Origin of the sequence: Curtobacterium sp. NPDC087082 (assembly GCF_044745045.1) — a bacterium.
In the GTDB taxonomy this organism is placed as follows: Bacteria; Actinomycetota; Actinomycetes; order Actinomycetales; family Microbacteriaceae; genus Curtobacterium.
Genome location: NZ_JBIUZN010000008.1, coordinates 56,327 through 112,360 on the forward strand (window position 1 = coordinate 56,327; position 56,034 = coordinate 112,360).

The 56,034-nt window shown below is 69.4% G+C and carries 55 protein-coding genes (2 of these 55 only partly in view); 31 read left to right on the forward strand and 24 right to left on the reverse strand.

The annotated features are described in order from the left end of the window. Positions 1-997: the 5' portion of a non-homologous end-joining DNA ligase gene (gene ligD, locus ACIPEP_RS17735; RefSeq protein WP_402717988.1), read on the reverse strand. 23 nt of this gene lie to the left of the window's left edge; only the first 997 of its 1,020 coding nucleotides appear in the window; it begins with the start codon at positions 995-997; its stop codon lies beyond the left edge, outside the window. Between the two features lie 180 nt (positions 998-1,177). Here ligD and ACIPEP_RS17740 point away from each other — a divergent pair, with 180 nt between their 5' ends. Genes ACIPEP_RS17740 through ACIPEP_RS17750 form a run of 3 tightly spaced genes read left to right on the forward strand, consistent with a single transcriptional unit; the run spans position 1,178 to position 3,840 of the window. After that, entirely contained in the window at positions 1,178-2,014 is an 837-nt protein-coding gene (locus tag ACIPEP_RS17740) for a DUF429 domain-containing protein (RefSeq protein ID WP_402717989.1), read from the forward strand. 9 nt (positions 2,015-2,023) lie between these two features. Beyond that, positions 2,024-3,226, forward strand: coding sequence for a glycosyltransferase (locus ACIPEP_RS17745; RefSeq protein WP_402717990.1), 1,203 nt, complete (start codon positions 2,024-2,026; stop codon positions 3,224-3,226). Beyond that, a complete protein-coding gene (locus ACIPEP_RS17750) occupies positions 3,223-3,840 on the forward strand; it encodes a uracil-DNA glycosylase (protein ID WP_402717991.1) in 618 nt (205 codons plus the stop codon). The genes ACIPEP_RS17745 and ACIPEP_RS17750 overlap by 4 nt, the downstream gene beginning before the upstream one ends. A 269-nt stretch (positions 3,841-4,109) precedes the next feature. Here the strand turns inward: ACIPEP_RS17750 and ACIPEP_RS17755 are convergent, their stop codons facing one another. Continuing rightward, positions 4,110-4,535: a DUF6892 domain-containing protein gene (locus ACIPEP_RS17755; RefSeq protein ID WP_071296665.1), complete on the reverse strand. Its 426-nt coding sequence runs from the start codon at positions 4,533-4,535 to the stop codon at positions 4,110-4,112. Positions 4,536-4,673: 138 nt separating this feature from the next. Between ACIPEP_RS17755 and ACIPEP_RS17760 the strand changes: the two genes are divergently transcribed. Both ACIPEP_RS17760 and ACIPEP_RS17765 read left to right on the forward strand, forming a co-directional pair. Further along, positions 4,674-6,149 (forward strand): APC family permease, encoded by a 1,476-nt coding sequence (locus ACIPEP_RS17760; RefSeq protein ID WP_071301823.1) that lies wholly within the window; start codon positions 4,674-4,676, stop codon positions 6,147-6,149. Between the two features lie 116 nt (positions 6,150-6,265). Further along, positions 6,266-6,886, forward strand: coding sequence for a hypothetical protein (locus tag ACIPEP_RS17765; RefSeq protein ID WP_402717992.1), 621 nt, complete (start codon positions 6,266-6,268; stop codon positions 6,884-6,886). 8 nt (positions 6,887-6,894) lie between these two features. Here the strand turns inward: ACIPEP_RS17765 and ACIPEP_RS17770 are convergent, their stop codons facing one another. From ACIPEP_RS17770 to ACIPEP_RS17780, 3 genes are all read right to left on the reverse strand, one after another. After that, complete coding sequence (locus ACIPEP_RS17770) at positions 6,895-7,356, reverse strand: hypothetical protein (RefSeq protein WP_071296662.1); 462 nt, start codon at positions 7,354-7,356, stop codon at positions 6,895-6,897. A gap of 95 nt (positions 7,357-7,451) precedes the next feature. After that, positions 7,452-7,772, reverse strand: coding sequence for a hypothetical protein (locus ACIPEP_RS17775; RefSeq protein WP_139199183.1), 321 nt, complete (start codon positions 7,770-7,772; stop codon positions 7,452-7,454). A gap of 98 nt (positions 7,773-7,870) precedes the next feature. Further along, positions 7,871-8,251, reverse strand: a complete 381-nt coding sequence (locus ACIPEP_RS17780) for a hypothetical protein (RefSeq protein WP_070418584.1) — start codon at positions 8,249-8,251, stop codon at positions 7,871-7,873. A gap of 83 nt (positions 8,252-8,334) precedes the next feature. Between ACIPEP_RS17780 and ACIPEP_RS17785 the strand changes: the two genes are divergently transcribed. Continuing rightward, positions 8,335-8,670 carry a hypothetical protein gene (locus ACIPEP_RS17785; RefSeq protein ID WP_402717993.1) on the forward strand — a complete coding sequence of 112 codons (336 nt, stop codon included), beginning with the start codon at positions 8,335-8,337 and terminating at the stop codon, positions 8,668-8,670. A 9-nt stretch (positions 8,671-8,679) separates the two neighbouring features. Here ACIPEP_RS17785 and ACIPEP_RS17790 read toward each other — a convergent pair whose 3' ends face one another. Beyond that, entirely contained in the window at positions 8,680-9,168 is a 489-nt protein-coding gene (locus ACIPEP_RS17790; protein ID WP_071296660.1) for a DUF427 domain-containing protein, read from the reverse strand. Between the two features lie 139 nt (positions 9,169-9,307). On the opposite strand from ACIPEP_RS17790, the gene ACIPEP_RS17795 reads away from it, so the two are divergent. Then, entirely contained in the window at positions 9,308-10,735 is a 1,428-nt protein-coding gene (locus ACIPEP_RS17795; protein ID WP_070418581.1) for an amino acid permease, read from the forward strand. Between the two features lie 9 nt (positions 10,736-10,744). Here the strand turns inward: ACIPEP_RS17795 and ACIPEP_RS17800 are convergent, their stop codons facing one another. Continuing rightward, positions 10,745-11,194: a BLUF domain-containing protein gene (locus tag ACIPEP_RS17800; protein ID WP_071301818.1), complete on the reverse strand. Its 450-nt coding sequence runs from the start codon at positions 11,192-11,194 to the stop codon at positions 10,745-10,747. Positions 11,195-11,255: 61 nt separating this feature from the next. After that, on the reverse strand, positions 11,256-11,561 hold the full coding sequence (locus tag ACIPEP_RS17805) for a hypothetical protein (protein ID WP_070418579.1): 306 nt from the start codon (positions 11,559-11,561) through the stop codon (positions 11,256-11,258). 86 nt (positions 11,562-11,647) lie between these two features. On the opposite strand from ACIPEP_RS17805, the gene ACIPEP_RS17810 reads away from it, so the two are divergent. Then, positions 11,648-12,328, forward strand: coding sequence for a hypothetical protein (locus tag ACIPEP_RS17810; protein WP_402717994.1), 681 nt, complete (start codon positions 11,648-11,650; stop codon positions 12,326-12,328). A gap of 44 nt (positions 12,329-12,372) precedes the next feature. Beyond that, positions 12,373-15,663, forward strand: a complete 3,291-nt coding sequence (locus ACIPEP_RS17815) for an SNF2-related protein (protein WP_402717995.1) — start codon at positions 12,373-12,375, stop codon at positions 15,661-15,663. Between the two features lie 12 nt (positions 15,664-15,675). On the opposite strand, the gene ACIPEP_RS17820 is transcribed toward ACIPEP_RS17815, so the two are convergent. Together ACIPEP_RS17820 and ACIPEP_RS17825 are read right to left on the reverse strand one after the other, a co-directional pair. Next, a complete protein-coding gene (locus ACIPEP_RS17820) occupies positions 15,676-16,455 on the reverse strand; it encodes an aldo/keto reductase (protein ID WP_402717996.1) in 780 nt (259 codons plus the stop codon). A gap of 33 nt (positions 16,456-16,488) precedes the next feature. After that, positions 16,489-17,034, reverse strand: coding sequence for a cysteine hydrolase family protein (locus ACIPEP_RS17825; protein ID WP_070418575.1), 546 nt, complete (start codon positions 17,032-17,034; stop codon positions 16,489-16,491). Between the two features lie 133 nt (positions 17,035-17,167). Between ACIPEP_RS17825 and ACIPEP_RS17830 the strand changes: the two genes are divergently transcribed. The 4 genes from ACIPEP_RS17830 (at position 17,168) to ACIPEP_RS17845 (ending at position 20,321) form a co-directional block, all read left to right on the forward strand. Beyond that, positions 17,168-18,007: an HNH endonuclease family protein gene (locus ACIPEP_RS17830; protein ID WP_402717997.1), complete on the forward strand. Its 840-nt coding sequence runs from the start codon at positions 17,168-17,170 to the stop codon at positions 18,005-18,007. Between the two features lie 120 nt (positions 18,008-18,127). After that, the gene (locus ACIPEP_RS17835) at positions 18,128-18,931 is read left to right on the forward strand and encodes an SDR family oxidoreductase (protein WP_402717998.1); all 804 of its coding nucleotides are present in this window, start codon (positions 18,128-18,130) and stop codon (positions 18,929-18,931) included. A gap of 92 nt (positions 18,932-19,023) precedes the next feature. Continuing rightward, on the forward strand, positions 19,024-19,692 hold the full coding sequence (locus ACIPEP_RS17840) for a GPP34 family phosphoprotein (protein WP_070418572.1): 669 nt from the start codon (positions 19,024-19,026) through the stop codon (positions 19,690-19,692). Positions 19,693-19,892: 200 nt separating this feature from the next. Further along, complete coding sequence (locus tag ACIPEP_RS17845) at positions 19,893-20,321, forward strand: SseB family protein (RefSeq protein ID WP_229086148.1); 429 nt, start codon at positions 19,893-19,895, stop codon at positions 20,319-20,321. Between the two features lie 9 nt (positions 20,322-20,330). On the opposite strand, the gene ACIPEP_RS17850 is transcribed toward ACIPEP_RS17845, so the two are convergent. After that, entirely contained in the window at positions 20,331-23,849 is a 3,519-nt protein-coding gene (locus ACIPEP_RS17850; RefSeq protein ID WP_402717999.1) for a TM0106 family RecB-like putative nuclease, read from the reverse strand. A gap of 190 nt (positions 23,850-24,039) precedes the next feature. Here ACIPEP_RS17850 and ACIPEP_RS17855 point away from each other — a divergent pair, with 190 nt between their 5' ends. Both ACIPEP_RS17855 and ACIPEP_RS17860 read left to right on the forward strand, forming a co-directional pair. Further along, on the forward strand, positions 24,040-24,459 hold the full coding sequence (locus tag ACIPEP_RS17855) for a hypothetical protein (RefSeq protein WP_402718000.1): 420 nt from the start codon (positions 24,040-24,042) through the stop codon (positions 24,457-24,459). Positions 24,460-24,473: 14 nt separating this feature from the next. Then, positions 24,474-24,668, forward strand: coding sequence for a hypothetical protein (locus tag ACIPEP_RS17860; protein WP_261646270.1), 195 nt, complete (start codon positions 24,474-24,476; stop codon positions 24,666-24,668). A 66-nt stretch (positions 24,669-24,734) separates the two neighbouring features. Here the strand turns inward: ACIPEP_RS17860 and ACIPEP_RS17865 are convergent, their stop codons facing one another. Continuing rightward, positions 24,735-24,956, reverse strand: coding sequence for a DUF1653 domain-containing protein (locus tag ACIPEP_RS17865; RefSeq protein WP_402718001.1), 222 nt, complete (start codon positions 24,954-24,956; stop codon positions 24,735-24,737). 42 nt (positions 24,957-24,998) lie between these two features. Between ACIPEP_RS17865 and ACIPEP_RS17870 the strand changes: the two genes are divergently transcribed. From ACIPEP_RS17870 to ACIPEP_RS17885, 4 genes are all read left to right on the forward strand, one after another. After that, positions 24,999-25,604: a TMEM175 family protein gene (locus tag ACIPEP_RS17870; protein WP_402718002.1), complete on the forward strand. Its 606-nt coding sequence runs from the start codon at positions 24,999-25,001 to the stop codon at positions 25,602-25,604. Between the two features lie 94 nt (positions 25,605-25,698). Continuing rightward, entirely contained in the window at positions 25,699-26,175 is a 477-nt protein-coding gene (locus ACIPEP_RS17875; protein WP_402718003.1) for a thioredoxin family protein, read from the forward strand. After that, positions 26,172-26,648 (forward strand): DUF4395 domain-containing protein, encoded by a 477-nt coding sequence (locus ACIPEP_RS17880; RefSeq protein ID WP_402718004.1) that lies wholly within the window; start codon positions 26,172-26,174, stop codon positions 26,646-26,648. Before ACIPEP_RS17875 ends, ACIPEP_RS17880 begins: the two co-directional genes overlap by 4 nt. Before the next feature lie 100 nt (positions 26,649-26,748). Next, positions 26,749-27,117: a hypothetical protein gene (locus ACIPEP_RS17885; protein ID WP_402718005.1), complete on the forward strand. Its 369-nt coding sequence runs from the start codon at positions 26,749-26,751 to the stop codon at positions 27,115-27,117. A gap of 99 nt (positions 27,118-27,216) precedes the next feature. Here ACIPEP_RS17885 and ACIPEP_RS17890 read toward each other — a convergent pair whose 3' ends face one another. Further along, positions 27,217-28,161, reverse strand: a complete 945-nt coding sequence (locus tag ACIPEP_RS17890; protein WP_402718006.1) for an ADP-ribosylglycohydrolase family protein — start codon at positions 28,159-28,161, stop codon at positions 27,217-27,219. Positions 28,162-28,249: 88 nt separating this feature from the next. On the opposite strand from ACIPEP_RS17890, the gene ACIPEP_RS17895 reads away from it, so the two are divergent. The 5 genes from ACIPEP_RS17895 (at position 28,250) to ACIPEP_RS17915 (ending at position 33,032) form a co-directional block, all read left to right on the forward strand. Next, the gene (locus ACIPEP_RS17895) at positions 28,250-28,900 is read left to right on the forward strand and encodes an NrtR DNA-binding winged helix domain-containing protein (protein WP_402718007.1); all 651 of its coding nucleotides are present in this window, start codon (positions 28,250-28,252) and stop codon (positions 28,898-28,900) included. A gap of 138 nt (positions 28,901-29,038) precedes the next feature. Next, positions 29,039-29,926, forward strand: coding sequence for a MurR/RpiR family transcriptional regulator (locus ACIPEP_RS17900; protein WP_402718008.1), 888 nt, complete (start codon positions 29,039-29,041; stop codon positions 29,924-29,926). A gap of 10 nt (positions 29,927-29,936) precedes the next feature. Then, positions 29,937-30,851 (forward strand): N-acetylmuramic acid 6-phosphate etherase, encoded by a 915-nt coding sequence (gene murQ / locus ACIPEP_RS17905; protein ID WP_402718009.1) that lies wholly within the window; start codon positions 29,937-29,939, stop codon positions 30,849-30,851. Between the two features lie 41 nt (positions 30,852-30,892). After that, the gene (locus ACIPEP_RS17910) at positions 30,893-32,398 is read left to right on the forward strand and encodes a PTS transporter subunit EIIC (RefSeq protein ID WP_402718010.1); all 1,506 of its coding nucleotides are present in this window, start codon (positions 30,893-30,895) and stop codon (positions 32,396-32,398) included. Next, a complete protein-coding gene (locus ACIPEP_RS17915) occupies positions 32,388-33,032 on the forward strand; it encodes a MupG family TIM beta-alpha barrel fold protein (protein ID WP_402718039.1) in 645 nt (214 codons plus the stop codon). Before ACIPEP_RS17910 ends, ACIPEP_RS17915 begins: the two co-directional genes overlap by 11 nt. A gap of 1,492 nt (positions 33,033-34,524) precedes the next feature. Here the strand turns inward: ACIPEP_RS17915 and ACIPEP_RS17920 are convergent. The 5 genes from ACIPEP_RS17920 to ACIPEP_RS17940 form a co-directional block, all read right to left on the reverse strand. After that, positions 34,525-34,746, reverse strand: coding sequence for a helix-turn-helix domain-containing protein (locus tag ACIPEP_RS17920; RefSeq protein ID WP_402718011.1), 222 nt, complete (start codon positions 34,744-34,746; stop codon positions 34,525-34,527). Beyond that, entirely contained in the window at positions 34,743-35,798 is a 1,056-nt protein-coding gene (locus ACIPEP_RS17925; RefSeq protein ID WP_402718012.1) for a restriction endonuclease subunit S, read from the reverse strand. Before ACIPEP_RS17925 ends, ACIPEP_RS17920 begins: the two co-directional genes overlap by 4 nt. After that, positions 35,795-37,612: a class I SAM-dependent DNA methyltransferase gene (locus ACIPEP_RS17930; RefSeq protein WP_402718013.1), complete on the reverse strand. Its 1,818-nt coding sequence runs from the start codon at positions 37,610-37,612 to the stop codon at positions 35,795-35,797. The genes ACIPEP_RS17925 and ACIPEP_RS17930 overlap by 4 nt, the downstream gene beginning before the upstream one ends. 627 nt (positions 37,613-38,239) lie before the next feature. Further along, positions 38,240-39,433: an McrC family protein gene (locus ACIPEP_RS17935; protein ID WP_402718014.1), complete on the reverse strand. Its 1,194-nt coding sequence runs from the start codon at positions 39,431-39,433 to the stop codon at positions 38,240-38,242. Beyond that, a complete protein-coding gene (locus tag ACIPEP_RS17940) occupies positions 39,414-41,519 on the reverse strand; it encodes an AAA family ATPase (protein ID WP_402718015.1) in 2,106 nt (701 codons plus the stop codon). Before ACIPEP_RS17940 ends, ACIPEP_RS17935 begins: the two co-directional genes overlap by 20 nt. A gap of 332 nt (positions 41,520-41,851) precedes the next feature. Between ACIPEP_RS17940 and ACIPEP_RS17945 the strand changes: the two genes are divergently transcribed. The 4 genes from ACIPEP_RS17945 (at position 41,852) to ACIPEP_RS17960 (ending at position 48,273) form a co-directional block, all read left to right on the forward strand. After that, positions 41,852-42,127 carry a DUF2510 domain-containing protein gene (locus ACIPEP_RS17945; protein WP_402718016.1) on the forward strand — a complete coding sequence of 92 codons (276 nt, stop codon included), beginning with the start codon at positions 41,852-41,854 and terminating at the stop codon, positions 42,125-42,127. Positions 42,128-42,221: 94 nt separating this feature from the next. Next, on the forward strand, positions 42,222-43,478 hold the full coding sequence (locus ACIPEP_RS17950) for a hypothetical protein (protein WP_402718017.1): 1,257 nt from the start codon (positions 42,222-42,224) through the stop codon (positions 43,476-43,478). A gap of 122 nt (positions 43,479-43,600) precedes the next feature. Further along, positions 43,601-45,700, forward strand: coding sequence for a UvrD-helicase domain-containing protein (locus tag ACIPEP_RS17955; RefSeq protein WP_402718018.1), 2,100 nt, complete (start codon positions 43,601-43,603; stop codon positions 45,698-45,700). Between the two features lie 2,000 nt (positions 45,701-47,700). After that, positions 47,701-48,273: a hypothetical protein gene (locus ACIPEP_RS17960; protein ID WP_402718019.1), complete on the forward strand. Its 573-nt coding sequence runs from the start codon at positions 47,701-47,703 to the stop codon at positions 48,271-48,273. Between the two features lie 33 nt (positions 48,274-48,306). Here the strand turns inward: ACIPEP_RS17960 and ACIPEP_RS17965 are convergent, their stop codons facing one another. The 6 genes from ACIPEP_RS17965 to ACIPEP_RS17990 form a co-directional block, all read right to left on the reverse strand. Continuing rightward, positions 48,307-49,239 carry an NADP-dependent oxidoreductase gene (locus tag ACIPEP_RS17965; RefSeq protein ID WP_402718020.1) on the reverse strand — a complete coding sequence of 311 codons (933 nt, stop codon included), beginning with the start codon at positions 49,237-49,239 and terminating at the stop codon, positions 48,307-48,309. 270 nt (positions 49,240-49,509) lie between these two features. Further along, a complete protein-coding gene (locus ACIPEP_RS17970) occupies positions 49,510-49,902 on the reverse strand; it encodes a hypothetical protein (protein WP_402718021.1) in 393 nt (130 codons plus the stop codon). A gap of 100 nt (positions 49,903-50,002) precedes the next feature. Beyond that, entirely contained in the window at positions 50,003-50,353 is a 351-nt protein-coding gene (locus tag ACIPEP_RS17975) for a hypothetical protein (RefSeq protein ID WP_402718022.1), read from the reverse strand. 135 nt (positions 50,354-50,488) lie between these two features. Continuing rightward, positions 50,489-50,968 (reverse strand): hypothetical protein, encoded by a 480-nt coding sequence (locus ACIPEP_RS17980; RefSeq protein ID WP_402718023.1) that lies wholly within the window; start codon positions 50,966-50,968, stop codon positions 50,489-50,491. Continuing rightward, the gene (locus ACIPEP_RS17985; RefSeq protein WP_402718024.1) at positions 50,965-52,701 is read right to left on the reverse strand and encodes an alpha/beta hydrolase; all 1,737 of its coding nucleotides are present in this window, start codon (positions 52,699-52,701) and stop codon (positions 50,965-50,967) included. Before ACIPEP_RS17985 ends, ACIPEP_RS17980 begins: the two co-directional genes overlap by 4 nt. Then, on the reverse strand, positions 52,698-52,979 hold the full coding sequence (locus ACIPEP_RS17990) for a hypothetical protein (RefSeq protein ID WP_402718025.1): 282 nt from the start codon (positions 52,977-52,979) through the stop codon (positions 52,698-52,700). The genes ACIPEP_RS17985 and ACIPEP_RS17990 overlap by 4 nt, the downstream gene beginning before the upstream one ends. A 208-nt stretch (positions 52,980-53,187) precedes the next feature. Here ACIPEP_RS17990 and ACIPEP_RS17995 point away from each other — a divergent pair, with 208 nt between their 5' ends. The 3 genes in view from ACIPEP_RS17995 to ACIPEP_RS18005 are tightly spaced (at most 53 nt apart) and all read left to right on the forward strand, a layout consistent with a single transcriptional unit that may run on beyond the window. Next, positions 53,188-54,027 (forward strand): ABC transporter ATP-binding protein, encoded by an 840-nt coding sequence (locus ACIPEP_RS17995; RefSeq protein WP_402718026.1) that lies wholly within the window; start codon positions 53,188-53,190, stop codon positions 54,025-54,027. Next, positions 54,024-54,860 carry an ABC transporter permease gene (locus ACIPEP_RS18000; protein WP_402718027.1) on the forward strand — a complete coding sequence of 279 codons (837 nt, stop codon included), beginning with the start codon at positions 54,024-54,026 and terminating at the stop codon, positions 54,858-54,860. Before ACIPEP_RS17995 ends, ACIPEP_RS18000 begins: the two co-directional genes overlap by 4 nt. Positions 54,861-54,913: 53 nt before the next feature. Continuing rightward, a protein-coding gene (locus ACIPEP_RS18005; RefSeq protein ID WP_402718028.1) for a sensor histidine kinase crosses the window boundary here: on the forward strand, positions 54,914-56,034 show its 5' portion. Its footprint extends 79 nt past the window's final position; the window shows 1,121 of its 1,200 coding nt (coding positions 1-1,121); the start codon lies at positions 54,914-54,916; the stop codon falls past the right edge of the window.

A 56,034-nucleotide genomic window follows, 5' to 3' on the forward strand; every position in this document is an offset into this window, starting at 1 on the left:
GCTGCACGCGCGGCGGCTCCCCCGGCATCTTCGGGAAGTCCGGCGGGAAGGGCAGCTCGCCCTCGCCGTTCTCCAGGTCGCGCTCCCACCACGCCAGCAACGGTGCGATGCTCGCGGGGTCGTCGTGCATCGCCTGCCACGGATCGCCCGTGGTCCGCAGCCGCTCCGGCACCGACCGGATCGTGAACGCCGTGGGATCGGCGTCGTCGAGTTCGTCCCACGCGATCGGCGTCGACACGGCCGCGTGCGCGAGGGCACGGGGACTGTAGGCACCGGCCATCGTCCGGTCGCGGTTCGCCTGGTTGAAGTCGACGAAGACGCGCTCCCCGCGCTCCTCCTTCCACCACGCTGTCGTCACCCGGTCCGGCATCCGTCGCTCGAGTTCGCGTGCGGCGGCGATGACCGCGTGCCGGACGTCGAGGAACTCGTACTCGGGCAGGATCGGCGCGAAGACGTGCAGCCCGCGGTTCCCGCTCGTCTTGATCCACGCCGTCAGCCCGACCTCGTCGAGCACCTTCCGGAGCTCGTGCGCGACGGGGACGGTGTCGTGGAAGTCGGTACCGGGCTGCGGATCGAGGTCGATGCGGAGCTGATCCGGGTGGTCGGGGTCCCCGGCGCGCGAGGCCCACGGGTGGAACACGACGGTGTTCATCTGCGCGGCCCACACAGCGACGGCCGGCTCGTCCACCACGAGCTGCGGGTGCTGCCGGCCACTCGGGTAGGTGACGGTGACCGCGCGGACGTACTCGGGCGCGCCCTTCGGCGGGTTCTTCGAGAAGAACTGCTCGCCGTCGACGCCGCCCGGGAACCGCTGCAGCGAGATCGGGCGGTCGCCGTTCGCCCGGACGAACGCGTCACCGACGGCGACGAGGTACTCCGCCAGGTCGAGCTTCGTGATGCCGGGCTCGGGCCACAGCACGCGGGAGGGGCTGCTGATCCGGACCTCCCGGTCGCCGTCCGGCCCCGGGACCGTCAGCGTCGTCGCTTCGCTCGCCATGCAGCGGACCGTACACGAGCGGGCCCGGGCCCGGCCGCAGCCCCGGCCGGTCGGGGCCGGGGGCAGGGTCGGGGTCGAGCGGGCGAAATACGTCACGCTCGGCGCGCCGCACCGGCCGGTTCCGCCCGCTCGGCGAACCGCGCGCGGCATGTCCCGCCCGCCCGGGTGCACGATGGACGGGTGAACGCGTACCTCGGGGTGGACCTGGCATGGGGACTCGGCACCGCGACCCGCGCACCGAACGAGACCGGACTCGTCGCGATGGAGACCGACGGAGCGGTCACCGACGCCGGCTGGGCCCGGGGCGTCGACGCCGTCACCGATTGGATCGCCGGACACCTCGGCGAGCGCTCCCTCATCGCCGTGGACGCCTCGCTCGTCGTGACGAACCCGACCGGCATCCGCGAGGCCGAACGGCAGGTGGGACAGCGCTACGGCCGGTGGAAGGTCGCGGCGAACCCGACGAACCTCGCGTCGGCTGCGAGCGCCGGGGCCCGACTGCTCGAGCGGCTCACGGCCCTGGGCGTCGGGTACGTGTCGTCGACCGCGGCGATGCGGGAGCGCACCGGTCCGGCGGTGTTCGAGTGCTACCCGTACACGACCCTCGTCGGGGTCGAGGAGCTCGGCTACGACGTCGAGCGGCCGCGGTACAAGCGTCTCGACCTGCACGTCCCGCCGGCGACGGCCCGGGCACGACGGGCGGAGGCGTTCGACGAGCTCGTGCGTCGGCTGCACGAGACGCCGCTGGACCCTCCGCTCCGGCTCGACACGCATCCGCTCACCCGGGCGCTCGCCGAGCCCTCCGGGATCCACGGGCCGACGCACAAGCACCGGGAGGACCTGCTCGACGGGGCCCTCTGCGCCTGGACGGCCGCGTTCTGGGAGCGACACGGCGACGACCGCGTGCAGATCCTGGGAGGCGATCCGTGCCTCCCGTCCGACGCCGTGGACGAGGCGGGCCGCCGGCCCGTCGTGGTGGCGCCCGCGCGCCCGTCGCAGCGGCCGACGCGCGGATAGGCTTGCGCGGTGAGCACCACCACCGAACCCCTGCGCATCGGGCTGGTGTCGCTGCACACCTCCCCCGGCGACGAACCCGGCTCCGGCGAGGTCGGCGGCATGAACGTCGTCGTCCGCCACCAGGCCGAGGCCCTCGCGGACCGCGGCCACCACGTCGACATCATCACGCGCCGCTCGTCGCCGACGCAGCCGGACTCGGTGTCGCTCGTGCCGGGCGTCTGCCTGCGGTTCCTGTCGGCGGGGCCGGCCGAGCCGGTGCCCAAGGGCGAGCACGACGCGTTCATCGAGCCGTTCCGCCACGAGCTCGAGCACCTCGGCCCGTTCGACGTGCTCCACTCGCACCACTGGTTCTCCGGCGCGGCCGCACTGCCCGTGGCCCGTGAGCGGGACATCCCCCACGTGCAGTCCTTCCACTCGATCGCCGCCGACAGCGACACGCCGCTGTCCGAGGGCGAGCGTCCGGAGTCCGACGGGCGGATGGCCGGCGAGCGCATGCTCGCGCACGAGTCCGACGCGGTCGTCGTCGTGTCCTCGGCCGAGGCCGACACCGTCCGCACGCGGCTCGGCGGCGAGACCGGGCGCATCTGGATCGTGCCGCCGGGCGTCGACGGGTCGGTGTTCCGTCCGTCCGCAGCCGGTGCCCGCCGCGCGGACGTCCCGTACGTGGTCGCCGCGGCGCGGGTGCAGCCGTTGAAGGGGCTGGACCTCGCGATCGAGGCGATCGCCGGCATCAGCCAGGAGGCGCGACCCACCCTCGTCATCGCCGGGGACGCCTCGAGCGAGGCGGGTGACTACGTGGACGAACTGCGTCGGCTGGCGGCCCGCCTCGGGATCGCCGACCGCGTGACGTTCGTCGGTCCGCAGTCGCGGGCCGACCTGGCGTTCCTGTTCCGCGGCGCGGCAGCCGTGCTGGTCCCGTCGCACTCGGAGACGTACGGCCTCGTCGCGCTCGAGGGCTCCGCGTCCGGTGTGCCCGTCGTGGCCGCCGCGGCCGGAGGACTGCGTGAGGCCGTGGTCGACGGCGAGACCGGGGTCGTGCTCGAGTCCCGCGACCCGGCCGTCTGGGCGGCGGAGACGGAGCGGATCCTGACGGACGCGTCGTACGCGGCGTCGCTGGCCGCGGCCGGACGGGAACACGCGGAGCGCCTCAGCTGGGAGCGCTCGGCCGCCGGGCTCGAGGACGTGTACCGCCGGGTGCTGGGACGCGCGTGAGCGGCGGCGGGCGGTTCGACGCGTTCTGGGCAGCGCTCGACGCCGTGCCGGTCGCGGACGACGCCGAGGCGCTGTACGACGTGTCGACCGCTGCCGGGCGGCTGCGTCGGGCGAACCTCGAGCGGTACCTCTCGACCGTCGGGGCCCGGGCGGACACGGTGCTCGTCGCCGAGGCCCCGGGCTGGCGCGGCATGACGAACACGGGCGTGCCGTTCACGAGCATGCGGGAGCTCGGGCCGGACTACCTCGTCCCGCCGGAGCCGACCGCCCCGTGGGAGGCGTCGTCCCGTGTCGTGCAGGCTGCCCTGGCGTCGTGGCACGGTGCGCTCCCGATGACGTGGGCGATCTTCCCGCACCACCCGTTCGCCGCTCCGGACCGGCTGACGAACCGGACGCCACGGCCGGCCGAGGTCCGGGAGGGCGCGCCCGTCGCGTTCGCGCTGCTCGATGCGATGCAGGCCGGTCCGGCCGGCGACGACGTGCGGGTCGTCGCGGTGGGGCGGAAGGCGCAGGGGGCGTTGGCGCTGGCGGGGATCGACGCCGTGGCGGTGCGGCACCCGGCGCAGGGCGGGGCCGCACAGTTCACGGAGCAGGTGCTGGCGCTCCGCCGCTGACCGCGCGGCGCGGGCGCTGCGCGGCGCGGCGCGGGCGCTGCGCGGCGCGGCGCGGCGCAGGCGCTCGGCGCGGGCGCGGCGGCGCGGCGCGGGCGCGGCGCGGGCGCGCGGCGCGGCGCGGGCGCGCGGCGCGGCGCGGGCGCGCGGCGCGGCCGCTCGGCGCGCTCGCACAACGCAAGTGCATCGGAACCGGGGATCGGCGTGGTTCGGACGCACTTGCGTTGTGCGGCGACGAACGGAACCGGCAGCGCGGCGCGGCGCGGCGCGGCTCAGGCGGAGCGGACCTCGACGCCCTTCGCGGCGAGCCGCTCGACCACGTGCGCGGGCAGCGGTGCCGCGGCGTACACGGTGCCGAGGGCCGGCAGGTCGAGGACGTCGTCCCAGTTCTGCGGGTCGTACCGGTCGTCCGAGCCGTCCCACCCCGGGTGCACGTCCTGCAGGACCTCGAGGTCGGAGTCGACCGTCAGCTCCGTCACGAGCGACAGCTGCGACGGCAGGAGGTCGAGGTCGTCGTAGTACTCGCGCGCACGGTCGTCCTGCCCTTCGACGTCGAGGTCCTCGTCGCTCTCGTCGTCGTCCCCGGCGTAGGGCTGGAGGACGTCGAGGTCGTAGCAGAGCACGTCGAGCACGAGGAGCTTCGCGTTGAAGTCGGCGAACTCCACGGGTTCCTCGGTCGTGTTCGTCTCGTCGTGCATGGCTGGGAGCGTAGCCGTCGCCACCCGAGAGCGCCCAGGGGCGGTGGCACGTGTCCGACGGAGCACGAGCATGTTGCGATCTGCGGCGATTTGCCTGTGAGACTGGACAGGATGACCCGAAGCGGAACAGGCTGACGCATGGCCACCACCAACACAGAGCGCCCGCAACAGGAGCAGCCAGAGCTCCGGCGGGTCATCGGTCCCAAACTCCTCCTGCTCTTCATCGTCGGGGACATCCTCGGCACGGGCGTCTACGCGCTCACGGGTCAGGTCGCTGCTGAGGTCGGCGGAGCAGCGTGGCTCCCCTTCCTCATCGCGTTCGCCGTGGCGCTGCTGACGGCGTTCTCGTACCTCGAGCTCGTCACGAAGTACCCGCAGACGGCCGGTGCGGCGCTGTACGTCCACAAGGCGTTCGGCATCCACTTCGTCACCTTCATCGTGACGTTCATCGTGATGTGCTCGGGGATCACCTCGGCGTCGACGGCCTCGCGGGCGTTCGCGGCGAACCTCGGCGCCGGCTTCGGGTTGGAGCTGCCGAACGCGGTCGTGATGCTCATCGCGATGGGCTTCATGCTCGCGGTGATGGCGATCAACTTCCGGGGCGTCAGCGAGAGCGTGAAGACGAACGTCGTCCTCACCCTGGTCGAGCTGTCCGGTCTCGTGATGGTGATCCTCATCGGCTTCTGGGCGATCGCCGGCGGCAACGCGGACTTCTCGCGCGTGGTCATGTTCGACACGCCGGAGGACAAGTCGCTCCTGCTCTCGGTGTCGACCGCCACGTCGCTGGCCTTCTTCGCCATGGTCGGGTTCGAGGACTCGGTGAACATGGCCGAGGAGACGAAGGACCCCTCCCGCATCTTCCCGAAGGTCATGCTCACCGGCCTCGGCATCACGGCCGTGATCTACGTGCTCGTGTCCATCTGCGCCGTGGCGGTCGTGCCGATCGGTGAGCTCGCCGGCAACGAGACGCCGCTCGTCACCGTCGTGCAGACGGCCGCGCCGGACTTCCCGATCGCCGACCTGCTGCCGTTCATCTCGATGTTCGCCGTGGCCAACACCGCGCTGATCAACATGATGATGGCGTCGCGACTGCTGTACGGCATGAGCAAGCAAGGCGTCCTGCCCGGCTTCCTCGGCAAGGTCTCCCCGGCCCGCCGCACCCCGTCCACCGCGATCGTCTTCACGACGCTCATCTCGCTGCTGCTGATCGGGTGGGTCTCGCTCGACCCCGACTCCCCCATCGTCGTCGTGCTCGGCGGCACCACCTCGCTCCTGCTGCTGTCGGTGTTCGCGGTCGTGAACGCGTCGGTGCTGGTGCTGCGCCGGGACAAGGTCGACCACAAGCACTTCCGGGCGGGTGTCATCGTGCCGATCATCGGTGTCGTCACCTGTCTGTGGCTCGTGCTGCCCTTCTCGTCCGGCCGCGACCCGCAGCAGTACCAGATCGCGGGCGCGCTGCTCGCGCTCGGGATCCTGCTGTGGATCGTGACGTGGTTCACCCACGGGCGGAAGCAGACCGAGAAGGCGCCCACCGGTCTCGTCACCGAACCGACGAAGGTCCAGCGTCCGAACGAGCCGGCGCAGACGCACGACCACGACCACCGCGACGTCTGACCCACGGACGACCGAGCCGGTCCTCGGACACCCCCGATCGGGCGGGTGCGGTTCCCAGGCGGCGCACGTAGCCTCTTCGTGCTCCGCCTGACCCGCCCCGCTCGAGAGGACCCGCCATGCGCCGCGTCGGCATCACCCTCGCGTCGGTGTTCGGCGCGGGCGTCGTCGCGATCGGCATCGGCGTGGTGGTGGTCATCGTCATCGCGGTGAACTCGCTGACGGGTGCCGCCAAGGGTGTCGTCGCGGACCCGACCCCGACCTGCCCGGACGTCGCGACGAGGACGATCGGCGGCATCGTCGTCCCCGCGGGCCCCATCGGCGGGTTCTGCCAGGACCGCCTGGTCAACGCCGCGTACGTCATCAGCGCCGCACAGGCCATGGGCATCGGACCGCACACCCAGGCGGTCGGCGTGATGACCGCCATCGGGGAGTCGAGCCTGGTGAACCTCGACCACGGGGACGCCGCCGGACCCGACAGCCGCGGGCTCTTCCAGCAGCGGGACAACGGCGCCTGGGGCACGTACGAGCAGCGGATGGACCCGTACACCGCGGCGTCGATGTTCTACACGAAGCTCGTGAAGATCCCCGGGTGGAAGACCATGACCCCGACCCAGATGGCACATGCCGTCCAGATCAACTCGGACCCCGACCACTACGCGAAGTTCTGGCCCGAGGCGAAGTCCGTCGTCGAGGGCCTCACCGGGGAGACCGTCCCCGACACCGCACCCCAGGGCTGACCAGCACGTCACGAGGCGAGCGGGAGCGGACCGTCGTCCACCGGCTCGACCGGCTCGACGTCGTCGAGCGACACGATCGCGACCCCGCCGGTGTGCACCGCGACCTGCGCACGGAGCCGGACGTGGTGCTCCTCGAACGCGCAGGCGCACGCGTCGACCCACTCCCAGTCGACCGGGAACAGCCGGGACTCCCCCGGGCGCTCCCAGACCAGCACGACCTCGGCCGCGCCGACCTGCACGAGGACGTCCCCGACCAGCGCGGCGAAGTCCTCGACGTGTTCGTCGGGTTGCCACGGCAGGTCGGAGATCGGCATGACGAACGACACCGGCACGGCCCGTTCGTCGAGGAAGAGCACCCAGCACTGCCGGGTGATCGGGCGTTCGACGAGCGCGGTCACGAGGTCCACCACGTCGTCGTCGGTGCGGGCAGGGGTGCGGATGAGGCGGTCGAGCATGTCGGTGTCTGGCATGCCCTCAGCGTCGCCGACACCACCGCACCGCACGGCGACCAGTCGCCCATCTGTGGACGACCGCCGCGCGGGGCCGCCCTGTGGAGGAACGACCCTCAGATGCCGTGGGTGATCGCGCTGTCGACGAGCAGGATTGCGCCGAAGAACACCGCCACGACGGCCGCGACGCCGACGAGGGCGAACGGCCACGAGAGCCGCCGCCGAACCAGTCGCAGCACGCACACCACGAGCGCCGCGACGAGCACGAGGGCGACGAGCACCGGCCCGACGTAGACGACCGCGCCACCGAGGGTCTCGTCGCAGGAGTTGCCGGGAGCGCCGCACGAGCTGAACGCCAGCGACAGGAACACGATCCCGCCACCGGCGACCACCGACTCCGCTGCCAACAGCACCAGCAGCACGACCGTGGCGACCACGTCCGCGACGCGACGGCCGCCTGCCAGGGGGTGTCGCGCCTCCCGTCCGAAGGCCGCCGGACCGGACCCGAGCGGATCCGCGACCACGGGGGCTTCCATCACCCTCGCCGCCCGCGCGTGGACCAGAGGGCCCAGGCGATGAGGACCGGCTGACCGAACAGGCGGCCGATGCGCTTGACGTCCGTGTCGAGCCCGAAGGCGTCGCGACGGTTCAGCCACTGGGAGATGTTCCCGGGGAAGATCGCGGTGAAGAAGAGCGCGGCGACCGTGCCGACGAAGCGACGCGAGCGACGGGGTGCGAGCACGAGGGCGCTGCCGAGGCCGATCTCCGCGATGCCGGAGGCCAGGACCGTGGTGTCCTCGTCGAGCGGGACGAAGTCGGGCACCTGGGCGCGGAAGTCCTGCCGGGCGAAGGTGAGGTGGCTCGTGCCGGCGAAGACGAGCGCGAGGCCGAGCAGGACGCGGAGGAAGGATCGCATGCCTCCATCGTGCCCGTGCCGGACGGCCACCGCACGCGCCGCACGGCGTGCCGGACCGCCACCGCCCCGCTAGGTTCGGACGCATGGGAACAGCCTCCCGCGACCACGAGCCACCCGCAGCACCCGCCGCCGTGGCCGCACTGCTCGGTCCGATGGCGCTCTACATGGGGTTCATCGTCCCCGCGGCCTCGATGGGGCGGCACGTCGTGCTCGGTGCGGTGTTCGGCATCGTGTGCATCGCCAGCGGCTGGCGCGCCCTGTCGATCGCACGACGGACCCAACGAGGCGTGCGGGTCTGGTCGTGGATCGGGATCGTCCTCGGCGTGCTCGGGCTCGTGATGCTCGTGTGGCAGTTGCTCGTCATCGTGACCGGGGGCGCCTTCCCCTCCCCGTTCTGGACGCCGTACGCCCACCGCTGACGCGGCCCCTCACCACCCGAGCGTGCCCGGCGCACCCTTGAACGGTCCGACCACCCGCGAGGTGATCCACCCGCCGTAGAAGTCCCCCTCCTGCGCCTGGACCACCTCGCCGCCGACCTCGCACGAGTCCATCGCCGAAGGGTAGATCGCCACCCGGTCGCGCAGCTGCTCGTAGCCCGGCTCGGGCGTCGGGTAGTTCCACGCCGCCCGCGGAGCGACCACGTCCCCGCCCACCACGTCGAAGTACCGCGCGCGCCCCTTGAACTCGCACATGCTCGACCCCTCGGCCGGCCGCAGCTCGAGGTCGGCCATCGGCACGTAGTACACCGGCGGGTGCGAGGTCTCGAGCACCCGCACCGCGTCCGTCGTGTCCACGACCACCTCGCCGCCGAGCCGCACGACCACGCGTTCGGGCACCGGCTCCACGGCGGGAGGCCTCGGGTAGTCCCACACGGACTCCTGGCCGGGGGCGGGCTCGGTACGGTTCGGTCGGCGCATGGGTCACGTCTACGCCGCCTCCCTGCCCGCAGGCCTGGAGGCGCGGCTCGCCCCCGCCCCGCCGGCCCGGCCCGTCCGTGGTCGCGCGGGGCGCGGGGCGCGGCGGACGCGCGGCCCCCGCAGGGTGCAGAGTGGGCGCGTGACGACGACGACACGCACCCTCTTCCGACGGAAGCCGATCGAGACGATCGACGACGAGACCGGTGGCGACGGCGGCCTGAAACGGCACCTCGGCCTCTGGCAGCTCACCGCGATCGGCATCGGCGGCATCATCGGCGCGGGCATCTTCACCCTCGCCGGCACGGTCGCGAACGGCGTCGCCGGCCCCGCGGTCCTCATCAGCTTCCTCGTCGCGGGTGTCGCGAGCGCCGCCGCTGCCCTGTCGTACGCCGAGTTCGCCGGCCTCATCCCGAAGGCCGGCAGCGCCTACACGTACGGCTACGCGGTCCTCGGCGAGATCGTCGGCTGGTTCATCGGCTGGGACCTGCTGCTCGAGTACACCGCGATCGTGGCGGTGGTCGCGATCGGGATCTCCGGCTACGTCGGGTTCCTCGTCGGCCAGTTCGGCATCGACCTGCCCGCCTGGATGCTCGGCGCACCGGGCACCGGCGACGGCCACGTGATCGACGTGTTCGCGATCATCCTGTGCCTGCTCACCGCGTTCGTCCTCACCCGCGGCATCCGCAGCGCCGCACGGTTCGAGTTCGTCGCCGTCGGCATCAAGGTCGCCCTCGTCGTGCTCATCGTGGTGCTCGGCGTGTTCCACATCAACAGCGCGAACTACTCGCCGTACTTCCCGTTCGGCTTCGGCGGCGTGATGACGGGCGCCGCGACGGTGTTCTTCGCGGTGTTCGGCTACGACGCGATGTCCACCGCCGCCGAGGAGTCCACCGACGCCCGCAAGCACATGCCCAAGGCGATCCTGCTGTCGCTCGGCATCTCGATGGTCCTCTACGTCCTCGCGACCCTGGTGCTCACCGGGATGCAGAAGTACACCGACATCGACCCCGCCTCGGGCTTCTCGTCCGCGTTCGCCTCGGTCGGCCTCGGCGGCGTGGCGAACATCATCGCGATCGGCGCCATCGTCGGCATCATCACCGTGCTCGTGACCTTCATGCTCGGTGCGAGCCGCGTCTGGTTCTCGATGAGCCGCGACGGCCTCATGCCGAAGTGGTTCGCGAAGACCGACCCGAAGCGCCACGTGCCGACCCGCGTCACGTGGATCCTCGGCATCGCGTCGGCGATCCTGGCCGGCGTGCTCCCGATCGGGGTCGTGGCCGAGCTGACGAACATCGGCATCCTGCTCGCCTTCGTGGTGGTCTGCTCCGCCGTGATCGTGCTGCGCTACCGCCAGCCCGACCTCGACCGGCAGTTCCGGCTGCCGTTCATGCCGGTGATCCCGATCATCGGCGTCATCGCGTCGCTGTGGCTCGTGACGTTCCTGCAGTGGGAGACGTGGGTGCGCTTCGCGGTCTGGTTCGCGATCGGCCTCGGCGTGTACTTCGGCTACTCCCGCCGGCACAGCAAGCTGGCGACCGGCGAGGCGACGGGCAAGCCGATCGTCTGACCGGACGTCCTACGCGTCCCGGCGGTGTTTCCCCTTCGCCGCCGTCGGGTCGGCCATCGGGTGGTTGCGGAACCACCGCAGCAGCTCCCGGGACCGGCCGGTGTCGGCGCTCTGGTCCCCTGAGGTCAGGAAGTCGCTGAAGCCCTCCGGCGTCGCAGCGCCCTCGACGTCGCGGTCGTACGCCATCGACCACTCCGGGAAGCGCCGGGTGTGGATGGACTCCTCGGCGAGGAGCCGCACCTCGTCGTGGCGCTCGTCCGCGAGGATCCGCTGGTACGTCGACAACACCTGCTCGTACGGTCCCTCGAGCAGCTGCATGAACCGCCCGTTGCGGTGCACGAGCAGCCCGGTCAGACCGTCGGCGGTGTTCCGGGCACGGGCGTGGGCGAGCACCTCGTCGAGGGCGTCGTCGTCGAACGGCTCCGTGGCCGCGCTCATGTAGACGAGTGACTGCAGCATGCCGTCGATCCTGCCCGCTCCCGCGCGCCCGCGACTCCCCCAGAACGGGACGCCGGACGTCCTACGACCGGATCTCGCGCATGTTCTGGGCCTGCCACCCCTCGGGGATCGACGCGCGGAAGGCCTGCAGCGCCTCCTCGTAGGTCTGCCCGGTCGCCTCGTGCGGCCGGGTCTCCTTGGAACGGGCGATCGCACGCACGGTGGTCTCGCCGGTCGCCTTGCTCGTGACCGCGTTCACCTGCTGCAGCTCGAACCCGTGCAGGTCCAGGGCCTCGACCGCCGCCGTGCGCGCCGCCTCGATGTTCTCGCCGCTGCCCTCGGCCTCCGTCGTCGCGGTCGAGCGCAGTTCTCCTCGCAGTGTCGTCACCCACCCAGTATCGCGGCCCCCGGACAGGGTCTGTCGCACGCGGGTGCCGCACGCCATCATCGGGAACGCCGATCCGGAGGAGTCCCATGCGCCGCACCACCCTCACCGCCGCACTCGTCGTCAGCGTCGCCGCCGTGGTGTCGTCCCTCGTCGGTGTCGCGCCGGCGCAGGCCGTCGGGATGCCCGCAGCGATGAAGGCGCAGTACGACCACCAGTACGGCACGTTCACCCCGTTCACGAAGTCGGGCAGCCGGAACGCCACGATCGTGCTCCCGCAGAACGCCCGCAGCGGGATCATCGTCGCGACGTTCACCCCGGCGGATGCCGAGCACACCGAGTTCGAGGTGCACGAGCTGAACAGCAAGGGCGGCCCGACCGGGTCGAACCCCATCGGCCAGGGCGGCAAGTACACGGGCCGCGTCGCCTACGGCACCGACTCGTGGCGCAAGCCCGCCGCGCTCAAGGTCGAGGCCAAAGGGCAGTGGACCCTGCGGTTCAGCCAGGTCTCGAGCGCCCCCGCCCTGACGACGTCGGGGCACGGCGACAACGTGATGCTCTACTGGGGCTCCTCCGCCGCCCGGCAGTTCCGGTGCACGACGACTCGAGTCGCGACGTGCATGCTCCGCGAAACCCTGCTCCGCAACGACTACGAGACCATCCCCGCCAGCGACAACGGCTCCGGCAAGGACCTCTCGAAGCGGATCACCCTGTCGAAGGGCCCGTCCGTCCTGCAGCTGAACGCCGGCAGCACCTGGTCGATCCGCTGACCCGGCGAGCGCCGGAGGTCGGTGGCACCTGGCACGATTGACCCGTGCCAGCCGCCCCGATGATCGACGCCGTCGACGTCATCCGTTTCGTCGGGCCGCAGGCGTTCGGCCGCGCGCGGGACCTCGTCCGGGCGGGCCTGGTCGACGACGTCGTCTGGCACGACGACGACGGCACCGTCACCGCCACGGTGTCCGGCTCCGCCGACGACCCGTACGAACTCCGCATCGAGACCACCCCGGCCCGCGGCGAGTTCGTCCGTCCGGTCCGCAGCACCTGCACCTGCCCGCTCGGCGGCGACTGCAAGCACGTCGCCGCCGCCCTGCTCACCGTCAACGCCCGCGCACTCGCCGCGGCCGCCGGCCCGAAGCCGGAACAGCCGGCTCCGCCGCCCTCGGACTGGAGGCACGACCTCGCCCGCCTCGCCGGCGACGACGCGCAGGTGGCCGAGCCGCAGGGCACCCCCATGGGGCTGCAGTTCGAGTTGCGTGACGCGGTCTCCGCCCGGCTCGCCTCGCGTGCGCGAGCCGCCGGTCGCGCGCTGCCGACGGCCTCGCGGTCGGTGCGACTCGGCGTCCGCCCGGTGACCCGCAGCGACGCCGGCAACTGGGTGCGGGGGCAGCTGACGTGGGGCACGCTCCCCTACTCGATGAACCGGCTCGGCCTCTCCCCCGAGCAGCACGCCTGGTTCGTCCAGTTCGCCGCGCTCCACCGCGCCGGGCAGCTCGCCGGGCTCCCGGGCGAGGCCGAATGGATCCACCTCGACGACTTCGGCAGTCCGCTGCTCTGGCCGCTCCTCACGCAGGCACCGGCCCTCGGCATCGCGTTCGTCACCGGCAAGCGCGAGGGCGGCGCCGTGCTCGGTGCCGAGGCACGTGTGCTCCTCGACGTCGCCCGGCAGGACGGCGGGCTCGTGATCGGTGCGAGCGCTGTCCTCGACGGCCGACCGGCGGCTCCCGGCACGGCCCGGACGATCGGCGACCACGGCGTCTACGTCTTCCGCGAGAGCCCCGAGTTCCACGTTGCGTTCGCCCCGACTACCACCCCCGTGCCGGAGGACCAGCGGCGCATGCTCGTCGACGGCGCCCGGATCACCGTTCCGGAGCCCGAAGTCGCGGAGTTCCTCGCCGACTGGTCCCCACGGCTCCGTGGCGCGCTCGGCCTCGTCAGCGCCGACGGCTCCGTCGAGCTGCCCGAGCGCACGCCGCCCGAACTCGTGTTGACGACGACGTTCGAACCGGCCCGGGCGCCCCGCACGGACGACCGCGTGCACCTGCAGTGGCGCTGGCACGTCGATGGGCGGAAGGACCCCGTCGCGCTGCACGGACCCCTCCCGGAGCTCTTCGGGCTGCGCGCGGCCGACGACACGGCCGGCCCGACCGGACCCGGCGGCGGACTCGCGTGGTTCGAGGACGGCTCGATCGACGGTGCCGACGTCGCGGTGTTCGCGAACGAGCTGCTGCCGGCGCTGCCGGCGCTCGGCGTCCGCACCGTCGTGCAGGGCGAACGCGTCGACTACGAACGGCTGACCGGTCGGCCGCACATCCGCGTGACGACCATGCCGTCGGACAAGCACGACTGGTTCGATCTCGGCATCTTCGTGTCCGTGAACGGCAAGCAGGTGCCGTTCACGCCGCTGCTCCGGGCGCTCGCGAAGCGGGACCGGCGGATGAAGCTCATCGACAACTCGTACCTGTCGTTGTCCGACCCCGCGTTCGACCGGCTGAAGGAGCTCATCGACGAGGCGCGCGACCTCGACGAGTGGGAGCCCGACCAGCCGATGACCGTGACGCCGCTGCAGGCCGGGCTGTGGTCCGAGTTCGACCAGCTGGCCGACGAGACCTCGCACGACGAGCGGTGGGAGGCGATCGCGGCGGGGCTGCTCGGGGCGACGCCACCGGAGTCGGTGCTCGTGCCGGACTCGGTGCACGCCGAGCTCCGGCCGTACCAGCACACCGGGTACGCCTGGCTGTCGTTCCTGCTGTCGCACGGGGTCGGCGGGGTGCTCGCGGACGACATGGGTCTCGGCAAGACGCTGCAGGTCCTCACGACGATCGCCGCCGCGCGGGAGTCCTCGCCGGACGCGCCGCCGTTCCTCGTCGTCGCGCCGACCTCGGTCGTCGGCAACTGGGCGGCCGAGGCAACCCGGTTCACGCCGTCGCTGCGCGTCACGACGATCGGCGCGACGACGCTCAAGGACCCCGGGCTCGTCGCACGCGCTGCTGCCGCGTCGGACATCGTGGTGACCTCGTACGCGCTGCTCCGGCTCGACGCGCAGGCGTACACCGACCTGCCGTGGGCGGCCCTCGTGCTCGACGAGGCGCAGTTCGTGAAGAACCCGCAGTCGCAGACGCACCGGGTGGCGGTGGACCTCCGCGCGCCGGTGAAGTTCGCGATCACGGGCACGCCGCTCGAGAACGGGCTGACGGACCTCTGGGCGCTGTTCCACATCGTCGCGCCCGGGCTGCTGTCGTCGTGGTCGCGGTTCGGGGACGACTACGTGAAGCCGCTCGGTTCGCCGGACCTCCGCGGCGCCGCCCGCCAGGAGCTCACCGCGCGGCTCCGACGGCGGATCCGGCCGCTCATGCTCCGGCGGACGAAGGAGAGCGTCGCCGCCGACCTCCCGCCGAAGCAAGAGCAGGTCGTCCGGGTGACGCTCGACCCCGCGCACCGGACCCTGTACGAGACGACGTTGAACCGGGAGCGCCTGAAGGTCCTCGACCTCATCGACGACCTCGCGAGGAACCGGATGATCGTGTTCCGGTCACTGACCCTGCTGCGGATGCTCGCGCTGTCGCCGGCGCTGGTCGACGGTTCGCGAGAGGACCTGTCCTCCGCGAAGCTCGACCTGCTGCTCGACGAACTCGAACAGCTCGCCGCCGAGGGTCGCCGCGCCCTGGTGTTCAGCCAGTTCACGTCGTTCCTCCGCATGGTGGCCACCGCCCTCGACGACCGGGGCGTCGGCTACGAGTACCTCGACGGCTCGACGAGGCGCCGCCCCGAGGTCATCGACCGCTTCCGGAACGGCACCGCCCCGGCGTTCCTCATCTCGCTCAAGGCCGGTGGCTTCGGGCTGACCCTGACCGAGGCGGACACCGTGTTCGTGCTCGATCCGTGGTGGAACCCCGCCGCCGAGAACCAGGCGGTCGACCGGACGCACCGCATCGGCCAGACCCGGTCGGTGAACGTGCAGCGGTTCATCGCCGAGGACACCATCGAGGAGAAGGTCCTCGCGCTCGCGGCGAAGAAGGCCGAGCTGTTCGCGACGATGATCGACGACGACGCCCTCTTCGCCGAGGACCTCACGGCCGACGACATCCGCTCCCTGTTGGCCTGACGCGGCCGAGGGTCAGCGGGCGAGGGCGTCGATCGCGGTGACCTCATCGGACGACAGCTCGATCCGGGCACCGGCGGCGTTCGACCGGATGCGCTCGGGGTTCGACGACTTCGGGATGACGACGAACCCGTGCGCGACATGCCACGCGACGATGACCTGCGCGCTGTCCGCGTCGTGTGCGGTCGCGATGTCGACGAGCGTCGGGTCCTGCAGATTGCTCGCCTTGAAGGGGCTGTAGCCCTCGAGGACGACCCCGCGGGACGCGAGCCCGTCCGCCACGGCGCGGTCGAACTCGACGGGGCTCCACTTGATCTGGTTCACGGCCGGGGCAGTCCCCGTGGCGGAGGTGATCTCGTCGATCTGCGCGAGGGAGTAGTTGCTCACCCCGACCGCCTTCGTGAGGCCGTCGGACTGCGCCTGGACGACCTGCTCCCACACGTCCGGGCGTGCCCCGCCGTTCGGCGGCCAGTGCACGAGCCAGAGGTCGAGGTGGTCGAGGCCGAGCTGGTCGAGGCTCTCCTCGATGGTCTCCCGCACGCGGTCGGCGTTGTCCGGCGGCAACTTGGTCGTCACGAAGACCTCGTCGCGGTCGAGACCGGACTCGGCGACGGCCTTCCCGACGCCGCGCTGGTTGCGGTACCCGGTGGCGGTGTCGATGTGGCGGTACCCGGCCGCCAGTGCTTCGCCGACGGCGGCGGGCGCCTCGGCGTCAGGGATCTGCCAGGTGCCGAAGCCGAGGAGCGGCATCGACCCACCGGTGACGGACACGGACGGGTTCGCGTAATCGGTCATGCATCCGTGTCTACGCCGTGCCCGCGGAACGGTTCAGAGCGAGGCGGTCCACTCGGCGACGGTGACGACCTCGGCCTGCCGCGGGAAGACCTTCTCGGTGAGGACGCGGTGGACCTCCGCGTCGCCGTCGGCACACGCGTCCGAGAGGACCGTCAGACCGAAGTCGAGGTCGGCCGCCTGGCGCAGCGTCGAGAGGACGACGCCGCTCGTGGCGATCCCGGCGAGCACGAGGTCGCGGACCTCGAGGCCGCGGAGCAGCACCTCGAGGTCCGACCCGGCGAAGGCACTGACGCGGAGCTTCGTCACGACGAGGTCGTCGTCCCCGACCCCGAACGCGCTGTGCACGTCGGTCGATCCCGGAGTCTGGGACCCGATGCGCTCCCGCATCCCGCCGAACATCTTGTTCGTGCGCGCGGCCTCGGGTGCGCCCGGCCGGAACGCCACGCGGACGAAGACCACGGGGATGCCGCGCTCCCGGGCGGCCGAGACCGCTGCCGTCGCCGCAGCCAGGGCCTCGTCCGTGCCGAGTCGTTCGACGATGCTGTTCTGGTAGTCCATGACGAGGAGTGCGGTGCCCACCTCGTGGACGCTACTCCGGCGGGCCGGGCGGCCGACCCTCCGCCGGAGTCCGGGGCGATGTCCGACGTGTCCGGCATCATCGTCGGTGCACCGCACCACCGCACCACCGCACCACCAGGAGCTCCACCCACGCATGACGTCCCGCCGACGCCGCACCCGCACCCGCCTCACGTCCGTCCTCGTCGTCCTCGCACTCGCCGTCGGCGGGTACGCCCTGCACACCGCGGGCATCATCGCGCCCGACGCCGAAGCCGCACCGGCGTCGACCAGCGCGCCCACGGGCACCGACGCCCCCACCATCGAGACGGAACCGGGCGCGCCGGGGACGACCCGCGCCTCCCGAACCGACGCGCCGAGCGCGACGACCGCGACGACCGCGACGAACGCGACGACCGCGACCGACGCCGACACCGACGCCGCAACAGCAGCCACCGCACGGGCGGAACTCGCCGCCCTGCCGGTCAAGGGCAAGGCCCCCGCCACCGGGTACGACCGGGTCGGTGATTTCGGCACCGCGTGGCTCGACGTCGACCGGAACGGCTGCGACACGCGGAACGACGTGCTGGCGCGGGACCTCTCGGCGATCACCCGCCAGGGCCCCTGCCGGGTGCTCACCGGGACGCTCGTGTCGCCGTACACCGGGGCGACGATCGGCTTCGTGCGCGGCGAGACGACCTCCACGCTCGTGCAGATCGACCACGTCGTCGCGCTCGAGAACGCCTGGCGGACCGGGGCCCAGCAGCTCTCGCAGCGTGAGCGGGAGTCGCTCGCCAACGATCCGGCGAACCTGTTCGCAGTGGACCAGCACTCGAACGCGCAGAAGCGTTCCGGCGACGCCGCGACCTGGCTGCCGGCGGACAAGTCGTTCCGGTGCACGTACATCGAGCACCAGGTGGCGGTGAAGACGAAGTACCGACTGTGGGTGGCCCCCGCCGAGCACGACGCAATGGCGCGGATCCTGCGGACCTGCTGAGCACGGCCGCAAGACAACAGGTGTAGCCTATCTCCCGTCGATGCGAATGCATCGTTCGGACTCGCTGCTCCACCGCGGACCCCGAGCCCTTCACCGTCGAAGACCTCAGGAGGCCTCCCCATGACCGCAACCAGCTCCCCCACGACCCGCTTCACCGACCGCGTCGTCCTCATCACCGGCGGCGGCTCGGGCCTCGGCCGTGCGACCGCCGTCCGCCTCGCCGTCGAGGGCGCGAAGCTGTCCCTCGTCGACGTCTCCTCCGAGGGACTCGAGGCTTCGAAGGCCGCCGTGCTCGAGACCGCCCCCGACGCCGAGGTCCTCACCACCGTCGCCGACGTCTCGGACGAGGCCCAGGTCGAGGCGTACGTCACCGCCACCACCGAGCGCTTCGGCCGCATCGACGGCTTCTTCAACAACGCCGGCATCGAGGGCAAGCAGAACCCGACCGAGTCGTTCACCGCCGCCGAGTTCGACAAGGTCGTCTCGATCAACCTGCGCGGCGTGTTCCTCGGCCTCGAGAAGGTCCTGAAGATCATGCGCGAGCAGGGTTCCGGCATGGTCGTCAACACGGCGAGCGTCGGCGGCATCCGCGGCATCGGCAACCAGTCCGGCTACGCCGCCGCCAAGCACGGGGTCGTCGGTCTCACCCGCAACTCCGCCGTCGAGTACGGCCGCTACGGCATCCGCATCAACGCCATCGCCCCCGGCGCCATCTGGACGCCGATGGTCGAGAACTCGATGAAGCAGCTCGACCCGGAGAACCCCCGCAAGGCCGCCGAGGAGTTCATCCAGGTGAACCCCTCCAAGCGCTACGGCGAGGCGCCCGAGATCGCCGCCGTGGTGGCCTTCCTGCTGTCCGACGACGCCTCGTACGTCAACGCCACGGTCGTCCCGATCGACGGCGGGCAGTCCGCCGCGTACTGAGTCACGCAGCCCGGCGCGCGGCCACCTCGACGTGCGCTGGGCATCGGCCTGGAGGCGCGGCGCACCCCCGCCCCGCGTGGCAGGCTGCGGACATGGCTGAGCAACTCACGGTCCCGCAGGCGTTCGCGCTCCTCCAGATCGAGTCCGACGGGCGCAAGTCCACGGACGTGCAGACCCTCGACGCCGGGCTCGCCGGAGCCGTCCTCGCGGACCTCGCCCTGCGCGGCGTCGTCTCGCTGCAGGACGGCTTCGTCACCGTCGTGAACGGTGCGGCCACCGGCGACCCGGTCCTCGACGGCGTCGTCGGCACCATCGCCGCCGCCGACAAGCCCCGCAAGGCGAAGTGGTGGATCACCCGCATCGGCAAGCGACCGCTGCGCGACGACGTGTTCGCCGGGCTCATCGCACGCGGCCTCATCACGCTCGAACAGGGGAAGACGCTCGGCATCTTCCCCACCACGAAGTACCCGGAGCGCGACGGTGGCCCCGAGGCGCTCCTCCGCGCCGGCATCGGCGACGTCCTCGCCGGGCGCGCCGAACCCACGCCGTTCGCCGCCGCCGTCATCGGCCTGCTCGACGCGACCAGCACGCTCCGCAAGCAGTTCGGCAAGGTCGACCGGGCGCTCGTGAAGGAGGTCACCTCGGGCGGCTGGGCCAGCCCCGCGGTCAAGGCCGTGCTCGAGGACATCCAGACGGCGGCGATCATGGCGACGGTGGCGGCGAGCACCGCCGCGACGACGGCGACGATCTCCTCGAGCTGAGCCCGACCGCCGACGTCGGCGCAGCGCGAGCACGTTTCGTTCCGGGCCCGTGACCGTTCCGGTTCGCGATCCCCGGCCTCTGCGAACCAGAACGGTCAGCCAGCGTGCCCGGTCCCCGGTCCCCGGTCGCCGTGCTGCAACGTCGTGACGACGCCGTCGGCCGTGACAGCATGGTCGACGACCCCTGGGAGGGAACCCGCATGAGCACCAACGACCAGACCGGATCAGCCTTCGGCCGTGGCGTCGACAAGACCCCGCCGACCGCCGCCGCCGAACTCCGGCGGCGCATGGCGACCTCGCCGGCCGGCTTCCTCCGCAGCGCCGCCTGGGTGCCGTGGCGACCCGCGGACGCTCCGGACGGCGGAAGCGTCGCGCACGTGGTCATCCGGGAGAAGCCGTTCGTCCCCGTGTTCACCGACCCCGCCGAACTGGCCGCCGGTCTGCCCGACACCGAGGGCCGCCCGGTGTCGATGTCCGAGCTCGTCACGGCGCTGCCGGAGGAGTTCGGCATCGTGGTCGACCCCACGAGTGCCGCCGAGGCGAACTTCCTGCACGCCGACGTCCTCGCGGGCATGCGCGCGCAGATGCAGAGCGGTGTCCACCTCGACGGGGACCCCGACCAGGGCTGACCCCGTCGCCTAGCGGCTGCTCGGACCGGGCTCGACGAGCTCGATGAACCGGGACAGCAGCGACAGCCCGGCGATCGAGGGCGGCAAGCCCGTCGCCAGCGCCGGCGAGTACACGAGGTACGCCGCCCACTTCGCCCGGGACAGCGCCACGTTCAACCGGTTCGGCATGAGCAGGAAGTCGAGCCCGCGCGGGATGTCGGCAGCGCTCGACGCCGCGAGCGACACGATCGACACGACGGCCTCGCGCCCCTGGAACAGGTCCACGGTGCCGACCTGCGTCCCCCGAAGTCCTGCACGGTCGAGGGCGTCACGGATCACCGCGCCCTGGGCGTTGTACGGCGCGACGACGATCACGTCCTCGTCCGTCAGCACGCGTTCGGTGTCACCGTCGAACCAGCGCCGACCGACGACGTCCTGCGCGAGGGCGACGACCCGAGCCGCTTCCTCCACCGAGGACGTGGTGTTGCCGGCGTGCACGATCGACTCCGGGTGGACGCCCGCGTCGATGCCGTCGAGGTGTCGCCCGGACACCATCGACGCGAGGTGCCCGTCGTACGACAGTGCCGACACCGACGCCGTGAGTGCCGGCTCCATCCGCCGGGTCCGCGCCAGGAAGTACCCGAACGCGTCCGGCAGCACGTGCTGGCCGTCGGCGAGCCAGCCGAGGGCCGACTCGTCGACGGGCTCCGGGTGGGACCCCTGCGACACCTGCGGCAGCTGCTGCGGGTCCCCGAGGAGGAGCAGACGCGTCGCCGCGATCGAGGACGCGATCGTCGGCGCGAGGGAGAACTGCCCGGCCTCGTCCACCACGAGCAGGTCGAGGGAGCGGCGGGGGATCGTGCCCTCGTTCGCGAAGGTCCACGCGGTCCCGCCGACGACCCCGCCCCTGCCGGTCTCGGCGCAGGACGACAGGAACGCGGCCACGGCGGCGTTGTTCTTCACGGGCGTCCACGGTGCCGACTCGACGTCGTCCGGGTCCGCTCCCGCCCGGGGCACCTTCACCACGCGGTCGGCGGGCACCCCGGCCTGCACGACCGACGCCAGGAAGTTCTCCGAGGTCGCGTGCGACTGCCCGACGACCCCGACGCGCCAGCCGTACTCGCGCACGAGCCGCGCGACGACGTTCGACCCGACGTACGTCTTGCCCGTCCCCGGAGGGCCCTGGATCGCCAGGTACGACCGGTCGAGGCCGAGCAGCGTCGCGACCACGGCCGACACCGTGTCGTCCCCCTGCACGGGGACGATCGGCCCCCGCGGCGGGACCCGGCGGAGCAGGTCGAGCGCCGGATCGGGCAGCATGGCGGGCAGGGCGTCGAGGACTGCTTGTCCCCACTCCGCGATCGCCTCGGGCTGGGGCTTCGCCCGCGGTGGTGCTGCCGGCGCGAGGGCGACCGGGAAGTCCTCGTGCGGCGAGCCGCCGACCGGCAGGCTCTCCTTCACGAGCACCTCGAAGCCGTCACCGTCCTCGAACGCGTCCAGCACGACCGCGCGAGCCGACGCGCCCTTCGAACCCGGCGCCGGAGCGGCGATCGACGGCGGGAGCGGGTCGTCGTAGACGAGGTGGGGCGTGCCTCCTGGACGGAGCCGCGAACCGGGCGCGAGCGTCCCCGACAACCGGATCTCTCGGGACTGCGACCGGGCACGCGGCAGCGTGTCCCAGTCGCGCTCGACCGACGCCCGCTCGACGACCAGCACGTCGCGGGTGTCCGCCCACTCGTCCACCGGGTTCCGCAAGCGGTCGAAGTGGTCCTGCCAGAAGGTCTTCGCCTCGCGCCGGTGGTAGTCGATCGCGGCTGCGGCGAGCGCCAACGCCGTCTGGTCGGGCGTCCGGTCGAGGGCGTCGACCCCGTCGAGCTGCGCGGCGAGCGCCGTGTACACGGGGTTCGGTTCGCGGTCGACCGGGATCGGCGGGAGCAGTTCGTCCGGCTCGGCAGCGACGGGCGCGGACGAGGACGCGCGCGCTGTCGCTCGGAGCGACAGGAGCCAGTCGCGGAGCCGGAGGGTCGACCGGCAGTCGTAGGCGTTGTAGTCGGCGACCTCGTCGAGCATGTGCTGCCCGGCGACGGCGTCTCCGTTCCGGAGCTCCTCGATCGCGTCGACGTACGCCGTGATGCTGTCCGCCGCGTTCGTGACGTCGCTCTCGCGGAGATCGTCCCCCATGTAGAGCGGCTCGAGCTTCTTGATGGAGTAGCTGCGGCTGCCGACCACGAGCGCCTTGCGCACGATCGGGTACAGGTCGACGAGGACCCCGGCGCGGAGCAGGTCGTCGACGGCTTCTTCCCCGACGCCGTGCCGGGCGGCGAGGGACAGCAGGTGCGTCCGCTCGTACGCCGCGTAGTGGTAGATGTGCATCCCCGGGTGCTGCTGCCGCCGAACCTCGACGAAGGCGAGGAAGTCCAGCAGCGCCTGGCGCTCGTCGCGGATCGTGTGCGCCCAGAACGCCGTGAAGCGCGCCTCGGGGTCGACGAGCCCGAACAGGTAGTCGAGTCCCCAGTGGACGCCGTCCTCGGTGTGGAGCGGGTCCCCCTCGAAGTCGAAGAACACGTCGCCCGGGTCCGGCGTCGGGATCGCGTCGAGCGCTCGGGCGTCGAGCACCTCGAAGAGTGGCTTGGTCGGCCCGGTCGCCTGGGCACCGTCGGCTGCGGTCCGCGCGTGCTCGGTGTCGACCTGGAGGCGCGCCTGACGCACCAGCCGCGCTTGCGTCCCGCGCGGGAGACCGGGCACGGCCGTGGTCCGGTCAGCCAGCTCGTCGATCGTCCGCACCCCTTGCCGGATGAGCTTCGTCCGCTGGTCGAGTCGCATGCCCGCGACGAGGACCAGGTCACGATGCTCGGCGACCTGTGTCGTGCACACGTCGCACCGGCCGCACGACGAGTACCGCGGGTCGGCCCACTGCAGCGGCTCGGTCTCGGCCAGGCGCTCAGCGATCACCCGCTGCAGCTCGGCGCGCTGCGTCCGGTACACCGGTGCGATGTCGGCGAGGTCGTGCGTGGTGGTCGTCCGGTCGCCGAGCACGAGGTGGACCTGCTCGCCCGTGGGGATGCCGTGCGCCTGCATCTGCTCGGCGTACGCGGCCAGCTGCAGCAGGGCGCTGATCTTGGCGTGGCGGGCGAGCTTGGTATCGTACACCTCGTACTGGCCGCGGTCGTTCCGCATGATGAAGTCCGCGAAGCCGATGAAGCCCGGCGCCTCTGCCGCCGGCGGCGCGAAGAAGGTCGGTTGGTAGAGGACGTCCGCGCCGGTGCGCATCGCGTCCAGCGCGGCCGCCGCTGCCGACGGGTACTCGGCCGGCGCCGGTCGGTCGAACTCGACGACGTCCCGCGTGTCCTTCAGGATGGCGAGGTAGTCGAGCTCGTGCTGGTCCCCCATGCGTGCGGTGCGCTCGAGCATGTCGTCGTGCGACTCGGGCAGCGGCTCGCCCCGGCCGAGTTTCACGTCCATGCGCCGGAGGAACGCCCACTCGCAGGCCGCCCACGTCGAGAGGTCGCTCGGGCTCAGCAGGACCTGCCCGTCGCCGCCGATCTGCATGCGTCTCCCCCGTCTCCTCGGTGCCCTGCGAGCCTAGGCCCGCCCGCCGACACCACCATGCAGAAGTGAAATATGCATTGCGACATTCTGGTACTGCAGTCCATAGTTCTGTTGGATCCGCGACCGTCGCGGCTCCGTCGAAGAAGGGGAACCACATGACACGTCTGCGGCACACGGCGTGGTGCGCGAAGTGACGAGCCTCACTCCCACGCAGATCGATCAGGCCATCACCGAAGCGCGCGCGGTGGGCGCAGTCACGAGCACGGTGGCGACACCGGACGGCTCGGTGACGACGATCGACCTCGGGGACGGGTTCGTCTTCGACCTCGTGACGGCGCCGACGACGCAGCGGATCGGTGCCGGCAGGGACTCCAAGGGAACCTTCGTGAGCTTCAACGCCACCGACCAGAACATGATCATCAGCGGCTCCGCGTTCGCACTCGGCGCGGCGGTCTGCGCCGTGAGCGGCGGGACGTTCTGCGTCGTCGTCGGGGCGATCCTGACGGCTGTCACGGTCGCGATCACGGGCAGCGGCGCGATCCGCTGCGGGACGAAGCAGCTGCGCGTCTACCCGTTCGCTGGCGGCAAGGTCAAGCCGCGATGCGCCTGAGGCGTGCGAGCGCCGTGCGCCGATTCGTCACCAGCCTGCCGTTCGCGCTGATCACCAGCGTGGGCCTGGTCGTCCTCGGTTCGGTGTCGGCGACGTGGCCCGCGACCGCCGACCATTGGTACGGACCAGCACTGGCTGCGATCGCGTTGTTCCTCGCAATGGTCTCCACCGGCAGCGCGATCCGCCGCCGGAGGAACCGTCGGCCCTGAGCGACGGCACGCACAGCCCGTCGCCCGCACCGACGCCGGCGCGGGCGACGGCTGACGATCAGATCGTCAGACAGCGGCCACGCGGACGAAGCGCGGCCCCTCGTAGCCGTCCCGGGACACCCACGCCGTGAAGTCCGCGAGCGACCGCACCCAGTGCCCCCGCTCCCCGTAGAGCGCCTGGTAGACGACCACCGGCTCCCCGGTCTCGACGTCCCGCGCCACGAGGACCACCTCGTACTCGCCGCCCTTGAAGTGCCGGTACCGTCCAGGCGTCACGTCGTCGACCATGCTCCCGATGCTAGGGCCGTCGCGGTCCCTAGACTCGGCTCCATGACCGAGCCGGCACGCACCGAACGTGGTCTCGACCGCCTCGTGAACTTCTCCGACGCGACCGTCGCCATCGCGATCACGATCCTGATCCTCCCGCTCGTCGACCTGGCCGGCGAACTCAGCGGGGGTCGGGGTGCCGGAGACCTGCTGCAGGAGCACTGGCCTGCGCTCCTCGAGTTCTTCATCACCTTCTGGGTCATCGCCCGCTTCTGGACGCTGCACCACCAGGTGTTCGAGCACGTCCGCTCGTACAACATCCGCGTGATGCAGCTCAACTTCGTGTGGCTCGTGAGCATCGCGTTCCTGCCCTTCGCCGCCAACCTGCTCAACACCGAGGTCGAGGGCGACCGGGTCGCACACGCCCTCTACCTGGGCAGCATGGTCGTGACGAGCCTCACGCTGACCGCGATCGAGTGGGAGCTCCGCCGCTCCCCGGAGCTGCTGTCCTCGCCGCTCGGTGACTGGCGGAAGGGTCCGATCGCCGCCGTGCTGCTCGCCCTCGCGCTCGTCCTCTCGATGATCTTCCCGTCGGTCGGCCTGTACTGGGTGCTCCTCCTGGTCCTGCAGGGCACGCTTGGCCGACTGCTGCCGAAGCCCCGCACCTGACCCGACCGGTTCGGACGCCGCGGCCCACCTGCCGCAGCTCGTCACACGCGGTCATGTCGATGCTCCCGAGCACCCGAGGACCTACCGTCTCGACATGACCGTCGCCGCAGCAGTCGCCGTCCTCGTGGGAGTCCTCGCACTCGCCACGGCCCTCGGCCTCCTCCTGCGCGCCCGGACCGGCCGGGCCCGCCCCACGCGGACGAACGACACCCGCACCACCACTGCCGATCCGACGACCGCCGACCTCGCCCCAGCCGAGGCCTTCGGCACCGAGGCCACCCTCGTCCAGTTCTCCACGCCCACCTGCGCCCGCTGCCCGGCCACCCGTCGCCAGCTCGACGCCCTCGCCGCCGAGCACCCCGGCGTCACCCGTCTCGAGATCGACCTCGCGGAACGCCCCGAGCTCGCCCGACGCTTCGCCGTCATGCAGACCCCCACGGTCCTGCTCCTCGACCGAGGCCGCGCGGTGCACACCCGGTTCGGCGGCCCGCCACGACCCGCAGACCTCACCGCCGCGCTCGACACCGCCCTAGCAGCACCAGCAACGACCCCCGGAGACGAGTCCCCATGACCGCCACGAACGACCCCGCCCGCGGCATCGACCCCCGTTCCCCGAGGTTCGGCGCCGCCATCACGACCGTCCTCCTCGCGGCGACGATCGTCCTCTCCCTGATCCCCGCGACGTGGCCGATCGGCATCGCACTGCTCGCCGTCATCGTCGTGCTCTTCGCCATCGGCGGCATCGCCGGCATCCGCCGCCACCCCTACGGCGCGCTGTTCCGTCGGCTCGTCCGCCCGAGGCTCGGCCCGCCCGCCGAACTCGAGGCCCCGGAACCCCCGACCTTCGCCCAGCAGGTCGGCCTCGTCATCACGGCCCTCGCCCTCGTGCTCGCGCTCGTCGGCGTCCCGTACGCTGCCCCCGTCGGTGCGGCGATCGCGCTCGTCGCCGCGTTCCTCAACGCCGTCTTCGACGTCTGCATCGGCTGCCTCCTCTACGTGTGGCTGGTCCGCGCAGGCGTCTTCCGCCGGCGGTCCGCGGTCTGACCGCGGGCCTGGAGGCGCGACCCACCCCCGCGACGCAGGCCGCGTCGTCGAGGTGATCCGCGCCTCCTGGCATCCGTGCCCCGTCTCGTAGGCTGATCGCATGGGGGACCACAGCACACCACTGCTCAAGAAGGTCGCGACCTACCTCGCCGACCACGAGAACTCCGGCGCGGCCGACATCATCCCCGGCTACGCGCCCCCGGCCAGCTCCCGCCCGAGCCGCCGGATCGAGGTCGGCGGACGCCTCACCCTCACGCCCGCGGTCATCTGGTTCACCGCCCACCCGCTCAACTTCGCCCGCTCCGACTTCGGGATCCCCGTCGAGGAGATCGCCCGACTCGACGACGTGTCGAGCGGCCTGCGGAAGAAGGTCCGGATCACCCTTCGGAGCGGGATCGAGCCGACCTTCCTGATGTGGGGCATCCCCCGGTTCATCGAGGCGGTCGAGCAGGCGCGCAGCGCGCTCTGAACGGACGGACTGGAGGCGCGGTTCGCCTCCGCCCCACAGGTGGCGGCGGAGGATCCCCCCACGACATCCTCCGCCGCCACGACCCGAGAGCGCGACGGCTCAGTGCGTCGCGAGCGCCTGCTCGCTCAGCGCGACCAGGTCGTCCGCGCGGAGACTCGGCCACCCGTGCAGGAGCTCGCGCCATTCGGCCGGCAGCGCGCCCGCGCCGTACAGCGCACCCGCGAGGCCACCGGCGATCGCAGCCACCGTGTCGGTGTCGTTCCCGGTCCGGACCGCGCGGACGAGGGCGTCCTCGAGCGACGAACTCCGCTTGACCGCCGAGTACGCGGCCTGCATCGCGGACACGACCCACCCGTTCGAGTCCGTGAAGTCGACCGGCTCGGAGTGCTCCGCCGTGACGAGCCGGTCCACCCACAGCCGACGCTTCTCGAGGTCGAGCAGGTCGAGGCCCCGCAGCACGTCGAGCTCGCCGGTGAGCACCGCGTGCCGGATCGCCACGCACCAGAGCACGCACGCGTCCCCGGCGTCCGACTCGTAGTGCGTGAGGTCGCTGATCGCCCGGGCGGCCTCGGCGAGCCGGAGTGCCTCGTCGGCCGCACCGGTCAGGTACCCGAGCACGAGCGGTGCCGTCCGCATGAGCGATCCGTTGCCGGCCGACTGCCCCTTGTACTCGTGCTCCTGCCGGGCCGCAGCGCGTGCGTGGGAGGCGACCCGCGCCTCCAGACCCGTGAGGACGTTGCGCGTCTGGATGCCGACGTCGGGCGCGGTGACCGCCCACGCTGCCCAGGCCGCGACGAGGCCGTCGAGCGCTTCCTCGGATGCCGGGTCGCCGCCGCGCGCGAGCGTGCGGAGGATCGGGACGGCCATGCTCGTGTCGTCCGTCCACTCCCCCGGAGCCCATCCGAACGAGCCGCCGCCGGCCATCCGGATCGGGGTGGGTTCGGGGACGGCGGGGCGGAACTCGTAGCCGGCGCCGAGCGCGTCGCCCGCGGCGGAGCCGATGACTGCGCCGATCGCCCGGTCGGTCTGTTCGGTGGTCAGCATGGCCGCCTCCTCAGGTTTGCGCGGAATTGCGTAAACCTGAGTCTGCACGATCGTCACAGTTTGCGCAAGTGTGCGTAAACTCGCTGCCATGGCGAACCAGTACCGCGACGCGAGCGGCAAGCGGCTGACCGACTACCCGCGGCCATCCGTCGCCGTCGACACCGCTGTGCTGACAGTGGGGACCGGGGGCGACCTCTCCGTCCTGCAGGTGTGCGACGCGACCGACGGCGACTGGCGACTGCCGGGGACGTTCGTGCACGAGGGCGAGCGGCTGGCCTCGGCGGTCCTGCGCTCGCTGTCGGACAAGGCCGGCGTGACGGGGCTGGCGCCGACGCAGCTGCACGTGTTCGATGACCCCGCACGGGACGACCGGGGGTGGGTGCTGTCGGTGGCGCACCTCGACGTGGTGCCCTTCGCCGCACTGTCGTCGTCGCTGAGCCCGTCACAGGCGCGGCTGATCCCGGTCGAGACCGCGACGGGGATGGTGCACGGGCACGACGACATCGTGGCGTTCGCGGTGGCCTCCTTGCGGGCGTCGTACGCTGCGGCACCCGATCCGCGAGGCCTCCTGGCCGAGCCGTTCACGATGTCGGAGCTGCGGCACGTGCACGAGGCCGTCCGCGGCGAGCGGCTCCTGCCCGACTCGTTCCGCCGGGCGATGCTGCCGCTGCTCGTCGACACGGGGTCGCGCGCTGCCGCGGGCCCGGGCAAGCCGGCGACCCGCTACCGGCGCGCCTGAGGCCGCCTGCTTGGTGAGCAGAAACAGTTGGGTCCGAGGCGCCGACCCGACACTTTCTGCTCACGGAACGCGCCGACGAAACACGAAAGTAACTTGCAGCACTGGCGAGTGTCGGTGCAATGCGCTTTCATGGAGCGCATGACGATCGCTGACCGTACCGACCGCGCCGACGCGTTCGCCCTCGTCCGGACCCAGTCCGGCGCGATGCCGACGAGCATGCGCGCGATCGCCGACGCCGTCCTCGACGACCCCGGCACCGCGGCCACCACGAGCGCCGCTGAACTCGCCGACCGCGCCGGGGTGTCCCCCGCGACCGTCTCCCGCTTCGCCCAGCACCTCGGGTTCGCGAACTTCGCCGCACTCCAGCGCAGCATGACCCGGGCTGTCGAGCGGGGCATCCACGAGCGGCGCGAGACCGAGATCCACGCGGGCGTCAGCGTCGACGACGACGTCACCACCGTGATCGCGAAGGTCACCGAGGACGTCCGCGCCGTGATGAGCGACACCCGCGCCACGCTCGACCCGTTCGCCCTCGAAGCCGCAGCGGTCCGCATCAGCGAGGCCCGGCGGGTCGTCCTGTACGGCGTCGGCGCGAGCGGCATCGTCGCCCGCGACCTCCACCTCAAGCTCGAACGCATCGGCATCGCGAGCTCGATCGCGGACGACCCGCACAACGCTCTGACCCTCGCGAGCGTCCTCGGCCCGAAGGACGTCCTCGTCATCACGAGCCACTCCGGCACCACGGTCGAGGCGCTCGAGGTCGCCGCCGTCGCGCGCGGGAGCGGCGCCACCGTCGTCGCGATCACCGGCCACGCCACCTCGCCGCTGACCCACCACACCGACCACGTCCTGCTGGGCGTCGCCGGTGCCGAGAGCGACCTCCGCCCCGCCGCGATGGGCAGCCGGATGAGCCAGCTCGCCATCGTCGATGCCCTGTTCATCGTCGTCGCCCAGCGCACCGACGAACGCTCCCGCCCGCTCCTCGCACGCAGCCGCCACGCGGTCCGCACGCACCACCGTTCCTGAATCGAGCACCATGCACCACCACGACGACCTCCGCGAGGAGCTGCAGCACCTCGCGACCGAGGCCACCGACTCGTCCCTCGACGACATCGACCTCGTCTCCACCCTCGAGGCTGCCCAGCGCATGAACGCGCTCGACCGCAGCGTGCCCGCGGCACTCGAGCCGTGCCTCCCGGCCATCGCCCTCGCCGCCGACTCGATCGCCGCAGCGTTCTCGCGCGGCGGCCGCCTGATCTACGTCGGTGCCGGCACGCCGGGCCGGCTCGGCGTCCTCGACGCCAGCGAGTGCCCACCCACCTTCGGCACCGACCCCGCGCAGGTCGTCGGCGTCATCGCCGGCGGTTCCGTCGCCCTCACCACCGCCGTCGAAGGCGCCGAGGACGACGAAGCAGCCGCCGTCCGCGACCTCGACGCGCTCGGCCTGACGGCCGACGACGTGGTCGTCGGGATCAGCGCGTCCGGCAGGACGCCCTACGTCATCGCGGCCATCCTGGAGGCGCGGCGCAGGTCCGCCCTGTCCGTCTCCGTCGCGTGCAACCCCGACTCGGCCGCGGGGCGGGAAGCCGACATCGCCATCGACGTGGTCGTCGGTCCCGAGTTCATCGCCGGGTCGACCCGCCTGAAGGCGGGGACCGCGCAGAAGCTCGTCCTCAACATGCTCACCACGCTGGCGATGGTGCGCAGCAACAAGACGTACGGCAACCGGATGGTCGACGTGCGTGCGACGAACGAGAAGCTCGTCGCGCGGTCGTTCTCGCTCGTGCAGGACGTGACCGGGGCCGCTCCGGCCGATGTCGCCGCAGCGCTCGATGCTGCTGACGGCGAGGTCAAGACGGCCATCGCGATGATCCTCACCGGGTCGTCGGAGTCCGTCGTCCGTTCTCGGCTCGCTGCTGCTGACGGTTCCTTGCGCGCCGTTCTTTCCTGATTTCTCTCGTTCGTCCTTCCTTCCCCCGAGGAGCACCATCAATGACCGATGCACAGCAACTCGCACAACAGATCCTCGACACCGTCGGTGGGTCCTCGAACATCGCCGACGTCGAGAACTGCATGACCCGGCTGCGGGTCGAGGTGGCTTCTCCTTCGTCTGTTGATCTGCCCGCTCTCCAGGCCACCGAGGGCGTCATGGCAGCGATCGCCGCCGGGTCGAACCTGCAGATCGTGCTCGGGCCGGGGTTGGTGGACCGGGTGGCTGTTTCGCTCGAGTCGTTGCGTGCTGCTCCTGTTCCGGATGCGTCCTCGGCTTCGGTGTCGCCCGAGGAGCTGGCGGCACGGGGCGCGTCGATCAAGGCATCCGCCCGTGCCCGTTCCGACGGCCGCACCATGCGTGCCATCCGTCGCATCTCGGCCATCTTCATCCCACTCATCCCCGCGCTGATCGCCTGCGGGCTCATCGCCGGGATCAACGGCATCCTGACGAACCTCGGGTGGCTGCCCGGGGTGACGCCGTTCCTCGGCGTGCTGTCCTCCGGGTTCCTGTCCCTGCTCGCCGTGTTCGTCGGGATGAACGCCGCGAAGGAGTTCGGCGGGACGCCCATCCTCGGCGGTGCCGTCGGCGGCATCATCGTCGCGGCCGGGGTCGCGAACGTCACCGTGTTCGGCGAGACCCTGGCGCCCGGGCAGGGCGGTGTGCTCGGAGCACTGGCCGGCGGCATCCTGGCCGCCTACGTCGAGCGCTTCATGCGAAAGGTCACGCCCGACGTCATCGCGCTCATCGTCGTGCCGACCGTGACCGTGCTCGTCGCCGGCTCCGTGACGCTCGGCATCCTGATGTCCGTCGCCGGCGTCGTCTCGGTCGCCATCGGTACGGCTGCCGCGTGGCTGCTCGCGAACGGCGGGGCCTTCGCCGGGTTCATCCTCGGCGGGCTCTTCCTGCCGCTCGTCATGACCGGGATGCACCAGGGGCTCATCCCGATCCACGCCACGCTCATCGAGCAGACCGGGTGGACCGTGCTCCTCCCCGTGCTCGCGATGGGTGGTGCCGGGCAGATCGGCGCGTGCATCGCGCTGTGGGTGCGGTTCCGGTCGAACGCCTCACTCGTGCGGACGATCCGTGGGGCGCTGCCGGCTGGGTTCCTCGGGGTCGGCGAGCCGCTGATCTACGGTGTGACGCTCCCCCTCGGGCGGCCGTTCATCACCGCGTGCATCGGTGGGGCGTTCGGTGGCGGGGTCGTCGGGCTGTTCGACCAGCTCGGGCACTCCGTGGGGGCGATCGCCATCGGGGCGTCGGACCTGTCGCTCATCCCACTGTTGAACGGGTCGTCCGGCTACGGCTGGGCGTTGCTCGGGTACGGCTCGGGGCTCGTGGTGGCGTACGTCGTGGGGTTCGTGGCGACGATGGTGTTCGGAGTGTCCGCGTCGGTGCGGGCCGACCTCGAGGCGCAGTCGGCCTCCGCACCCGGCGACCCTGTCGCTCCGGACGCATCGCTCGACGTGCACGTCACGCCAGCTGACTCTGTGGGAGCTGCGCGTTGATGCGGTTGGGCGCGATCGCGTAGCTGGCGCACGGTCCGCTGGTTGGTCCGACCTCGAGGCCGCCGCGGTCGCGGGTGCGACGCTCGCGTTCACCTCGTTGCACATCCCGGAGGACTCGCGTTCGGGCGCCCCACCCGCTGCGACCGCGACCGTATCGGCTGCTACGTCCTCGGGGCTGTCCGTCGTCGCCGACGTCTCCGCCAACACCGCTCGGTTGCTCGGTGTTTCGCCGTGCGACTTCCTGCGGTCGATCGGAGTGGCTCGGGCGCGAATCGACTCCGGGTTCTCGGTCCCTGAGATCCTCTCGATCGCTGCCGTCCTGCCGATCACCCTCAACGCGAGCACGCTGCGTGCCGCCGACCTTGCGCCGTTCGCTGACCTGGACGTCGAGCTGATCCACAACTTCCGCCCACGGGAGTGGCCCGGACTGGCGTTGTTCTCGGTGGCGTCGTCCGTCGCTGTCGCCCGGTCCTTCGGCTGGCGCATCGGGGTGTTCATCGCCGGGGATTCCGTGCGGCGTGGGCCGCTCGGCGAGGGCCTAGGTGAAACAGAACGGCGGGTACGAGCGCTGGGAGATCTTCCGATGGTGGCGGTGACCCAGGAAGCAAGCCGTTCGCTGGATCCGTGGACGTGACATCGGTATGCGGAATCCGCATCAGGGTCCTCGCTGATCGCCTCCCGCAGCTGGTCAACTAACCCCTCGCGCGTTCGAGGGGAGCCGGGCGGAGTCTCGGGGCAGCGTCACCTCGGGCTCGTTGGCACACCGAGCATCCACGGCCGGCCGGCCGGACTCGTTGATGATGATCCGTCGGCAGCCGTCATGCGGGGCTGCGAACACGGTCGAGACCGCTTCCCACTCGCCCGTGACGCGAGCGAGGAACTGGTCATCGAAGGCTAACGCGATCGCCGCGTGGCAGCCATAGCAGCGGCCGGTGCGCCGCCAGGTACAGCAGGCGGCACTCATTCGTGCAGTACTTCCGATTCCGCAGGTGCGTCGGGTACTCGTCGCCGCAGCCACCGCAACGAAACGCAGCGAGCGGTCGGTCGGCCGCGAGATGGCGAGGCTTCGGGCTCCGATCGTGATCTGACTCCCCTCGAAAGTAGCGCCACCCAATCGCACCGTGAAGCCCTCGAACGAGCGGCGGTGGATGCTCGGCGTTGGCGGGCTGTTCGCGTTCGTCGCTAACGCCAAACTTCACTATTTAACCTCGTAGTTCAGCAACGCCACCGGCCATCCGGTGCTCGCGCAGCTATCGAAACTCGGGGAGGCGTTCCCCGGGGGGGGGGGGGGCTCAATCCGGCAAGCATCCTGGGGTTCATGACAACTCCGCACAGCAGCACTCGCGTCAGTGGTTGCCCAGTCTCGCTGACCGAGTGGCTCGCAGCCGGCCAGGACGCGCAGCCCCTCGTGGACATCCTGCTGAGCTATCTCCTGTGACTGTCGACTCCATCAAGCATTCGGCCCAACTCTGACGGGTGCACTCACTTCGGCCGCATCGAAGTCGCGGATTATGTGACCTGCGTCACCACACGCGGACGTCGCAAGCTAGGTACGTCGATCTTTGCTGGACGGCGGGCGTACGTCGAGGCGTATCCGGACGGTTCTTTGCAGGACGGCGCCTCGGCAATGGTGGAGCACGACGTGGTCGGCCAGGGGAGCATGACTGCCACCAGGTCGCTCCGGGGCTCGAGCCACCGGCCTGACCTAGCGCCACCAAATGGCGCCAGGCTTCAAGCCCCGGCCTCACCCAGCACCACCAAATGGCCTCAGCCTGGAGTTCGCGCTCGCGCAACGGCGCTGCACAGCGTCGGTCGCTCAGACGTTCGGGAAGACCGAGGCAGCAAAAGCCTCGCGCACCCAGATCCAGGCGCCACCTATTGCCCCCACCTCATCCAGTGATGTGTCGACTCAAACGAGTCCCGCCGCATAAGGCGCTCACCCAACTGCGCGGAGGGCTGCCCGCACCTCTTGCAAGGTCCTCAGCCGTGCCGCACCAGCCACCTCGTCCGCGACGCTCACAAAGCCGCACTGACGCCGGTCCCTCAGCGGCCAGCCGGACGCACCTCGGCGCGGCCGTCTGTTCTGCTTCGGGCCGATATATGTCAGGACGCACGCGGCTTCATTCCTACTGCTCGTCCCCTACATGGACATCGAGGACAAGCCCGAGGGCTTCCGCAAGAGAGCGAAGCGTCTGAGTAGAAGAGGCTTCGCCGAGTTCGACTCGCGAGATCGTGGGTCGCGACAAGCCTGATTCCTTGGCTAAATCGGTCTGTGACCAGCCACGCTCGAGCCGAGTGGACTGAATCACCTTGCCGAATCCCTGAGCCTCCCCGGGTGGCCTACTCATCGGCTCTCCTCTAACGACGCTAGAGCCCCGAGCGCTCGCTCACGGTCCACCATGACCTCGCGCATCATTGCATCCATGTACTCCCAGTCAGGGTCGCCTGTTGAAGTGACAGGGAGCGGGATCGAGATACGGTCTCGCACATCGGAAACCTTCACCTTCATTGTGTAGGTGAACTCTCGCATTGCAGCTTCGATGACCGCAGACATAAATAGGCCGACACCTTCGCTACCCAGTCTAGTGACGCCCTTTGGAAGGAGACCCATGACTGTCTCCCCGATGAACACCGGTTCGCGATGATAGAACGTAGAGCCGACGCTGCCTGAGTAAGCGATCGTGAGAACATCCGCGTGCGTCGTATAGTCTGACCAGTCTGGGAAGCTAACCATATCGGAGATGCCGTTACCGGCGGCTGACGTACTCACAAGAGGTATTTTTCCTGGCACCCGCCACGACAACGGATACTTGCGCCCATTCACTACCTCGAATAGTTCACCGACCTTGAACTCACGCCAGGCGGTTGTATCGAGCACACCGACGCGGGCATCGCCTATCGCTGCCAATTCTTCAAACACTTGCTCCCGCTCGCCCATTACCCTGAGCATGGTTGACTCCATGTGCGCCCAGTCTGGGGTACCGTCTGTCGCGATCGGGAGCCTAATTGGGGTCGTCTTCATAATTTCCATACCCCACTTCTCACCGTAATCGAAGCGCGAACCGGCCTGTTGTATCACCGGGATTAGAAACATGGCGCGCGCTTCGTTGAGCGAGAATCGGGGGTACAGCACGTTCACGGCATCCGTAGCCCAGAAAGGCTGCGCCTGATAAAATGTAGTGCCTACGGGTCCGTCATAGCAGACGGTCAATAAGTTTCCCGGGTGTAGCTTATCCTCATTTCCGATCAACGCGGTTATGCCATTGTTAAACCGCGACGCCCCGACATGCCTGATCGAGCCGTCGTGCATGTCCGCCTTCGTTAGACGGGAACCTTTCACCACATCAAAAAGGTCTTTGATAAGGAATTCGCCCCATTCCGAGGTGTCAAGTTCCCTCACCGTTCCACCGCCAGTGTGATGGTGGTGTCCGATTTTTGAACATCGGCCGAATAGAGAGCCGCTTGTCCGAGGCGCTCGCGCAGAGCCCTCGCGTCGATTCCACGACGGAACAACGCGTACTCCATGGCGGCGCGTGCGAGATCTTCATGCGTCAGCGTGAATGGCTTGCTAGGTGCCTGCCAACTAAGATTCTGCGCCGGATCCAGCCACTGACCGGTCCCGTACTGACTGTCATCGTTGCGCTCAACCGCGTCAATCCAATAATCCTCGATGGCGGGCCATTTGTTGCGAATGTCATGACGACCCTGGTTCTTGACGGTGACCAGACCATCTTCCTCAATGTTTACCGTGAAGAACTTCTTTCCATCTTGCGCCCTACCCGCCTCAAAGATGAAAATGCTTGTAGTCACGCCGACCCCAAAGAAGAGGTTCTCAGGGAGCTTGACGACTTTGAGCAAGCGATGATGGCGTAAAAGGCGCGACATCTGACCCTTGCTTGTCTTCTCGAGCTTCTTGTCGGGCAGAATGAATCCGCAAAGAGTGCCGCGGTCGACGTGATCGAGGACGTTTTCGACAATCTTCATGCACCCGAACTTATTTTCGTATGGCGGGTTCATGAGTACCTTTGTGGCGCCGGTCCGTTCAATCCAGGCTCCGGCGGACTCTGTGCGCGCATCCATGTGAGCGAGGTTGGTTTTGCCATCCTTGTGGATGAGCATATTTGCACAGCCGAGCGCATAAATTTCGCGGTCAAATTCGATGCCATAGAGCTGCCTGGCCTTGACTTGTCTAGCCTTGGTCGTGTTCACCCCACCGGCCTCGCGAATCATGTTGCTCATAGATTTGACAAGGAAGGAACCGGAACCGGCGCACGCATCAAGCACACGGTCGTCCTTATTGACACCAAGAAGGCGGTACATGAAGCCCGTGATGTGGTCCGGAGTAAAGATTTGACCCGACTCACTTTTTTTCTTGTACCGATTGAACTCGTTGAAGAAGATTGCCATCACGTCTTCACCATTCCAGGCGTTGGAATTGATAAGCCCAGAGATTTCCGTGACCCAGTCGATAAACTCGCCGATTAGGTTAGTGAGTCGAGTGACAGCCCGAGGGTCGTCCTCGTCTGTTGAGACATTCATCTTAATGTCCGAGTACACTTCGGATAGGAGAGCCAGTTTTGCGTTCTGCTGAACGTCGGACCTGATCGCCTTGTTTAGAGCATTAAGGATACCGCTGTGAAATGCGTTATAATCCATGCCGCGAACAAGAATGGCGTCGTAGCGCCGGGCAACGAGTGCACACGCGGTGAAAATCATTCGGTGGTACAGGTTCTTGATTCCGAAATCACTGTGCAGCGAGTTATTGATGCGCTGTGTGAGTTCGTAGATGCGAGCCTTATCAACCGGGCGATCCGTCAGCTTCGAGAAGTAAAATTCCTTGGCCTGGAGTTCGTCTGGCACGTCCAGAGACTTGCCATTTACGTAAGCCCTTGTGCGGTCGCCGTCGTAGACAAGCCCGACGACCAGGTCGTACTGGCTGCGGACAGTCGCACAGTACTTCTCGACCTGAGTGCGGAGGGCGGGTGCATCGATCGGCACGGAACCAGTCGCCTTGGTTTCGAGCACCAGTGCCACCTCACCCTTGTCGGCTGGGAGGTACCAGCCGTCCGGCTTGTTGGATGCACCTTCCCCCCCGAAGCCAAGCTGCTTCATGGTCGTGATCTGGCCGACACCGCTCTGTGCCACTTTGGGCGAAACACCCGCAAGCCCGAGGAGCTTGCTCGCCTTGTCCCTGACCTGGTCTTCTGTTTCCACTGACAGTCCTTCGATTGCATCAAGTGTGATGCAATCAGATTAGCGGGATTCGTCGTGACCCGTCACCTCGCCAGGCGCTCCTTCGACCCGTGCGCCTGTGTCCGAGTCGCTCAGGGCTAAATTGCTGAGTTGGCACCAAACGGAGTTGTACCGGGGTACAGTCCAGCGCCATAGTCGCGGCTGGCTGTGCGCCTGTGGTTTCAGGGGCCCCTCGGGCAACTGCCACACATCTCTGCGCTGATCTAGAGCTTCAGCGGTGCAACGCAGCGGCGAGGCCCGCTAGTGGAGACGGACGGGATGGCTTGCGCTTCGCTGCGCACACTCAGGGAACGGGCGAGTGTGCTTGGGCCGCCGGGTTCGACCAAGTCTGGCTGAGCACGCTGCCGAGGAGGAGGCAGCCACGGTACGGAGTCCGGCGCTCTGGAGAGTGCACCAGAGATACACCAAGGACGCTCCGTAAAAGAAGAAAACCCCGTATGAAGGGGGTTTTCTGTGGCGGTACCGGCGGAACTTGAACCCATCGGTATGACCCTCACTTCTTCGACGCCCAGCGAGGCCATCTTTCACCTCGATGTCTTGCCTCGGGCGTGTCGAAACAGTCCCGGATGTGCTCGAAGCGGCCTCCGTTCAAACTTGGGGCCGCCGATGAAACACTGCGCCTCGTGGGATGCGAGTGAGTGAGTTGCGGAGGTCGGTGCTCTCGCCGTTCAACTCCAGCGCTGCACGCTGAATGGTCGGTCCGTCCATCACGTCGACCACCCCGCCGTCATACTCACCAGCTGCGTAGACGAGCCACCCCTCGTTTAACCCGAAGCGCCGGCAGTACGCCGCCATCTGGTACAGATCCGCGTTCGGATACTGCCCGTGCTTCTCGACTTTGTACTTCACGTCCATGCATGCGCGCACTTCCCCGTCGACGAGCCACACGAGGTCCGGCGCGATCTTCACCGTCCCCTCGACGTCGAGTGTCGACTGGTACTTCGACACCAGCACTCCCCCGTACGGCCTGAACGCCTCTCGCAGTGCAGCCGAGACAAAGTCCTCGAAGACCGACCACATGTCGACCAGGAACCCCGACGCCACGACCGACCCCGCACGTTGCTCGACGGACGATCCCGAGAGCACGAGCGAAGCCAATGCCAGCACCGACGAGTACCGCTGGTTCCGCCGATCCGACCGGACGACCGGCACCGGCGCCCCGACGGGGATCACCGACACTCCATCGAGCACCCGCACGAGCCGCCGCAGCGCCCCGAGCACGTCCGCCGGCACGCCGGGCAACCGCAGCAACCTCGTCGCTGCGGTCAGCAGTAGCTGGTTCTCGGCGATGTCCTCGACGTAGTCGTCGAACGAAACCTCGACCGGCAGCGGCTGTCCGCCCCGCCGCGTCAGCTGATCCCCGATCCGCCACCGACCACGCACGAGCGGCAGCGCATCCTCCCGCGTGACGTATCCGCGGAGCGGCCCGCCGGCAAGCGCCCGCGAGGCCTGCCGCACGAACGCGTGGGCCAGCGCCGGCACGAGGTCCTCGTCCTCCTCGAACTCGAGGTCGTCCTCGGTCCAGATCGCACTCCCGGCACGAGCGTACCCGAGCATCGCGAACAGCCGTCGGACGGGCGTCTTCGGCTTGAGCCACACGGTGTGCCCGGCGATCCGCACGACGCCGACCTTGCGGACGCCACTGACGCGGTACTCGTCGGCGCCAAGCGTCGGCGCGACCGACGCGATGTTCGCGGCCGCGAGCCCGACAGCCACCGCCCGCGGGAGTCGGTGCACGACCGGCTGGTCCGCCTCCCGCAGCTCAATCGTCGACGGAAGCACCTTCGGCCCCGTCCGCAACCCGGGGCGTCGCTTGGCGACGCAGCGTCTTCAGGCCGTACCGCGCCTCCAGGTCGACGCCTTCGCCGTAGTGGTGCTCGGCCAGGAGCGGCAGGATCTCGTACCGCCACACGTCCTGCAGGCCGGTCCCGGCCAGGTCGCGCATCAGGAAGGACGGGCCCACCTTCGCGTCGTGGTCCTGGATCTGCGCGTTGAGTCTAGTCAGCAGGTCCGCGCGATCATCCTGGAGGCCCTTGCTCACCACCCAGCGCGACAACACGTCCTGTACGGGGTCGCGTTCCGGGTGCAGCTCGATGAACGCGAAGCGCCGCCGCATGGCAGCGTCGAGCATCGCGATCGAGCGGTCTGCGGTGTTCATCGTGCCGATGACGAAGATGTTGCTCGGCAGGGTGAACGGCTCGTCGCTGTAGAGCAGGGAGATCTCGCTGTCCCGGTACTCGAGCAGGAAGTACAGCTCGCCGAAGACCTTCGCGATGTTGCCCCGGTTGATCTCGTCGATGACGAGGAAGTAGTTCGCCTCGGGATTGGCTGCGGCGCTGTCGGCAAGGCGTCGAAGTGGCCCCTTCCGGAGGCTGAAGGCGAGGTTGCCGCTGTCGTCGTTCGCGACAGGGCGGAAGCCCTCGAAGAAGTCCTCGTAGGAGTACGTCGGGTGGAATTGCACGATGGTGGTCTCGCCGTCCGTGCCGTCCGTCACGTGCTTCGACAGCGCCTGAGCGAGGAACGTCTTGCCGGTGCCGGGAGGGCCGTAGAGGATGACCTGCTTGCGGTGCTCGATGAGGTCGAGGGTGTCCTGGAGCCAGCGTTCGGGCATGTGAAGGGCGGCGGCGAGCCGGCTGTTCACCGGGGTGAACGACGTCCGCGTTTGCTTCGGTGCGGGGTCGGTCGACTGAGTCTCCGGATCTTCGTTCTCTGGTGCGGGCGGATGCGTGGAATCTCCAGTCCATCGCGACCTCAGCGGATCGCGATAGTAGACGGCAGGGCCGTTCTCCTTTGTCTGCAGAGCCAGCGTGATCTCGAGGAACTCCCGGTCGGGGTCGTCAGTCACATCCGTGACATCGACGTCCCCGGAGACCTCACCGCGGAACACCGATCTGATCCGCTCGCGATCGACAGCGGAGATCACTTCCCCGAACGAGTCCGGGTGGACGAGGTACATCAGTTCGTTGCGCAATGTCGGGAACGGTGTCCCCGGTACCGCTGCGACGAAGTCCCGCCATGCCCAGGGGTCGTCGAGCAGCGTCTCGCGCTCCTCATCGGCGAGCGAGACCCACTGGTCCACGAGTCGCACCACGATCGAGAGTGCGTTGTGGATCCCCTGCGCCATCCCCTGGCCGGGGTTGAACGACCACGAGCGGAAGGCTTGGTCGACGTCAGCCGGAATGACGACCGGCTCGCGCATCAGGCTCAACAGAGTCTCCACGCGTTCGCGCTTTTTCCGCTCGCCCGGAGTCTGCAACGGGAGGAGTTGCCACGCGACGAGCTCAGCCATGAGCAGGCGTGCATCGTCACTCGCATCGGCGAACTGGCTGCGGAGCTTGTCGAGGAACGTTTCACCCGGCACTTCCTCGCGCTCGACGAGACAGCGAATCAGCTCCGCGGTGACTTCTGGGCGCCAGACCGAGCGGTGCTCCGCGAAGACCGATGCAAGCTGGAGGAGGCCCCGCTCTCGGAACCGCTCGGACGCCTCTCGGACCCGCTCTGCGCCCGCGTCGGGTGCGAGGATTGCGACGCTCAGCCGAGCAGCACGATCGGCCATCAGTGCCTTGGTCGTCTCGCGCGCTGAGCGAGCGGCTTCCTTGCGGAACTCGGTCGGATCGGTGTTCTGCTCCACGACGCGACGGCCCTCGTCAGTGATCGTCCACAGACCGTCACCTGACTTCCGCAGGAATCCCGCGCGGCCGAGCATCGATGTGCCGAACCAGAACGCGTTCCTTCCACGGGGCTCGGGCCGTGATGCGACGAACGTCGACTCGGTGTCGGTCATCGGGATGTGATCGACGACAGCGTCCCACACTGCTCGACGACGAACCGGCTCAGGATGGTCCACGAGGAAGTGGAGTGCCGCCATCAGCCGCTCGTCTTGCATTCGTTGGTCCGACACCGGCTGCTCCTGATCTGCGGGCCTTCGGGAGGAGCCCTCACGTTCCAGATGCTAAGGCATCACCGAACGGCGTCGAGCGTGTGGCCGCGGCTCCCACCGCCGCAAACACGTGCGCCATCCCGCAACTCCCCCGAACAGGAGATGGTTGGGATGCCCACCGCTCTCGTACGCTTCCCGAGGAACGAGAGGGGCACCCATTGGCGAAGCGAGTCGAGACCGGATGTCGGGACTGCAAGAAGTGCACGAACAGCGCTGCGGCGAACCTGGGTAGGAACAGCGTCCGCGCGAGCACCGCGGTCATGACCGTCGGCATCTCCGAGCTGGCGATGGGGTTCACGAAGACCTGCCGCGGCTGCGGTCACAAGATGTCGCTGCACCTCGGCGCGCAGGCGACGACCCCTCAGCCGACCGTGACCGTGCAGCAGCCGACTGCAACGCAGACCGCGCCGCAGGGACCGCCGCCCGGCTGGTACCCGGACGCGCAGGGCGCGAACCGCTGGTGGGACGGGGTGCAGTGGACCGAACACATCCAGTCAGGAACGCCGCCGGTTCCGCCGGCAGCCCCGTCCGTCTGACCCGACCGATGCTTGCATACCGCAACTGCGCGGCACGCAAGGCATGATGACGTCGACGCGGCGGGTTGCCGCTCGACCAATGGTGAGGAGCATCATGACTGATGAGATCGAGATCGTCCGTGACGACGACGGCGTCGCGGTGATCGGCGACCCTGCGGCCATCGAACGCTTCTTGTCGTCGAACGGTCTTCCCTCACGTCACCTCGACCTCCCACGAGGAAGCCACCTTTCCAGCGCCGGGTCGATGGCGTCGCAGGCCGGTGCCGGAATGGCCGCGTCAGGGCGATGGGTGAAGCTGACCAAGGAATCGGCCAAGGCGTTGAAGGACTTCCCGACGATGAAGGGGTCGAACCCTTCCGTGAGCCGTGCGATCGTCACGGACGGCGGGAAGATCAAGGGCATCCTGCAGTTCGTCAAGACGCCAGGTTCCGTCCTCACCAACCCGGCCATCCTGACCGGGGCCGCCGGTGTCATGGCGCAGCTTGCAATGCAGCAGGCCATGGACGAGATCACCGACTACCTGGCCAAGATCGATGCGAAGCTCGACGACGTCCTCCGTGCCCAGAAGGACCACGTCTTCGCTGACATGATCGGTGTCGATCTGCTCATCAACGAGGCGCTCACGATCCGGGAGCATGTCGGCGGTGTCAACGAGGTGACCTGGTCGAAGCTCCAGGGTGCGAGCCAGACGATCTTGACAGTGCAGTCGTACGCGCTCAGAGCGCTGGACGCACTCGCTGAGAAACTCGAGAAGACGACGAAGGTCGGTGATCTCGCCGTCCTGACCGCCGAGGCTGAGTCCGCCGCGAGCGAATGGCTGGCGGTCCTGGCGCGGTGCTTCCAGCTCCAAGATGGTCTTGCGGTGCTCGAGATCGACCGAGTCCTCAGGACATCGCCCGAAGAACTCGACCGCCACCGCACCGGCCTGAAGGTGGCACGAGCGCAGCGACGGGATGCCATCGCTGCCACGACGAAGCGACTCATCGACCGGATGGATTCGGCTGCAGGGATGAGCGACATGAAGGTGCTGCTCAACCCGATCGATTCCCGTCGCGTCGTCGAGGGCACGAACCGCGTTGCGTCCGGGCTTGTCGACTTCCACGCGCGACTCGGCATCGAGCATGAGCGCTCTGCGCTGAGTTCGAAGAAGTGGCGGGACGCCGTCGACGACGTCGCGACGGACGCACGCGACCGTGCGCTCGATGTGGGCGCCGACTCGGTCGACGTCGCGAAGCGTCTGAGCGGTGAGGCGGTCGGTCACGCCGCCAGTGCAGCCGGAGCTCTGTCGAACCGTCTGGTCGGGCTGCAAGCCCGAATGCGTCGGAAGGCCGAGGAGCCCACCGAGGACTGAGCTCGTCCCCCCCAACGGGTACTCCCGCCCCACGTCCCTACCCACGAGGATGGTTCAACACCACTCGTCCCGGGGACGACGAGCGGCACCGAGGACCAGGGACTCCCCCGAGGGACAACACCATGACGATCGCCGGGGAATCGGCAGGTGTCGAAGCACGCCGCCAACGCAGCCACGCGCAGGAGCTCCGCCGTCAGGCACACGACGCCGAACAACGCGCGGACCGCTTCGAGATCGCCGAGCGCACCGAGAGCGAGACCGCGCAGCTCCTCGCCCCACTCGCCGGCATCGGCTACCACCTCCTCGCCGACCGCCGCTGGCCCGGCAGCCGCACAGCCCAAGTGGACATGGTCGTCGTCGGCCGCGCCGGCGTCTTCATCGTCGACACGAAGGCCTGGCGCGAGGTCGCGGTCCACGGCGACCGGATCACCCGCGGCCAGGAGGACGTCACCGACGACATCGCCCGCCTCGCCGACCTCGCGTACAGCACCGAGGCCGCCCTCGCGGACATCGGGCTCGCGCCGGGCGAGGTCCACGCCGTCGCAGCACTCGCTGGCCAGAAGCGCATGCACGCCCGCGTCGCATCGGTCGACGTCATCGGCACGCACGACCTCGTCGGCCACATCACGAAGCGCGGCGCACGGCTCTCGGCGTCACGCGTCGACGAGGTCCTCGCCGCGATGCTGACCCACTTCCCCGTGATCGGCGAGGACGCAGCGATACCGCCGCAGATCGTCGTCCCAGCGGCGGTCCTCCCCCGCGAACCCGCACCGACGATCGCCACGCTCGACGACGAGCTCACGGACCAGCTCCTCGACGGCGTCCTCGAGGCACCCATCGAGGACTGGATGGCCTTCCTCGATCCCGCCCAGGCAAAACTCGTCCGCCGCAGCTTCAACGGCCCGGCACGCATCCGCGGCGCCGCTGGCACCGGCAAGACCGTCGTCGGCCTCCACCGCGCTGCGTACCTCGCACGCTCGACCGGCGGTCGGATCCTCTTCACGACGTACATCGGCACCTTGCCGAAGGTCCTCGAGTCGCTCCTCGAGCGCCTCGCGCCCGACATGGTCGGTCGCGTCGACTTCATGGGCGTCCACGCGTTCGCCACGCGCCTGCTGAAGGAACGCGGGATCGCGTTCCGCACACCCGGACGGGAGGCGCGACTCGCGTTCGACGACGCATGGGACGCAATCCGCGCCTCCAGTCCACTGCGGTCCTCGCGTTTCTCGCGCTCCTACTGGGAGGACGAGATCAAGCACGTCATCAAGGGACGCGGCCTGACGCGCTTCGACCAGTACGCCGACCTGGCGCGCTTCGGGCGCAAGCACGCGCTGCCCGCGGAGACGCGGCAGGCCGTGTGGGATCTGTACGAGGCGTACTCGCGCGGGCTGCGCGATCGGCGCGCGCACGACTGGGAGGATATCGTCCTGCTCGCGCGCGACGCTGTCGCGGCGGTGCCGCTCGAGCGGTACGACGCGGTGATCGTCGATGAGGCGCAGGACCTGTCGTGCGCGATGGTCTCGCTGATGCACCACCTCGTCGGGGATCGTGCCGACGGGCTGACACTCATCGGGGACGGCCAGCAGACGATCTACCCGGGCGGGTACACGCTCGGCGAGGTCGGTATCAGCCTCTCCGGACGCGGTGTCGTCCTCGACGTGAACCACCGCAACACGGCGGAGATCCTCGAGTTCGCGAAGGAGATGGTGGCGGACGACCAGTTCGTCGACATCGAGGGCGTGGACGGCGCCGGCGACACGGTGTCCGACGTCTCGCGCTCCGGTCCCGTGCCGGCGTTCCACCGGTTCGCAAGCCGCGCCGAGCACGATCGCGTGATGCTCCAGCGACTGACCGACGTCCTGCGGCTGATCGGAACGGGGCACGGTGACGTGGGGATCCTCACCGCGACGAAGCGGCAGGCGGACGACGTCCGGGGCGTCCTGCTGGATGCCGGCATCCCCGTGATCATGCTCAACGAGTACTCCGGCAGGACGTCCGACGCCGTACGGGTCGGCACCGTGAAGCGGGCGAAGGGGCTCGAGTTCAAGCAGGTGCTGCTGGCGCACGTCGATCGTCGGCTGCTGGATCCGGTGACGGGTGAGCCGTCCGAGACGGATCGAGAGCGGCGGGAGCGCGGCCGGCGGGAGTTGTACGTGGGGATGACGCGGGCGCGGGACGGGCTGTGGGTCGGGGTCCGGAGTGGGGCGGGGAGCAGTCGCTGAGCACCGTGCCTCGGCCGGGCTCGTCCGGGCTACCGAACGCCTCGGTCATGGCCTGCGACACGTCCCAACCGGCGGCGGGGACGTGGCACACGAGGACTGCCGAGGAGTTGGTGTGCTCGACGCGCCTCCCGAGCTGCTGTGCATCGATGCTCGTGACCTCTCGCGCCCAGATGATGTCGTCGGTCCGCGCGTCGAGGACCACGAACACTGCGATGTCGAAGTTCCACGAACGGAACGCCGAGAACTGTTACGAGCGGCGATCGGCGGGATGGCCGAGCCGAGCTAGGACTTGTACTCTGACGCCGTCCTTCACTGTGAGCACCCAGATACATCGCCCGCGCAGCGGGCCCTGGCTATAATTGTCTTTCGAACTGCCTAGGTAGCTGCAAGAACCACCGACATGCAAGAGTCCATCTCTCCGAGCAAGTCATGTGCGGCACTTTGCGGAGGCATTTGATTGGCAGAGTGCATGTAATTGTTGCGAGGGTTCACTATCTTCGCTTGCCATTGATTACGTTGCATCGGACCTATAACGCCTTGATCTCTCAGCGCAACCAAATACTTCCCAAGTGAAGGCTGGGACACAGGCACGCCACGTTGCACTAGCACGCGCGAAAGGCAAGTATCCAGCGCGCGAGTGGTATGGAGCACCTGCAAAAGCCAGCGCCCATCCCCGGCAATACTTTTCGTCTCAATGACCCTCTTGAGCTCTCGAACTATATCGCTCATTCGTGGGTCGTTGACCAGTTGTGGATGAGAGCCCACCAACATGCGCAACGTTTGGACACGTTTCTCGCTTACCACGAGTTCATCACCAAGCCTCCCCCGAATTGCGCCGCGCGGAGCGGCTTTCCCATATCCACTCCACTGCGTCGTTGCTCGAAGCTCAAATCGGCTTCCACCAAGTGCTGCTCGAGGTAGGTATTTGTATCCAACGAGCCGGCTACGTCCAAAAAGCCTGAAACACCCGATGATAGCCCATAGTCGTTCATCGCAAAAGTTTCAGCGACCCTCTGAATTCGATTGCTCGTGCGCACGCGTGTTCCAGTAGGCACTTTAGCGGCGAGGCGCCGCTCTTCTGGCCTCACAAATTTAGTTCATCGCCCCCTCGAAAGCGAAACGAGCGAAAGACGGAAAACCATGTTTTTGTTCACTTTCCCGGCCTAGCTGATTCGCAGCGAATCGAGCAAAATGCGGCTCGCGTACGGCCTTCATGGCGGAGGTTACGGGACTCACTCTATCAATGTCACCGTCGGGACGTGAGAGGGACCGTGAGTCCTGGACTCGGAAAAGATCAAATAGTTCCGGTACGTCGCCATCGTAGGCCGCATTTACGAAGATGGCTTCAAAGAGCGTATGACCAGGATAGGCCAGACGTGCTAATAAGATTCGAGCTTGCTCTGCAATCGAATTGACGGGCCTGGATTTGTCCGTGTAAACGAACGACGCGGTGAGCTTCGAGTCGGAAACCGTCAAGAGTGTCGGACCATCGAGAACGAGCGGATGGTCAGGGTAAGCGAGCGACTCGCCTTCGTTCGATAGGGCCTTGACCAACGTCTGGATCGTCTCACTCCGGGACACGAAACCACACTAGCGTCGATCTATGTTCGCGCAAGCCAAACTAAAGGTTTGTTCCCACAACACCACTCCTGGCGGGTCGACCGGTGCCTAGGCGATACAACGCCGCCCTGCGAAAGACTCCGTGTTAACGAGACTCAGTCGTCCAGGCGTGGGGGCAGTGCCCTTCCAGGCCGATGCCGCTCGCGCGGACCTCAGTAGCGCAACCTCGAGTTCAAGAACTGCGCACATCGAGTTGAAGTGATCTGTGTCGAGCAGTGCCGTAACTTCGAGTATCACACCGACGACCGCCATCGCCTCACTTGGCTGTCGCGGACGGCCAATGTGTGTCTCTTCGCTGTGAGAGTAGGCGTGTAGTTGTCCGACAATGCGCGTCCGCAGAAGGCTCAACTCGAGAGCGACAAGCGCCATCCTGAGTGCGGGTGTCGAAGCTCACGACATGCTCAAAATATCCGAGAGCCAAGAAGGCCTTGCGCATCCTAAGAGGCGCGTTCTGCGCGCGCGTGAGCGCGTTCAACTGTTCAGCGAAGGTCCCACCGTTGGCTGCTGCAGCGAGCGTGGCGACGAGAGAGTTCCGCGCCCGGCTCCGGGAGACGCTGCAACGCCTCGCAACGATGCCGACCTCAGGCGAGTCCGCGCTCTACCTCTTCCTCCGTGAGCTAGGCGGCCCGTTCCTCACGCTCGACGGCCTGCCTCTCGAAGCACGGGCCCCGGCGCAACAAGCGACGGAGTTCCTCAGAATCGACAACACGGACGGCACCGTACGTGTCCCGGACTTGGTGCGTTGCCGCGAGGCGAGCGGACTCGGCGTCGGCACCCGCGGCACTTCCACGACCGACGACGGCGAGGGCGGCGAGCAAGTCGCCGTGGTGTGGGTCTTCCGCGCGGGTGGCACCGACGTACGCATCGCGACCGTCGCGAACGCTCCGGAGAGCTTCGCCGTCATCGAACCGGAGATCGACGACTTCATCGACGGCATCAGTGTGCTCAACTGATCGCGACGGCATCCGGCCCCAGGCGGGAAGCACTCACCACGTCAACACCAACCGCCCCCGCGTCCCCCCAGCCTCGAGCCGCTCATGCGCCTCCCCCGCCCGCGAGGCCGGCAGCACCTCCGCCACCCGCGGCGTCACCGTCCCACTCTCCACCGCATGCCGCAGCTGCTCGAGCTTGTCGAACGACCGGTACTCCGCGAACACGGCGATCTGCTCGAACCGGATCCCACGAGCCCCGTTGCCCTCCCACCCCCGCACGTCGAGGAACACTCCCCCGTCGCGCACGGCGTCGACCACGGCAGCCCGCTGCACCGCAGCATCGGCAAGCGCATCGACCCCGTCCGGCACGAGCTCGCGCACAGCGACGGGGAACGAGGACCCGCGCGCGACGATGTGCGACGGCCCGAGCGACCGGACCTGCGCTTCGTCCGCAGGAGCAGCATCGGCGATGACGGTGAGTCCAGCAGCGACACCGAGCTGCACGACGTAGTTCCCGAGCAACCCCGCAGCCCCGGTCACGGCGAGCGTCTGCCCCGGAGCGAGCCCCGCCCGCGCGAGGATCTGCAACGCCGTCAGCCCGTTCATCGGCACCGTGGACGCGAGCGGAAGCGACGTCCCCCGAGGGATCCGCGTGAACGACCCGACCGGCGCGACGAGCTCCTCGACGTACGCGCCCCCGTGCGCGCTGAGCGGCAGCGCGATCGCCATGACCTCGTCGCCGACCTCCCACCCGGAGACGTCCGGTCCGACCTCGTCGATGACCCCGGCGGCGTCCATCCCCGGCACGTAGGGCGGCGCCGCCTGCGAGCTGTCCCGCTGACCGGCGCGCACACCGGTGTCGGTCGGGTTCACCGCGAACGCTCGCACCCGGATCCGCACGGATCCCGCACCAGCGTGCGGCTCCGGCACCTCGTGGACGGCGAGGGCCTCCGGCCCTCCGAACTGTTCGACTCCTACGACCTTCACCGTTCCGGTCTACCGGACGTCGCTCGGCCGCACCCAGCGAGCGGGCCGGTGGCGGTGGTCGGGATGCACCATCCGTCGGACTGGAGGCGCGGATCACCGCCGACCCGCGCCTCCAGTCCGGCACTGGGCCGGCTACACGGCGGGGGCGAACGCCAGCTGTTCGCGCGCCATCACGGCGTCGGCGGCCGGGGGCCGGCCTTAGCCTCGCGGTGAGCCGCAGGTCGTCAGCCGTCGCGCTCTCCCCGGCGGTGGACTCGGGTTCCCCGGCCGTCACCGGTAGTCGTCCGGGTCGCCGAGGACGCAGCGCGAGTCGACGTTGACGTGCGCGCGGACCTTGGTGGCTGCCATCGAAGCACGGGGCTTGCCATCGGCTCGCGCCACCACGGCGTAGACCTGACCGGTCTCCGGGTCCATCTCCGTCTGTGTCTTCGACAACTCGTAGCCCTCGCGCTCCCAGTGCTCACCTGCCCGTGCCACGAGCGTTCGAGGATCGTCCGGAGCGTCCACCTCGACGTAGTACCCGAACTGCACGGCCCGCACCCCGTCGACTCGACAGTCGTACGCGGCTGCCTTCGGCTCCTCCTGCGGCCACGTGTCCGGAGCCAGCTCGAGCACCGACCGGAATTCGATGATCGCTTGCGATCGTGCCTCTTCGATCGTCATGGGCTGTCCCGCTCTCGTCGTCCCGCACCCGGAGAGCGCGAGGCTGGCAGCACCGGCGAGCGCCGCGAGGGCTCGGCCCGGGCGGCTCACACCACCCACGTCATTCGTCGTAGTCGTCGACGGACCCGCTGGCGCACGGCGACGTGATCCGCACGACGACCGAGGTCGCGTTCACCTGGTAGGCGGCACCTGCGGCCCCGTCAGCATCGGCCGTCGCCGAGTAGAGGATCCCGCCCTCGCCGCCGAAGTCCTTCTGCGACGGTTCGACCGTCAGCCCCTCGGACTTCCACAGGCGCTGGAACGTCTGTGCGACCGATCGGGCATCCGTCTCGGTCTTCACCGGCACGAAGTAGCCGAAGCGGACGCCGCCCGGGCACCTCTCGGCAGACGGCTCCGGTGTCTCCGGCCACGGCACGTCGACTGCGGCCTCGGTCTTCAGCAGCAGTTCCACGGCCGCGGCTCGGGCTTGCTCCGGGGGCTGCAGAGCCGTCCCGGTGCATCCCGTCAGGGAGATCGTCAGACAGCTCACGGAGAGCACCGGCGCGATCCGCTTCCGCTGGGAGCCGATCGTTCTCGACCGCACCGATCAGTCCTCGTAGTCGTCCGGCGAGCCCTCGGCGCACTGGGAGTCGACGTAGAGGCTGATGCCACGCTGACTGAACTGGAACGATCCCCAGGGCTTCCCGTCTGCGCGCGCGGTTGCCGAGTACGCGACGCCGTACTTCCCGAAGTCCTCCTGCGAGGGTCGCACGTCCAACCCCTTTGCCCTCCAGAACTCCTCGAACGAAGTGGCGAGTTCCTTCGGATCGGTCTTCTGGTCGATCGTCACGAGGTACTGGAACCGGACCCCGTCGTCGCCGTCGGAGCACCGCGTGGCTACCGGGTCCGGAACCTCGGGCCATGCGAGCGGCTCGTGGCCCATCGTCTCTCGCAGGAACGCCACGGCGTTCTGCTTCGCCTCATCTGGTTGCATCTTGTCTCCCCCGTTCGAAGCACAGGCCGTCGCCGTCGTGAGCAGGCCGACCACGGCGACGAACCCGAGGAACGACTTCGACAAGCTGTTCACGGCATCGTCGCTTTCGCAGTTCCCAACAGCGTCTTCGTGCCGCTGTCGAGGTACCCGACGTTCCGGGAATCCGGGTCGGCGGCGAGGTCGTGTACGTTCACCGTCCTCGTTCCATCCGTGTGCATCTCCGTCGCGCCGAAACCCTGTGTCGGGTCTGCACGGTGCGGGTCACTGAACGTGCGCCCGAACGCGGCGATACCCCACTTCTCGTTGGCCTGCGCAGCATACATGTGGGCAGCGTGGGTCGCTGCGGCGTCGGGGACGGACGAGGGGATGCCCGCCGATCCGAGCGTGACGAAGGAGTGGATGTTCAAGGCGCTGTCGCTCGCGAGCGCGAGCGCGGCAGTCGTCGAACCGTACGAGTGGGCCACGACGTTCAGCTGGACGTCCGGCCTGGTGGCGCGGACACCAGCCAGGTCTGCGCTGAGCGTCGCAGCACCAGCTCGGGCAGAGTCCTCATGGAGAACGGCCGTGTCACCGGTTGCGAGGAAGTTCGGGGGTGACTCGTAACCGAGCCACGTCACGAACGCGCTGGCATCGCCGCTCATCTGCTGTTGCGACTGCTGCACGGTCGATCCGGTCCGCATGTACTGCGTGGTGTCGGCCAGCGAGCTCCCCATACCGGGGACGAGGAAGGTGACGCTGCTCGCGCTGTCCAGATCGCCGACCGAGAACGCGCCCAACGGCGGCTGGCCGTCGCGGAAGGCCACCATCTGTCGCGGCAGGGGATACCGGAGGTTCAGGTCGGTCCTCGCGCCGGCCACGAAGTTGTTCAGCTTGTTGTACCGCAGCAGTGCCGCGTTCAATGCGTGCCCCGCCGCGACCTGCCCATGGCCACCGATCGCCCGTGTGTAGCGTCTCCTCGCAACCCGCAGGTCGTCCTGTGCCTGCGCGTAGGCACGCTGCGCGCTCAACCGGTTCGCCTGGTCCCGCGCCCAGTAGGGCACCCCGTCGAGGTTCCCGATCACCGCCGGCAACGCCGTGATGAGCGCGTCCTGCGCCGCCGAGTGCTCGCCGGCGGACCCCCGACCACCGAGTCCGTCCCACCACGCCTGCACGGTCTCGGGCGGCATCCCGGCGAGCCGGTCACCGACCGACCGGTCCTGCGCCGCCAGGACCTCGGGCGGCATCCCGGCGACGGCAGCGAGGAAGTCGGCGTCGCTCATCCTGCCGAGCGTCCCCGAGTACGAAGGCGCCACGCCGAGGACGTCGGTGGCGGACAGCCCGGCCGACGCAGCACGGTCCGCCGTGGCCCGTCGTCGGACGAGTGCATCCCACTCGGCATCGAGACGGGATGCGGTCGCTGCGAGGTCGTCCGCGTCGGACTGCAGCCGGCGAGCCTGTCGCGCGTCGGCATCGGTAGCGTCCTTCGCCGAGACGGCCAGCTTCGCCGCGGAGAGGGACAGGGCGGTGATGGCCGAGTCCATGGCGGTGGTCAACTGGGACGCACGGATGCGCTCGGCCTCGTCCTGGATCCGCTGCACTTCGTCGGCGTAGGTACCGAGCACGTCGATGGCGGCGTCGAGTCGACCGATGATGCGCTGTGCTGCGGGTGCGATCGTGCCGACGGTGGCGGAGAACCGGTCCTTCGACGCGCCCTCCCAGTCGGCTGCGTCATCGGCGGCACGAGCAACCGTTGTGGCTCCGGTGCGGAGGTCGTCCTGGCGGTCGGCGAGTGCGCGGGAGAGCTTCGTGACGGCGGCCGGGTCGCCGGCGAGCGGGTCGGCCGTCATCCCGCACCCCCGGCCTTGCCCGCGAGGTCGTCGTCGGCGTCCTGCACGAGCAACTTCGTGTCGTGCGCGTACTGCCCGAGCGTGCGACTGGTGTCGCCCAGCCACGCGGCCGATCGCTGCTGCGCGGCACGGAACGTCGCGAACGCTGCGGCCACGTCATCGGCGCCGAATGCTCCGCCGTCGGAAGGCATCGGAGCCTTGCGGAACGTCTCCGTCGCCGAGTCCAGGGCGTTGTACACACCGTCGAGCGTGCTGTACGAGACCCGCAGGTCGGCCATCGTCTCCCCCTTCCGACGTCGCACCCACCGCGACGCCCCCACCGGCAACATATCACGCGCGTTGCGGGACGCAACCAGCCTGTGGACGACCGGTGCACGGCCAGGCCGCACCGCGCCTCCAGTCCGTCGGGCCATCCTCCGATCGGAGGATGCGACGACCACCGCACCGGCCGATCCCCTCATCGCATCCAGCGGCCAGGCTGGACCCATGCCCGACACCCCCGCCATCGAGGTCCACCACCTGACGAAGCAGTACGCCACCGGCAAACGCGCCGTGGACGACGTCTCCTTCGACATCCCCCGCGGCGAGACATTCGCGCTCCTCGGCCCGAACGGCGCCGGCAAGACCACCACGGTCGAGATCCTCGAGGGCTACCGCACCCGCACCGACGGTGACGTCCGGGTGCTCGGCCACGACCCCGCCCGCACGAGCCGCAGCCACAACGCGCGCCTCGGCATCGTCCTGCAGACCAGCGCCGAGTCCCCCAACGTCACCGTCGCGGAACAGCTCCGGCACTTCACGACCTTGTACCCGCGGCACCGCAGCGTCGAGGAACTCCTCGAGAAGACCGGGCTCGAGCCGCAGCGCAACACCCGCATCAGCAGACTGAGCGGCGGCCAGCGTCGCCGCGTCGACGTCGCCCTCGGCATCATCGGCCGCCCCGAGGTCCTCTTCCTCGACGAGCCCACGACCGGCTTCGACCCGGAGGCCCGGCGCCGCTTCTGGGACCTCATCGACGAGGTCAAGCGCGAGGGCACGACGATCCTCCTCACCACGCACTACCTCGACGAGGCCGCACACCTCGCCGACCGGGCAGCGGTGATCGCCGACGGCCGGCTGCTCGACATCGCCCCGATCGACGAGATCGGCGGCGCCGAGGCCCGCACCCCACGCGTCAGGTGGCGTGACGACGTCGGCGAACCCCACGAACGGCGGACGAACGAACCGACCGCCCTGATCCGGAGCACCCCGGAACCCATGCACGACCTCGAAGTCATCCGCCCGTCCCTCGAGGACGTCTACCTCGGAATGGTCGGCCACCGATGAGCACCACGACGACGAACACGACCACCGCGAACACCGCCACGATCGGCGCGCACCGCATCGGCTACGAACTCCGCTCGTACTTCCGAGCCCCCGACGCCGTCTTCTTCACCTTCCTCTTCCCCATCGTGATGCTGGCGCTGTTCTCGGTCGCGTTCAGCAGCGCGCCGGACATCCAGGCGGGCCCGAACGTCAGCGTGGACTACGCCACGTACTACCTCCCCGGGCTGGTCGCGACGGGCATCCTGTTGTCCGGCACGCAGTCCCTCGGCGTCGACATCGCGGGCGAACGCAGCGACGGCACGCTGAAGCGTCTGGGCGGCACGCCGTTGCCGGTGGTGAGCTACTTCATCGGCAAGATCGGCATGGTCCTCGTCACGACGGTCGTGCAGACCGCTCTGCTGCTGGCGATCGCGAGCCTCGTCTTCGGCGTGGACCTGCCCACCGACGGCGGCGCGTGGGCGCACTTCGCGGGCATCATGCTCCTCGGGGTCGCGACGAGCTGCGTCCTCGGCATCGCGATCTCGGCGCTCCCCCGCGAGGGCCGCCGCGCCACCGCCACGATCGTCCCCATCGTCCTGGTCCTCCAGTTCATCTCCGGCGTCTACCTCCCCTTCACGCAGCTCCCCGACTGGCTGCAGAACGTCGCGTCCGTCTTCCCCCTGCGGTGGATGGCGTCCGGCATGCGGTCGGTCTTCCTGCCCGACGCGTTCGCGTCCGCCGAGCCAGGAGGCGCGTGGCACCTCGGCCTCGGAGCCCTCGTCCTGACAGCGTGGCTGGTCCTGGGCACGGTGGCCTGCCTGCTGACGTTCCGGTGGAATCGCAAGGACGCGTGATCCGGCCTGTGGAAAACCGCTCGGCGGCATCCGGGCGATGGGATGCTGAGGCCATGGACCGCATCACGGCGCACCGCAACTGGGGCTTGCACGTGGCGTTCGGCGTCACGATCGCCCTCGTCACGGTGATCACCGTGCTCGGGTGGTCCCCGTGGGCGGACCGCTGGCCGGCGTTCGCGATGCTCGGCGTCCTCGCCGTGGCCTACGCGGCGTACGGCTGGCGCGGTTACGAGGTCCCCCGCGCTGCCGTCGGCTTCGTCCCGCTGCTGGTGCTCGCGGCGCTCGTACTCCCCGCGGTCGTCCCGAGCACCGCGCTCGTGCAGTGCATCCTCTTCCCCGTCGCGTGGTGCCAGATCGACCGGACACGGACGGCGGTGGTGGTCTCGGTCGCGATCGGCGTCGCCGCGGGGATCGGGCTCCAGATCGCGAGCGGGCCGGACAACCTCGTCAGCACGGTCCTCATCGAGGGCGTCAGCATCGCGGGTGCCTGCGCGCTCGGACTCTGGATCACCCGGATCGCCGAGCTCTCCGACGAACGACGCCGCCTGCTCGACGAACTCCGCGCGACCGAGGACTCCCTCGCCGAGGCGCACCGCAGCGCCGGCGTGACGAGCGAACGCGAACGCCTCGCCCGCGAGATCCACGACACCGTCGCACAGAACCTCGCCGGCATCGTCATGCTCACCGAGCGCGCCCGCGGGGACCTCGCGGCCGAACGCGTCGACCGACTCGACGAGCGACTCACCATCCTCGAGGAGTCAGCCCGCGCAGCGCTCGAAGAGTCCCGCACCCTCGTCGCGGCGGGTGCAGCCGGGGTGGCGGGCGACGGGCTCGGCGCCGCCCTGCACCGCCTCGGTGAGCGGTTCACGCGCGAGACCGGCATACCGGTCACGGTCGAGGCAGCGGACTGCGCGCTGGACCGCGACGCGCAGGTGGTGCTGCTCCGCGCCGCCCAGGAGGCACTGGCCAACGTCCGCGCGCACGCCCACGCCGCCACGGCGCGGGTCCCACTGCACGTGGAAGCCGATCAGGTCGGCCTCCGGGTCTCGGACGACGGCGTCGGCTTCGACGCGTCCCTCCCGACCGCCGGCCACGGGTTGCGGGGCCTGCGCGAGCGGCTCGCCCTCGCCGGCGGCACCTGCGCGATCACGAGCGAGGCCGGACGTGGCACCGT

What these genes read in the sequence shown, in the direction of transcription:
- ACIPEP_RS18000 (WP_402718027.1), top strand. Translation starts at nt 54,024, where the DNA reads ATGAGCACCACGACGACGAACACGACCACCGCGAACACCGCCACGATC.
- ACIPEP_RS17990 (WP_402718025.1), bottom strand. Translation starts at nt 52,979, where the DNA reads ATGGCCGACCTGCGGGTCTCGTACAGCACGCTCGACGGTGTGTACAAC.
- ACIPEP_RS17890 (WP_402718006.1), bottom strand. Translation starts at nt 28,161, where the DNA reads ATGCTGACCACCGAACAGACCGACCGGGCGATCGGCGCAGTCATCGGC.
- ACIPEP_RS17780 (WP_070418584.1), bottom strand. Translation starts at nt 8,251, where the DNA reads ATGCGATCCTTCCTCCGCGTCCTGCTCGGCCTCGCGCTCGTCTTCGCC.
- ACIPEP_RS17995 (WP_402718026.1), top strand. Translation starts at nt 53,188, where the DNA reads ATGCCCGACACCCCCGCCATCGAGGTCCACCACCTGACGAAGCAGTAC.
- ACIPEP_RS17850 (WP_402717999.1), bottom strand. Translation starts at nt 23,849, where the DNA reads ATGCAGATCGGCGGCGACGGGCAGGTCCTGCTGAGCCCGAGCGACCTC.
- ACIPEP_RS17865 (WP_402718001.1), bottom strand. Translation starts at nt 24,956, where the DNA reads ATGGTCGACGACGTGACGCCTGGACGGTACCGGCACTTCAAGGGCGGC.
- ACIPEP_RS17830 (WP_402717997.1), top strand. Translation starts at nt 17,168, where the DNA reads ATGACGTCCCGCCGACGCCGCACCCGCACCCGCCTCACGTCCGTCCTC.
- ACIPEP_RS17950 (WP_402718017.1), top strand. Translation starts at nt 42,222, where the DNA reads ATGACTGATGAGATCGAGATCGTCCGTGACGACGACGGCGTCGCGGTG.
- ACIPEP_RS17845 (WP_229086148.1), top strand. Translation starts at nt 19,893, where the DNA reads ATGAGCACCAACGACCAGACCGGATCAGCCTTCGGCCGTGGCGTCGAC.
- ACIPEP_RS17985 (WP_402718024.1), bottom strand. Translation starts at nt 52,701, where the DNA reads ATGACGGCCGACCCGCTCGCCGGCGACCCGGCCGCCGTCACGAAGCTC.
- ACIPEP_RS17875 (WP_402718003.1), top strand. Translation starts at nt 25,699, where the DNA reads ATGACCGTCGCCGCAGCAGTCGCCGTCCTCGTGGGAGTCCTCGCACTC.
- ACIPEP_RS17835 (WP_402717998.1), top strand. Translation starts at nt 18,128, where the DNA reads ATGACCGCAACCAGCTCCCCCACGACCCGCTTCACCGACCGCGTCGTC.
- ACIPEP_RS17895 (WP_402718007.1), top strand. Translation starts at nt 28,250, where the DNA reads ATGGCGAACCAGTACCGCGACGCGAGCGGCAAGCGGCTGACCGACTAC.
- ACIPEP_RS17940 (WP_402718015.1), bottom strand. Translation starts at nt 41,519, where the DNA reads ATGGCGGCACTCCACTTCCTCGTGGACCATCCTGAGCCGGTTCGTCGT.
- ACIPEP_RS17870 (WP_402718002.1), top strand. Translation starts at nt 24,999, where the DNA reads ATGACCGAGCCGGCACGCACCGAACGTGGTCTCGACCGCCTCGTGAAC.
- ACIPEP_RS17800 (WP_071301818.1), bottom strand. Translation starts at nt 11,194, where the DNA reads ATGCTGCAGTCACTCGTCTACATGAGCGCGGCCACGGAGCCGTTCGAC.
- ACIPEP_RS17755 (WP_071296665.1), bottom strand. Translation starts at nt 4,535, where the DNA reads ATGCACGACGAGACGAACACGACCGAGGAACCCGTGGAGTTCGCCGAC.
- ACIPEP_RS17765 (WP_402717992.1), top strand. Translation starts at nt 6,266, where the DNA reads ATGCGCCGCGTCGGCATCACCCTCGCGTCGGTGTTCGGCGCGGGCGTC.
- ACIPEP_RS17820 (WP_402717996.1), bottom strand. Translation starts at nt 16,455, where the DNA reads ATGACCGATTACGCGAACCCGTCCGTGTCCGTCACCGGTGGGTCGATG.
- ACIPEP_RS17955 (WP_402718018.1), top strand. Translation starts at nt 43,601, where the DNA reads ATGACGATCGCCGGGGAATCGGCAGGTGTCGAAGCACGCCGCCAACGC.
- ACIPEP_RS17770 (WP_071296662.1), bottom strand. Translation starts at nt 7,356, where the DNA reads ATGCCAGACACCGACATGCTCGACCGCCTCATCCGCACCCCTGCCCGC.
- ACIPEP_RS17920 (WP_402718011.1), bottom strand. Translation starts at nt 34,746, where the DNA reads ATGAGTAGGCCACCCGGGGAGGCTCAGGGATTCGGCAAGGTGATTCAG.
- ACIPEP_RS17910 (WP_402718010.1), top strand. Translation starts at nt 30,893, where the DNA reads ATGACCGATGCACAGCAACTCGCACAACAGATCCTCGACACCGTCGGT.
- ACIPEP_RS17880 (WP_402718004.1), top strand. Translation starts at nt 26,172, where the DNA reads ATGACCGCCACGAACGACCCCGCCCGCGGCATCGACCCCCGTTCCCCG.
- ACIPEP_RS17840 (WP_070418572.1), top strand. Translation starts at nt 19,024, where the DNA reads ATGGCTGAGCAACTCACGGTCCCGCAGGCGTTCGCGCTCCTCCAGATC.
- ACIPEP_RS17790 (WP_071296660.1), bottom strand. Translation starts at nt 9,168, where the DNA reads ATGCGCCGACCGAACCGTACCGAGCCCGCCCCCGGCCAGGAGTCCGTG.
- ACIPEP_RS17900 (WP_402718008.1), top strand. Translation starts at nt 29,039, where the DNA reads ATGACGATCGCTGACCGTACCGACCGCGCCGACGCGTTCGCCCTCGTC.
- ACIPEP_RS17885 (WP_402718005.1), top strand. Translation starts at nt 26,749, where the DNA reads ATGGGGGACCACAGCACACCACTGCTCAAGAAGGTCGCGACCTACCTC.
- ACIPEP_RS17810 (WP_402717994.1), top strand. Translation starts at nt 11,648, where the DNA reads ATGCGCCGCACCACCCTCACCGCCGCACTCGTCGTCAGCGTCGCCGCC.
- ACIPEP_RS17785 (WP_402717993.1), top strand. Translation starts at nt 8,335, where the DNA reads ATGGGAACAGCCTCCCGCGACCACGAGCCACCCGCAGCACCCGCCGCC.
- ACIPEP_RS17760 (WP_071301823.1), top strand. Translation starts at nt 4,674, where the DNA reads ATGGCCACCACCAACACAGAGCGCCCGCAACAGGAGCAGCCAGAGCTC.
- murQ (WP_402718009.1), top strand. Translation starts at nt 29,937, where the DNA reads ATGCACCACCACGACGACCTCCGCGAGGAGCTGCAGCACCTCGCGACC.
- ACIPEP_RS17945 (WP_402718016.1), top strand. Translation starts at nt 41,852, where the DNA reads ATGACCGTCGGCATCTCCGAGCTGGCGATGGGGTTCACGAAGACCTGC.
- ACIPEP_RS17970 (WP_402718021.1), bottom strand. Translation starts at nt 49,902, where the DNA reads ATGACGATCGAAGAGGCACGATCGCAAGCGATCATCGAATTCCGGTCG.